Origin of the sequence: Acinetobacter sp. 809848 (assembly GCF_000581275.1) — a bacterium.
In the GTDB taxonomy this organism is placed as follows: domain Bacteria; phylum Pseudomonadota; class Gammaproteobacteria; order Pseudomonadales; family Moraxellaceae; genus Acinetobacter; species Acinetobacter pittii.
This window is the reverse complement of sequence record NZ_JEXG01000003.1, coordinates 57672-115342: the sequence shown is the minus strand read 5'-3', so window position 1 is coordinate 115342 and position 57671 is coordinate 57672. Positions and strand designations below refer to the sequence as shown.

The 57671-nt window shown below is 39.6% G+C and carries 52 protein-coding genes and 1 riboswitch (2 of these 53 cut by a window edge); of the genes, 31 read left to right on the top strand and 21 right to left on the bottom strand.

Annotation, left to right across the window (positions count from 1 at the left end; translation table 11 throughout):
* The 3 genes in view from J536_RS07690 to J536_RS07680 are tightly spaced (at most 59 nt apart) and all read right to left on the bottom strand, a layout consistent with a single transcriptional unit that may run on beyond the window.
* A protein-coding gene (locus J536_RS07690; RefSeq protein WP_017387594.1) for a DUF445 domain-containing protein crosses the window boundary here: on the bottom strand, nucleotides 1–948 show its 5' portion. Its footprint begins 363 nt before the window's first position; only the first 948 of its 1311 coding nucleotides appear in the window; the start codon lies at nucleotides 946–948; its stop codon lies beyond the left edge, outside the window.
* A gap of 13 nt (nucleotides 949–961) precedes the next feature.
* A complete protein-coding gene (locus J536_RS07685; RefSeq protein ID WP_005066722.1) occupies nucleotides 962–1525 on the bottom strand; it encodes a CC0125/CC1285 family lipoprotein in 564 nt (187 codons plus the stop codon).
* Nucleotides 1526–1584: 59 nt separating this feature from the next.
* Nucleotides 1585–2124 (bottom strand): DUF924 family protein, encoded by a 540-nt coding sequence (locus J536_RS07680; RefSeq protein WP_002121850.1) that lies wholly within the window; start codon nucleotides 2122–2124, stop codon nucleotides 1585–1587.
* Between the two features lie 168 nt (nucleotides 2125–2292).
* Between J536_RS07680 and gshA the strand changes: the two genes are divergently transcribed.
* The 5 genes from gshA (at nucleotide 2293) to J536_RS25975 (ending at nucleotide 9588) form a co-directional block, all read left to right on the top strand.
* Nucleotides 2293–3870: a glutamate--cysteine ligase gene (gshA, locus tag J536_RS07675; RefSeq protein ID WP_005066727.1), complete on the top strand. Its 1578-nt coding sequence runs from the start codon at nucleotides 2293–2295 to the stop codon at nucleotides 3868–3870.
* Between the two features lie 16 nt (nucleotides 3871–3886).
* Nucleotides 3887–4408 (top strand): disulfide bond formation protein B, encoded by a 522-nt coding sequence (locus J536_RS07670; RefSeq protein WP_002121896.1) that lies wholly within the window; start codon nucleotides 3887–3889, stop codon nucleotides 4406–4408.
* A gap of 158 nt (nucleotides 4409–4566) precedes the next feature.
* Nucleotides 4567–7443, top strand: coding sequence for a type VI secretion system Vgr family protein (locus J536_RS07665; RefSeq protein WP_032057111.1), 2877 nt, complete (start codon nucleotides 4567–4569; stop codon nucleotides 7441–7443).
* A 3-nt stretch (nucleotides 7444–7446) separates the two neighbouring features.
* Nucleotides 7447–9045, top strand: coding sequence for a glycoside hydrolase family 19 protein (locus tag J536_RS07660; protein WP_032057109.1), 1599 nt, complete (start codon nucleotides 7447–7449; stop codon nucleotides 9043–9045).
* A gap of 15 nt (nucleotides 9046–9060) precedes the next feature.
* Entirely contained in the window at nucleotides 9061–9588 is a 528-nt protein-coding gene (locus tag J536_RS25975) for a hypothetical protein (protein WP_032062531.1), read from the top strand.
* A gap of 55 nt (nucleotides 9589–9643) precedes the next feature.
* Here J536_RS25975 and J536_RS07650 read toward each other — a convergent pair whose 3' ends face one another.
* Nucleotides 9644–10987: a hypothetical protein gene (locus tag J536_RS07650; RefSeq protein ID WP_032057108.1), complete on the bottom strand. Its 1344-nt coding sequence runs from the start codon at nucleotides 10985–10987 to the stop codon at nucleotides 9644–9646.
* 211 nt (nucleotides 10988–11198) lie between these two features.
* Here J536_RS07650 and J536_RS07645 point away from each other — a divergent pair, with 211 nt between their 5' ends.
* Together J536_RS07645 and parE are read left to right on the top strand one after the other, a co-directional pair.
* Nucleotides 11199–11780, top strand: a complete 582-nt coding sequence (locus J536_RS07645; protein ID WP_017387585.1) for a YqiA/YcfP family alpha/beta fold hydrolase — start codon at nucleotides 11199–11201, stop codon at nucleotides 11778–11780.
* A gap of 14 nt (nucleotides 11781–11794) precedes the next feature.
* Nucleotides 11795–13678 (top strand): DNA topoisomerase IV subunit B, encoded by a 1884-nt coding sequence (gene parE, locus J536_RS07640; RefSeq protein WP_017387584.1) that lies wholly within the window; start codon nucleotides 11795–11797, stop codon nucleotides 13676–13678.
* A gap of 119 nt (nucleotides 13679–13797) precedes the next feature.
* On the opposite strand, the gene J536_RS07635 is transcribed toward parE, so the two are convergent.
* Nucleotides 13798–14301, bottom strand: coding sequence for an ureidoglycolate lyase (locus J536_RS07635; protein WP_017387583.1), 504 nt, complete (start codon nucleotides 14299–14301; stop codon nucleotides 13798–13800).
* A complete protein-coding gene (gene alc, locus J536_RS07630; RefSeq protein ID WP_017387582.1) occupies nucleotides 14298–15308 on the bottom strand; it encodes an allantoicase in 1011 nt (336 codons plus the stop codon). Before alc ends, J536_RS07635 begins: the two co-directional genes overlap by 4 nt.
* A gap of 199 nt (nucleotides 15309–15507) precedes the next feature.
* On the opposite strand from alc, the gene hpxO reads away from it, so the two are divergent.
* Nucleotides 15508–16665: an FAD-dependent urate hydroxylase HpxO gene (gene hpxO, locus J536_RS07625; protein WP_005804405.1), complete on the top strand. Its 1158-nt coding sequence runs from the start codon at nucleotides 15508–15510 to the stop codon at nucleotides 16663–16665.
* A gap of 51 nt (nucleotides 16666–16716) precedes the next feature.
* On the opposite strand, the gene J536_RS07620 is transcribed toward hpxO, so the two are convergent.
* The 5 genes from J536_RS07620 to puuE all read right to left on the bottom strand — a co-directional run bounded on the left by J536_RS07620 (nucleotide 16717) and on the right by puuE (nucleotide 20844).
* Nucleotides 16717–17442 (bottom strand): outer membrane protein OmpK, encoded by a 726-nt coding sequence (locus J536_RS07620; protein ID WP_017387581.1) that lies wholly within the window; start codon nucleotides 17440–17442, stop codon nucleotides 16717–16719.
* 121 nt (nucleotides 17443–17563) lie between these two features.
* On the bottom strand, nucleotides 17564–18931 hold the full coding sequence (locus J536_RS07615; RefSeq protein WP_032062530.1) for a nucleobase:cation symporter-2 family protein: 1368 nt from the start codon (nucleotides 18929–18931) through the stop codon (nucleotides 17564–17566).
* A 24-nt stretch (nucleotides 18932–18955) separates the two neighbouring features.
* Nucleotides 18956–19279, bottom strand: coding sequence for a hydroxyisourate hydrolase (gene uraH / locus J536_RS07610; protein WP_005066767.1), 324 nt, complete (start codon nucleotides 19277–19279; stop codon nucleotides 18956–18958).
* Complete coding sequence (uraD, locus tag J536_RS07605; protein WP_032062529.1) at nucleotides 19276–19779, bottom strand: 2-oxo-4-hydroxy-4-carboxy-5-ureidoimidazoline decarboxylase; 504 nt, start codon at nucleotides 19777–19779, stop codon at nucleotides 19276–19278. Before uraD ends, uraH begins: the two co-directional genes overlap by 4 nt.
* A 99-nt stretch (nucleotides 19780–19878) precedes the next feature.
* Nucleotides 19879–20844, bottom strand: coding sequence for an allantoinase PuuE (gene puuE, locus J536_RS07600; protein WP_032062528.1), 966 nt, complete (start codon nucleotides 20842–20844; stop codon nucleotides 19879–19881).
* Nucleotides 20845–21096: 252 nt separating this feature from the next.
* Between puuE and J536_RS07595 the strand changes: the two genes are divergently transcribed.
* The 4 genes from J536_RS07595 to dsbD all read left to right on the top strand — a co-directional run bounded on the left by J536_RS07595 (nucleotide 21097) and on the right by dsbD (nucleotide 24772).
* Nucleotides 21097–21447: an HPF/RaiA family ribosome-associated protein gene (locus J536_RS07595; RefSeq protein WP_001019316.1), complete on the top strand. Its 351-nt coding sequence runs from the start codon at nucleotides 21097–21099 to the stop codon at nucleotides 21445–21447.
* 154 nt (nucleotides 21448–21601) lie between these two features.
* On the top strand, nucleotides 21602–22147 hold the full coding sequence (locus J536_RS07590) for an ankyrin repeat domain-containing protein (RefSeq protein ID WP_032062527.1): 546 nt from the start codon (nucleotides 21602–21604) through the stop codon (nucleotides 22145–22147).
* Between the two features lie 12 nt (nucleotides 22148–22159).
* Nucleotides 22160–22927, top strand: a complete 768-nt coding sequence (locus tag J536_RS07585) for a transporter (RefSeq protein WP_014207941.1) — start codon at nucleotides 22160–22162, stop codon at nucleotides 22925–22927.
* 18 nt (nucleotides 22928–22945) lie between these two features.
* Complete coding sequence (gene dsbD / locus J536_RS07580; RefSeq protein WP_032062525.1) at nucleotides 22946–24772, top strand: protein-disulfide reductase DsbD; 1827 nt, start codon at nucleotides 22946–22948, stop codon at nucleotides 24770–24772.
* Here the strand turns inward: dsbD and J536_RS07575 are convergent.
* A complete protein-coding gene (locus tag J536_RS07575; protein ID WP_032057098.1) occupies nucleotides 24767–25960 on the bottom strand; it encodes a GGDEF domain-containing protein in 1194 nt (397 codons plus the stop codon). The genes dsbD and J536_RS07575 overlap by 6 nt on opposite strands.
* Before the next feature lie 174 nt (nucleotides 25961–26134).
* Nucleotides 26135–27046, bottom strand: coding sequence for an alpha/beta hydrolase (locus tag J536_RS07570; RefSeq protein ID WP_004790086.1), 912 nt, complete (start codon nucleotides 27044–27046; stop codon nucleotides 26135–26137).
* A 152-nt stretch (nucleotides 27047–27198) separates the two neighbouring features.
* Between J536_RS07570 and J536_RS07565 the strand changes: the two genes are divergently transcribed.
* Nucleotides 27199–27636 carry a DUF2147 domain-containing protein gene (locus J536_RS07565; RefSeq protein WP_002121971.1) on the top strand — a complete coding sequence of 146 codons (438 nt, stop codon included), beginning with the start codon at nucleotides 27199–27201 and terminating at the stop codon, nucleotides 27634–27636.
* A gap of 38 nt (nucleotides 27637–27674) precedes the next feature.
* On the opposite strand, the gene J536_RS07560 is transcribed toward J536_RS07565, so the two are convergent.
* Both J536_RS07560 and J536_RS07555 read right to left on the bottom strand, forming a co-directional pair.
* Entirely contained in the window at nucleotides 27675–28025 is a 351-nt protein-coding gene (locus J536_RS07560; RefSeq protein WP_032057097.1) for an arsenate reductase, read from the bottom strand.
* Between the two features lie 452 nt (nucleotides 28026–28477).
* Nucleotides 28478–29302, bottom strand: coding sequence for an exodeoxyribonuclease III (locus tag J536_RS07555; protein ID WP_032062523.1), 825 nt, complete (start codon nucleotides 29300–29302; stop codon nucleotides 28478–28480).
* Nucleotides 29303–29340: 38 nt separating this feature from the next.
* Here J536_RS07555 and pyrE point away from each other — a divergent pair, with 38 nt between their 5' ends.
* Nucleotides 29341–29991 (top strand): orotate phosphoribosyltransferase, encoded by a 651-nt coding sequence (pyrE, locus tag J536_RS07550; RefSeq protein ID WP_000211305.1) that lies wholly within the window; start codon nucleotides 29341–29343, stop codon nucleotides 29989–29991.
* Nucleotides 29992–30116: 125 nt separating this feature from the next.
* Here the strand turns inward: pyrE and J536_RS07545 are convergent, their stop codons facing one another.
* The 4 genes from J536_RS07545 to J536_RS07535 all read right to left on the bottom strand — a co-directional run bounded on the left by J536_RS07545 (nucleotide 30117) and on the right by J536_RS07535 (nucleotide 34269).
* The gene (locus tag J536_RS07545; protein WP_155758147.1) at nucleotides 30117–31073 is read right to left on the bottom strand and encodes an LPO_1073/Vpar_1526 family protein; all 957 of its coding nucleotides are present in this window, start codon (nucleotides 31071–31073) and stop codon (nucleotides 30117–30119) included.
* 8 nt (nucleotides 31074–31081) lie between these two features.
* The gene (locus J536_RS0104235; protein WP_032062521.1) at nucleotides 31082–31360 is read right to left on the bottom strand and encodes a hypothetical protein; all 279 of its coding nucleotides are present in this window, start codon (nucleotides 31358–31360) and stop codon (nucleotides 31082–31084) included.
* A 279-nt stretch (nucleotides 31361–31639) separates the two neighbouring features.
* Nucleotides 31640–33826 (bottom strand): TonB-dependent receptor, encoded by a 2187-nt coding sequence (locus J536_RS07540; protein ID WP_032062520.1) that lies wholly within the window; start codon nucleotides 33824–33826, stop codon nucleotides 31640–31642.
* Between the two features lie 230 nt (nucleotides 33827–34056).
* A complete protein-coding gene (locus J536_RS07535) occupies nucleotides 34057–34269 on the bottom strand; it encodes a DUF1737 domain-containing protein (protein WP_002122004.1) in 213 nt (70 codons plus the stop codon).
* Between the two features lie 160 nt (nucleotides 34270–34429).
* Here J536_RS07535 and gshB point away from each other — a divergent pair, with 160 nt between their 5' ends.
* The 8 genes from gshB (at nucleotide 34430) to lpxC (ending at nucleotide 43666) form a co-directional block, all read left to right on the top strand.
* Nucleotides 34430–35374, top strand: a complete 945-nt coding sequence (gshB, locus tag J536_RS07530) for a glutathione synthase (protein ID WP_017387572.1) — start codon at nucleotides 34430–34432, stop codon at nucleotides 35372–35374.
* Nucleotides 35375–35611: 237 nt separating this feature from the next.
* Nucleotides 35612–36709, top strand: a complete 1098-nt coding sequence (gene murG / locus J536_RS07525) for an undecaprenyldiphospho-muramoylpentapeptide beta-N-acetylglucosaminyltransferase (RefSeq protein WP_005078668.1) — start codon at nucleotides 35612–35614, stop codon at nucleotides 36707–36709.
* A gap of 11 nt (nucleotides 36710–36720) precedes the next feature.
* A complete protein-coding gene (gene murC / locus J536_RS07520; RefSeq protein ID WP_002122011.1) occupies nucleotides 36721–38169 on the top strand; it encodes a UDP-N-acetylmuramate--L-alanine ligase in 1449 nt (482 codons plus the stop codon).
* 37 nt (nucleotides 38170–38206) lie between these two features.
* A complete protein-coding gene (locus J536_RS07515; RefSeq protein WP_005804424.1) occupies nucleotides 38207–39133 on the top strand; it encodes a D-alanine--D-alanine ligase in 927 nt (308 codons plus the stop codon).
* 2 nt (nucleotides 39134–39135) lie between these two features.
* Entirely contained in the window at nucleotides 39136–39990 is an 855-nt protein-coding gene (locus J536_RS07510; RefSeq protein ID WP_014207933.1) for a cell division protein FtsQ/DivIB, read from the top strand.
* A gap of 60 nt (nucleotides 39991–40050) precedes the next feature.
* Entirely contained in the window at nucleotides 40051–41313 is a 1263-nt protein-coding gene (gene ftsA, locus J536_RS07505) for a cell division protein FtsA (protein ID WP_002122057.1), read from the top strand.
* Nucleotides 41314–41477: 164 nt separating this feature from the next.
* Nucleotides 41478–42653 (top strand): cell division protein FtsZ, encoded by a 1176-nt coding sequence (gene ftsZ / locus J536_RS07500; protein WP_002121912.1) that lies wholly within the window; start codon nucleotides 41478–41480, stop codon nucleotides 42651–42653.
* A gap of 110 nt (nucleotides 42654–42763) precedes the next feature.
* Nucleotides 42764–43666, top strand: coding sequence for a UDP-3-O-acyl-N-acetylglucosamine deacetylase (gene lpxC / locus J536_RS07495; RefSeq protein ID WP_002121967.1), 903 nt, complete (start codon nucleotides 42764–42766; stop codon nucleotides 43664–43666).
* 97 nt (nucleotides 43667–43763) lie between these two features.
* On the opposite strand, the gene J536_RS07490 is transcribed toward lpxC, so the two are convergent.
* Complete coding sequence (locus J536_RS07490; RefSeq protein ID WP_005804431.1) at nucleotides 43764–44210, bottom strand: DciA family protein; 447 nt, start codon at nucleotides 44208–44210, stop codon at nucleotides 43764–43766.
* Nucleotides 44211–44310: 100 nt separating this feature from the next.
* Between J536_RS07490 and J536_RS07485 the strand changes: the two genes are divergently transcribed.
* The 5 genes from J536_RS07485 (at nucleotide 44311) to J536_RS07465 (ending at nucleotide 51193) form a co-directional block, all read left to right on the top strand.
* Complete coding sequence (locus J536_RS07485) at nucleotides 44311–45003, top strand: M23 family metallopeptidase (protein ID WP_002121983.1); 693 nt, start codon at nucleotides 44311–44313, stop codon at nucleotides 45001–45003.
* 249 nt (nucleotides 45004–45252) lie between these two features.
* On the top strand, nucleotides 45253–47970 hold the full coding sequence (gene aceE, locus J536_RS07480; RefSeq protein ID WP_032057092.1) for a pyruvate dehydrogenase (acetyl-transferring), homodimeric type: 2718 nt from the start codon (nucleotides 45253–45255) through the stop codon (nucleotides 47968–47970).
* A 2-nt stretch (nucleotides 47971–47972) separates the two neighbouring features.
* Nucleotides 47973–49955 carry a 2-oxo acid dehydrogenase subunit E2 gene (locus J536_RS07475; RefSeq protein WP_032057091.1) on the top strand — a complete coding sequence of 661 codons (1983 nt, stop codon included), beginning with the start codon at nucleotides 47973–47975 and terminating at the stop codon, nucleotides 49953–49955.
* Between the two features lie 146 nt (nucleotides 49956–50101).
* Complete coding sequence (locus J536_RS07470; protein WP_032057090.1) at nucleotides 50102–50380, top strand: hypothetical protein; 279 nt, start codon at nucleotides 50102–50104, stop codon at nucleotides 50378–50380.
* A 36-nt stretch (nucleotides 50381–50416) separates the two neighbouring features.
* Nucleotides 50417–50602: riboswitch (yybP-ykoY riboswitch) on the top strand.
* A gap of 15 nt (nucleotides 50603–50617) precedes the next feature.
* A complete protein-coding gene (locus tag J536_RS07465) occupies nucleotides 50618–51193 on the top strand; it encodes a TMEM165/GDT1 family protein (protein WP_005804434.1) in 576 nt (191 codons plus the stop codon).
* A 59-nt stretch (nucleotides 51194–51252) separates the two neighbouring features.
* Here J536_RS07465 and J536_RS07460 read toward each other — a convergent pair whose 3' ends face one another.
* A complete protein-coding gene (locus J536_RS07460; RefSeq protein ID WP_032062519.1) occupies nucleotides 51253–53409 on the bottom strand; it encodes a TonB-dependent siderophore receptor in 2157 nt (718 codons plus the stop codon).
* 227 nt (nucleotides 53410–53636) lie between these two features.
* Here J536_RS07460 and J536_RS07455 point away from each other — a divergent pair, with 227 nt between their 5' ends.
* The 4 genes from J536_RS07455 to glmM form a co-directional block, all read left to right on the top strand.
* On the top strand, nucleotides 53637–54434 hold the full coding sequence (locus J536_RS07455) for an MBL fold metallo-hydrolase (protein WP_017387567.1): 798 nt from the start codon (nucleotides 53637–53639) through the stop codon (nucleotides 54432–54434).
* Between the two features lie 90 nt (nucleotides 54435–54524).
* The gene (locus J536_RS07450) at nucleotides 54525–54890 is read left to right on the top strand and encodes a YkgJ family cysteine cluster protein (protein ID WP_032057088.1); all 366 of its coding nucleotides are present in this window, start codon (nucleotides 54525–54527) and stop codon (nucleotides 54888–54890) included.
* 135 nt (nucleotides 54891–55025) lie between these two features.
* Complete coding sequence (gene guaB / locus J536_RS07445; protein WP_002121951.1) at nucleotides 55026–56492, top strand: IMP dehydrogenase; 1467 nt, start codon at nucleotides 55026–55028, stop codon at nucleotides 56490–56492.
* Between the two features lie 149 nt (nucleotides 56493–56641).
* Nucleotides 56642–57671 carry the 5' portion of a phosphoglucosamine mutase gene (gene glmM, locus J536_RS07440; protein WP_002121981.1) on the top strand. Its footprint extends 308 nt past the window's final position, so the window shows 1030 of its 1338 coding nt (coding positions 1–1030); it begins with the start codon at nucleotides 56642–56644; the stop codon falls past the right edge of the window.

The following is a 57671-nucleotide window of genomic DNA, read 5'->3' as shown; positions in this document are numbered from 1 at the left end:
AGCACCACTAATAAAATTTAGAACTTGAGGACTATCAAGGAGAGCATCTTTACCGCTGTTAAGGCGTTGACTGGCAACACTATCGGGTTTCGCTAGCTCTAGCATGAGTGAATGTGCAATTGTTTCAATTTCTTGTCGCCATGGGTGTTCATGGTCGGCCAGCATTGATTCTACTTTTTCAACCAATGAGTCGATGGTACGTTGTTGAACATCAATTCCAATCCAGCTTGCGCCTCTTGCAAGTGACCAGACACCCAGTGCTTTAAACATTTTTCGGGTTAATTCACGGGTTTTATCTGGGTTTTGTACCACCCACTCATGGGCAATATCTAGACCACGTTGTAAAACATCTTGGTGGAAATCATTTTCCAAGACTGCACGTAGCATTTCACTGGCGAGTTTGTTGACTTGGGTATTACGTACCCATTGCACGCTGTTGTTTTGCACGAAATTAGCAATTTGCTCTTGGCTCACAAATTCAAAAATTTTCGGTACAGTTTGCTGAATGAGCTGCACCACTTGCGTATTGTTTTGCGGACTTGCCAACCATTGACCAATTGCGAGGCTTAAGTCTGTTTTTTCTAAGCTTTTTTCGACCACTTGAGGCGAAAGAAAATTTTCCTGTACAAAACGGCCCATCGACTCTGCAATCCGTGCCTTGTTACGCGGAATAATCTCGGTATGGTCACGTAAAAACTTAGGAATTGGTAACTTACCAAAAGGGTTCCGAAACAGAACTGTAATCGCGTACCAATCGGCTAGACCACCAACTACGCCGGCTTCGGCCCCTAGCATCAAAATATGAATAAAACCTGTGTATTCTGGCAGAAAACGGTCGGCTACCATCAGTGCAATCCACAGCACCACGACGATGATCAGCGCTAGGGTAGCAAAATATTTACTACGTTTAAGACTGGGCACGTGGTGAACTTCTTCTGCCATGCTCATAAATTTATCCTATTCATTTTTGTTTTACTGGAGGCTCGGGTGGTGGCAACAGCGCTCCTGTCGGACTCAATCCATATTTTTGTCCGATTGATTTCAAGATCAAGGTTGCATCAAAAGCGTCTTGAGGAGCTTGCTTTTGATCCCGATAACATTCAATAGTATACGACACTTGAACAGGGTCGATATTGACCACTTGTGGGAAATCATAGAACGGATCATGCCAGAAACCCGGATAGCGACGACCATAGCCATAAGGATAAAAGCTTGGAGCAGATGGATAAACCACAGCCTGACGTGGTGGTTTCTGACTTTGGTTACTTGGGTCATTCAGTACTTTAAAAAAGCGGAAACCTTTTTGTACGGTCGTTTGCGCTGATTTTACCAAAGTGATTTCTTCAGCTGCACCGTAACTCATATTCGGATCGGCTTGAAAACTAATACGAAACGTTTGCGCATTTAAAGGGTATGCGGAAAACTGGCCAAGTTGATCAAAGGTTTTTGGTTTACTTGGAGTCGTTGCACAAGCAGTTAAGGTTAAGGCAGCGCCTAAGGCTAAACAAAGAGAGAGATATTTCATGGTGAACTCCCAGCTGAGCATTAAAACAAAGATGACTCAGCATTAAAAATTAAGAAGCTTTAAAAACTACTGTTCGGTTCTAATAAAAATTCGGTTTCCTCTGGAGTAGAAACACGTCCGAGAATGGTATTGCGATGAGGATAGCGTCCAAAGCGATCAATAATGACTTTATGCTTTTTCTCAAAGCTTAAGTTAATTTCATTGCCAAGACGTTGAAATAATTTTAAGGCAAATTCATGGATCAATTTTGATTCACTATGCATAAACGGCATATATAAAAAAGAGCGTTGCTCTGGATTAAGCTGTGCATCGAGTTGCAAACTAATTGCTTCTTGTGCCAAAGCTAATGCCAAGCTGTCATAGGCAAAAGATTGGGGCTGATCACGATAGATGTTGCGAGAAAACTGGTCTAGTACAATAATCTCTGCCAAACGACCTTCTGCTGTTTTTCGCCAAGACCAGAGTTCTGCTTGAGTTGCCTGTCGATGAACATCAGAAAAATTTTCACGGATTTTTTTGTCAAAATCATCACTTTTTGCAAACCAAAGTGAACGGTGTTCAGGAGAAAACCAGAAGTTTAAAATGTCTTGTTCGTTCATGATATTGACAACTCTTTAGCAATTATTCTTCAATAAAATCACAATTCTTTCGTGTCTTAAATAACAAGATTGTGATAAAAATTGCCAAACTGGAATGATGTGATTATATAAGTAACCGTATCATCTCACGATTTTGTATATAGTGATCTTTAATAAGCGAGCAAATGCATGAGTCAACCCACTACACCATCTCAATCAGTTATTCCTGCTTGGGTGGATTCGTCGCTACTACAAGGCATGTTACGTGGAATAGAGCGTGAAAGCCTACGTATGCAAAGTAATGGGTTCTTATCACAAGAGTTACATCCGAAGGCACTAGGTTCGGCGTTAACACATCCAAAAATTACGACTGATTATTCAGAAGCGTTGATGGAGTTTATTACCTCACCTAAGCCAACGATTGAAGAAGCTCTGCATGAGCTCACCGATATTCATGCGGTTGTGCATCGTCATTTAGAAAATGGTGAAAAACTCTGGCCGCTGTCTATGCCATGTATGTTAGACGACAATGAAGAACGCATTCGTCTAGCGCAATATGGCACTTCTAATATTGGCCGTTTTAAAACACTATATCGCCGTGGGTTAGGAATTCGATATGGTCGTCGTATGCAGACCATTTCAGGGGTGCATTACAACTTATCTTTCCCAGATACACTTTTTGCTGAGCTGCAAGCTCATGAAACTGACGAACAATTAAAATCATTAAGTTTGCAGGATTACCGTAGCCATCGTTATTTTGGCCTTATTCGTAATTTTATTCGTTTAACACCATTGGTCATGTTCTTGGTGGGCGCGAGTCCAACGGTATGTCGTTGTTTCTTGACCGGACACAAACATCATTTGTTGCCTTTAATCAAAGGTTCATACTATTTACCGTATGCTACAGCACTCCGTATGGGGCGATTGGGCTATCAAAACTCAGCACAAAAAAGCTTAGGTATTCATTACAACAATTTGTCTGGCTATCTGGATGGTTTACAAAAAGCCGTTCATTCTCCTTACCCACCATTTAGCCGTTTAGGGTTAAATGATGCATCTGGTGAGCCGTTGCAAATTAATGATCATGTTTTGCAGATCGAGAATGAATATTACAGTCTAGTACGTCCAAAACAGGTGCCTCAAGCAGGTGAAACACCGTCTCAAGCTTTAAAAAATCGAGGCGTTGGTTATGTGGAGTTACGTGCTGTAGATGTAAATCCATACTCGGCAATTGGTGTTGATGAAACGACAGCAGGCTTTCTTGAAGTGTTAGCACTTTATTGTCTGTTAAGTGATAGCCCAGACTTATTATGTCCTGAGCAAGACTTGGTTGAGAAAAATCAGACAGAGGTGGTCAACCGAGGTCGAGCGCCAAACGCAACCATTACAGATTTAACTGGGTCGTATCACATCGAAGATTGGGCACGTTTATATATTGCAAAAATGCAAGATTGTGCACAATTACTCGATCAGACGTATGCAACCGACTTGTATGGTTCAGCTTTGGCGGTTATGCAAGCACGAATTGATGAAGTTGATGAAACTTTATCTGCCCATGTCATTGACGATACGTTAAAGCATGGTGGAACTTGGAGTTTTGGTAGCCACATGGCTCAGTTACATGCTGAAAGTTATGAACAGCATGAGCTTAGTGTGGAAACTTTGAAACATTTTGAACAGTTGGCTGCGCAATCTTTACAGCAGCAAGAAAAACTTGAGCAAGATACCAAGATCAGTTTTGATCAATATCTTGAACAATATCGATAATAAAACGAGGTTTTACATGCGATTAAGTTACCGTTTGGTGAGTGGACTACTTGTTTTAGCAAGTATAGTCGGCATGTCTTTTGCGTTGTATCTGGAACATGTAAAAGGTTTAGAGCCATGTCCGCTCTGTATTTTTCAACGTGTTGGCTTAATGGCGATGGGCCTTGTAGCACTCATAGCCTTTTTGCATAACCCAGTTTCCAATGCGGTTAAACGTTTTTATGCATTTTTAGCAGGCATCGCAATTTTATGGTCAGTGGGTGTAGCAGGACGTCATGTCTGGTTGCAACATTTACCACCAGATCAAGTACCAAGCTGTGGCCCGGGTTTAAATTATCTAATTGATGCCTTACCAATGAAAACGGTTTTACAAGAAGTATTGTCGGGTTCAGGTGAATGTGCAGCAATTGATTGGACCTTTTTAGGTCAATCTTTACCAGTTTGGTCATTGGTCTATTTCCTCTTACTATTACTGGTCTGTTTATGGCAGTTATTCCGTTTTTATCCAGTATTTAAGACAACCAAAAAAAGAGCTTAAAGCTCTATCAAAAAGCCCAACACTATGTTGGGCTTTTTATTGCTTGGGAATAGGTCAAAATATAAAAAAACGAATTAAAAAAAAGCATAATCATGTAGACAGATAGTTCTGTTTTTTATAAAGTGCAGCCGTTTATATATCCTTATGATTATAAAAAAATGCTTTTTAATATCTTTAATGTTTTGGAAAAAATAGGGTTAAGTGCGCAGAAACGTGCCGTCCATGTGCAATTTTCTAATGAACTACTCAATAGCCAAGTTTTTTTACAACGTATAGAAGGCCAACATCAGCTAAATGGGGGATTGGAAGCTGAGTTGATCTGCCTTTCAACGAGTGCCCAAATTGCATTGAAGCAGTTTATAGGTGTGCAAGTTGCCGTTGATCAGGTCACTGATTCTGGACAATTGTTCCGAACTACAGGAATTGTGACAGAAGCGAGTTATGGCCAGAGTGACGGTGCTTTAACGCTTTATAAACTCACCTTAAAAGACGCGACAAACTTATGGCACAAGCGCCGTAATAGTCGTGTTTTTATGAATAAAAGCATTATTGAAGTCACGGAAGTTCTATTTAAAGAATGGCAAGAAAGAAGTCCACTTTTTGCGACAAGTTTAAGTCTCGACCTCAGTGGGTTAAGCCAGAGTTATGATATTCGCCCATTTATCATGCAGCACAATGAATCTGATTATGACTTTCTTACACGCTTATGGCGAAGTGAAGGCGTTAGCTGGCTAATTGATGAAGCAGAGCTTTTTGTTCCTCACTTTACTGCACCTATACAACCTCAAAAACTAAGACTCATTGATGATAATAGCCAGTACCAAGCTTTAGCACGTCGTAGTATTCGCTATCACAGAAGTAGTGCAACAGAATATCAAGATAGCATTACTGGTTTTGTTGCAGTGCGGACTTTACAGCCGACTGCTGTACATGTGCAGCGTTGGCAACCTGATGCTCTAGCACATGAAGAAGGTGTAGGTTCAGTTATCACTACACACCTACATTCTGAGCAGTTTGATTCAGCGAGTTTGAGTCTTGAAGAAGCATGGCATCTTAGTCCTGCTTGGATGCAAGATTTGAAAGGGGAAGATCAGGCCACTGCTTCAAGTAGTAATCAGCTAGAGAAATTAAATCAGCACTTCACTGACATGTATGCGAGTCAGGCCAAATACTTTAAGGCCTATAGTAGTGTCCGTGATAGCCAAGTTGGTTATTGGTTTAACCTACAGGAGCATCCTGAAATTGATCAGCATGAAGGGGCTGATCAAGAGTTCCTCATCATTGCTAAAAATTTTTATAACCAAAATAACTTACCAAAAGATTTACATCAGCAAGTTAGCCAGTTGTTAACCCAAAGTCGTTGGGATAAACATGGTTATGATGATATTGAGCGCCAAGGTAATGAGCTGACCCTAATACGCCGTCAGATCAAGACGGCACCTGAATATAATCCAGAACAGCATCGCCCAATTGCTTACCCGCAAAGAGCCAAAGTCGTGGGGCCAGAGGGAGAGACTATTCATGTTGATGAATGGGGGCGCATTAAGGTGCGTTTTCTATTTACCCGTAGTGATGATCATGGGCATGACGGTGGCGCGGGTAGCAATGACAATGATACCGACTCAGCTTGGGTGGATGTACTGACTCCTTGGGCAGGCGAAGGCTATGGAGCACGTTTCTTACCACGTATTGGTGAAGTGGTGGTCATTGACTTCTTTGATGGCAATATTGACCGTCCATTTGTGACTGGACGCATTCATGAAGCACAGCGCTCACCAACCAAGTTCGATGTGAAAGGGCAGCTTCCTGATACTAAAAAACTAAGCGGAATTCGCAGTCAGGAAATCAGTGGTAGTGGTTTTAACCAATTACGCTTTGATGACACAACGGGACAAATTAGTACCCAATTACAAAGTAGTCATGCAGCAACACAGCTGAATTTGGGTAATTTAAGCCATCCGAAAGAACAAGCGACGAGTCAGGGTCGTGGAGAAGGCTTTGAGCTAAGAACAGATGCTTGGGGAGCTGTGCGTGCAGGTAAAGGCATGCTCATTAGTACCTATGCACAAGAGCAAGCTCAAGGACTTCACCTTGATGCGAATGAATCCAAACAGCAGCTTGAAGGCGGGTTAAACAACAGCAAAGCTCTAAGTGAACTTGCAAAAAATCAGCAAACAGATCCATTGGAAGTTCTTGATCATTTAAAAACCTTTTTAGATCAGATTGAACAGCGAGACAGAGATAAAGCTGCTGCATTTAAACAAGCGATTATGGTGTTAAGTGCACCAAATAGTATGGCCCTTACTAGTAATGAAAATATCCATCTGAGTGCAGATGGACATATTAGCCAAACTGCTGGTGATAGTATTAACCTGAGTACTCAAAAGAATTTTATTGCTCATGCCCAGAATAAGATAAGTTTTTTTGCAGCTCAAAATGGAGCAAGAATGTATGCAGGTAAGGGCAGAATTGAGTTACAAGCACAAAGTGATGGTACAGATATCATTGCACGAAAAGGGATACAGATTATTTCAACAGAAGATAGAATCGAAATAACTAGCCCAAAAGAAATTATACTCACTGCGGACGGTTCACAACTCAAGATTAATAGTTCGGGTATTTTCCCTGTAACTGGGGGCAAGCTTGAGGTTAAAGCAGGTCAGCATTTATTTATGAGCGGTGCAAATATTGTTGTTCCCAAGATAAGCTTACCTACTATAAAAACACCTTATAGTAATAAAATTAACTATAATTGGAATATAAATTCGGAAGATAAAAAAGAACTATTTATTATAAATAAAAAGAACAATAGCCTTATAAAAACCCATAAAAATAAGCTTGATAAGAATAATAATTTAAGTTCATTACGGTTTTATACACCAGAAGAAGCAGACTTTACTGCAATGATTTTTAATTCAGATTATATTCAGTTAAAGCAAAATATGCCTGATAGTGAAAATATTGATGAGCTTTTAGAGGAAACACTTTTGTATGACGAAGAAAATGATGACGTCTATACAGAAGAGGAGTTTTGATTAATGAGTAAATTAGTCACTATTACTTCTAAGTTTTATGATAAGTCTGGAAAGCAGATTATTAACTTAAATGTACAATCTAGATATAAAGATTCATTAAATGCTAATAGCCAAAAAACTGATAAACTCGGTCTTTTTGTATTTCAGGCTTCACCAAATAGAACTGTTGAGATATTAGCAAAGCCTCCTAATCAAAAAGATTATACAGTATTTAAAACGATAAACTCTTCTATTCATTCCTCAGAAAAAAATCCTATTAAAGTTCAGTTGCCAAAAACAATTGATGAATATAAACAAGTAAAGCAATCCAGCTCAACCAAAGGAATCGTAAGTACTTTTTTTAAAATTGTTGATATGAATGGAAAAGTTATGAAAAACTTTCCTATTCAATCACGACCAAAAGGTAAAGGAAATTCGCCCGATAAATATACAAATGATGAAGGCATAGTAGAAGTACGCTCATCACCTAATAGAGACATAGAGGTCTTAGTATTAACATCAAATGATACATTTTTTTTAAAAAGTTCAATAAATTCTGCTAATGGCAGTTCACAACCAATTTTTATTAAATTAGATGAGCCTTATGAAAAATTTAAAAGTGCATCTACGATTAAAATTTTAGATCGAGATGGAAGTGACTACATTGTAGAAAAAACTAATGTGGAAATGTTAGTTGTTGAAAATGGTAAAAAACAGCTTTTTAGTATTTCGAATGGAAAATTACCATTACAAAGCATGGTAGGGCAGAAACTAGAATTTACGGTGTATAAGCCTGATGGTAAGCCTTTAAAGACACAAACCTATATGGCAACGCGAGTCAAAAACAACCCTGTTGAGTTTCATCTGGATGTAGATATAACAAAAGGCAGTACGGCACAGAATGATCCAGAGATTAATAAGAATGTTAAAGTTGATATATTAATTACAATGGACCAAATGAAAAAAATGTGGCCAAAAGCTTCAGCTACAAAAATTCAACCAATTTTAGATGAATTAAATAGCGATTTAACTGGCTACAAATTGGATACTAGATTGAGACAAGCCCATTTCATGGCTCAAGTTAGGCAAGAAGTTGGTAGCTCTTTTTCACTGAGAGAACAAGTGGAATATATGGGGCCAACGGCATTGAAACAAATTGGCTATTATAGAACTCATCATAAACAAGCAGATATTGATGGATATAAAAGAGGCCAAGGACCAGCAAATGGAGAAGTAATTGCTAATCGCATGTACGATGATAATTATCGTAGCGCTAAATATAAATTAGGTAATACTTCTCCTGGTGATGGTTGGAGGTATTTAGGCCGAGGACTAAAACAATTAACAGGAAAGAATAATTATCAAGATTTAACTAATATGTACTCAACTATATGGCCTGGAGAGAAAGTCGATTTTGTAAAGAATCCTGAATTAATTGAACAACCAAAATATGCGGTTAGATCTGCCATTAGATTCTGGTTGAAATTTAAGCTTTATGATGTTGCTGATAAGGGTGCTAATGGAGAACAGGTAGATGCCATAACAAAAGTAATTAATGAAGCTACAAATTCATATGCTGATCGACGAGCACATTTTGTTCAGGCAAGAAAGATTTTTATTTAATATAGTGTTTATGAAATGAAAAAATATTTTACTAGTATTCTGTTTATTATATCATCTCTAATATATTCTCAGAATTTATTTGCAAAGGATCAATGTAATATTGACCAACAAGTAAACTTAAATATATTTAAGAAAAATGATTATAAATTCTATAATTATATATGTGAATCTTCGGAAGGTTCATATCTTAAAGGTTATGTAGGAGATCAAGAAAAAAAAATATTTGTTGGTGATTATTCTGATTTTGCAGCTAAGGAAAGTCCTAAACTTTTAGCTGTCAGTATTTATAAATCAAATAAAAGAAAACCTCCTATATTAATTACCCTTAACTCATCATATTACTGTTGTACTCCACAAATTGAAGGTGAAATTTATCAAGTTAACCTATATCAAATTAGTAAAAATAAGACTTTAAATCTGAAAAATATAACAAATATATTAGGTAGTAATGCAGAGGGTTTTGAAGGGATTGCAGAAGGGAAAGTCTATTATAAATATAAAAATATTTCTGAGATTAAAAAATGGTTAGATAAAAATTATTAATAGATTTATGATTTTTAGAATAATTTAAAAAAACCCAACATAAGTTGGGCTTTTTTTACGTCTCTACAATTCCTTCTAAATCTTCGAGCTTATAGTTCGGCATATCAATAATATGAGTTTGAATACCTTCTTGGACGTAATCATTAATATGAGGATATAACCAACGAGTAATCTGTTCCGCAACACTTGAGTGATACTGAATTTCAAAGTGATTTAAGCCATAAAACACGGCTTTATGTGAATCTGGAACTTTAAGCTGAAAACGTGGATTAGGGTGTTCGCCTAGCGCGCTTTTTACACTCACTAAGTAGTCGCCAATTACGGTCAACGCTTTATTGCGCACCTTTTCAAATTCTAAGGTCCCTGCTACTAAAAAGGTGTTGATATGGGAAGGTAGTGGAGCAGGGGCGCGGTTATCATCCATCATACCAATACGGGCATCCATATGTTCCCAATCATCATCACGAACGCTGCCGTGGCGTAGATCTAAAATACCATTACTCCGAATATTAACCAGTTGACCGAGTAAGCCGACAAAAGGGAAAGCCCCAAGTTTATCTTGTATGGTAAAGCCAAAGCGCTCTAAAACTGCCCCATGATGTGGAGAGCCAATACAGACTAGATTCTCGACCATATGGATCCATTGATACATATTTTGTTTGCCATAAAACAAGGCACTACGGGAAACCAGTCCGCCCATACTATGGCCAATTATATCGATGCTGGTAATTCTTGGATTACGTTGGACCAAGTCTTCTAATAAGTTTGAAAAACTGCGTCCATTGGCTGAAATGCGTCGACCTGTGTTGTAATTTAAATACAACATGGTGTTATGGTCACGCTGCGCTAACAGGCGCTCACCAATGCCGCCATAGTGTGCATTTGACCAAGTCAGATGGTTCATACACAAACCATGAGCCAAAATCACAATACGGCCTGCAAGTTCGCCTTGTTGTATTGCACCATAGTGATCGTATAGCACCATGGGTAAGGCGAGGGGGCTATGCTGTTTAAGTAGATAATCCCCAAAAATCCCATTCAAAATGCCGACTAAAAAATGTAGGCTTGGGGTCAGTGGTTTTTCGTGAAGTGTAGGATATTTTTCAATAATATGACGTAAGCTTGGCGCTAAAAAACAACTCCCATATTTTTGTAAAGCGCCATAAGAAAACTGATATGCCTTTTGCACAAATGGTCGTTTTTGAAAGTTTTTAGCATTTTGTGTGCTCACACCAAAAGCATTTTTTAATACTTCAATATTAATAACTTGAATTAATTCATGTACACCATTTAAGCTGGTACTGAACAGTTGAGCTAAACCTTCTAATACGTCTGCCTGACTAGGTGGCGTACGATCCCATTTACAATAAGTTTCATGTAGTGGTGTTAAGCTCGGCATATCTTTTCCCCATATACGTTATAACCGACGTTTTAAGCTGTACTTTTTATCAACGGCAGCTAACGTTTCCATCTTAGTAGTTTAAATAACACATGTTTTTAAAATACTGATGAATGGTTAGTTGAGTGGTTTTTCTTGTCTGACAATAGTGTTTTTATATACAAACTGAGAACAAAAATGTGAGTTTATTCTCAATTTAGAGGGAAAATATATGAATATTATCTACCTCCATGGCTTTAATAGTAGCTCTCTTTCAATTAAAGGGCTGAGCCTTAAGCAGTATTGTAGCGAATTGGGCATAAATGTGCATTTGCCAGATTTAAACAGATCTCCTGATCTAGTGGTTGAGCAAGTTTCAGCGCTTATTGAATCGTTACAAGACGTGGCTTTAGTTGGTAGTAGCCTTGGCGGGTTTTTTGCGACATATTTTGTCGCAAAATATAATGTTCCAGCTGTACTGATTAACCCTGCTATGCAACCATGGAAACTGTTTGATGAGTTATTTCAAGTTGAAAGTATGCCCTATGTGGTGAATGATCAATGGTCAATTGACCATGTTCAGTTACGGCAGTTACAACAACTGGAACTGAAACAACCTGAAAATGCCGACAAAATACTCGTCTTATTGCAACAAGGCGACGAAATTTTGGATTATCGTCAAGCACAACGCTATTATAGTGCTGCAACGCCATCCTCATTGATTTTGACGGATGCTCATGGCAATCATGCTATGGAAGATTTTGAAGAAAAATTACCGTTAGTGATCGAATTCTTTGCGCACACCATCAAATAAGGAAAACGTACAACGTGACACAATATACGGCTCAATCGCTTGAAGTTCTTTCTGGTTTAGACCCTGTTCGTCGTCGTCCAGGGATGTATACCGATACGACTCGACCTAACCATTTAGCCCAAGAAGTTATTGATAATGCTGTTGATGAAGCATTAGCTGGTCATGCCGACAAAATATGTGTCACGGTTTATAAAGATGGTTCGTTGTCGGTTGAAGATAATGGCCGTGGTATGCCAGTCGATATTCACCCTGAATATGGTCAAAGTGGTATCGAAATCATTCTGACCAAGCTCCACGCAGGCGGTAAATTCAGTACCGATAACTATCAGTTTTCAGGTGGTTTACATGGTGTGGGGATTTCGGTTGTAAACGCTTTATCTACACGTGTTGAGGTCGAAGTTCAACGTCAGGGTAACCTATACCAAATGGCCTTTGAGCAGGGTGAACCAGTAGCACCTTTAGCTGTTATCGAAGGGAAAGCTCCAAAGCGCGCGACGGGTACAACTGTACATTTTTGGCCAGAAGCTAAATATTTTGATAGTCCAAAATTTGCGTTAAAAGCACTGAAACACAATTTAAAAGCCAAAGCTGTTTTAGCTGCTGGTTTAAAAATTACTTATATCGATCAAATTAACGATGAAAAAATCGAATGGCAATTTGAAAATGGCCTCGTCGATTATTTGATGGATGAATTGCAAGACCGCGAAATTTTGCCAAACCCTGCATTTGTGAGCAGCGGTCAGGCAGACCGAGCGGCATGTGAATTTGCGATTTGTTGGAATGTGGAAGGTGGTGAACAGGTTCAAGAAAGTTACGTCAACTTAATTCCGACTGCACAAGGCGGTACTCATGTGAACGGTTTGCGCTCTGGGGTTACCGAAGCATTGCGCGAGTTCTGTGAATTGCGTAATTTGCTACCACGAAACCTTAAACTTTCGGCAGAAGATGTTTGGGATGGCGTGAACTATATATTGTCGCTCAAGTTCCAAGAACCGCAGTTTTCAGGTCAAACCAAAGAGCGTCTTTCGAGTCGTGAAGCATCAAATATTGTTTTAAATATTGCTAAAGATGCTTTCGCGCTCTGGCTCAACCAACATGCTGAAATTGCTATGCAGTTGGCAGAAATGGCAATTTCTAAAGCAGGTCGCCGTTTAAAAGCAGCAAAGAAAGTCGAGCGTAAAAAAATTGTTTCCGGCCCTGCATTGCCGGGTAAGTTGGCAGATTGTGTTGGTCAAACACGTGAAGACAGTGAGTTATTTATTGTCGAGGGCGACTCTGCTGGCGGTAGTGCCAAGCAAGCGCGCGATAAAAACTTTCAGGCGATCATGCCGATTCGTGGAAAAATCTTAAATACGTGGGAAGTTTCTTCAGATGAAGTATTGGCTTCTCAAGAGGTCCACGACATTGCCATTGCGATTGGTGTAGATCCGGGCAGTGATGATTTATCTGAACTCCGTTACGGTAAAATCTGTATTTTGGCCGATGCTGACTCGGACGGTTTACACATTGCGACTTTGCTTTGTGCTTTATTCGTTAAACACTTCCCAGCATTGGTTGAAGAAGGACATTTGTATGTGGCAATGCCACCATTGTTCCGTATCGACATTGGTAAAGATGTTCATTACGCGCTTGATGATGATGAACTTGAAACTATTTTGAAAAATATTAAAGGTAATCGTAATCCGCAAATTACCCGATTCAAAGGATTGGGTGAGATGAACGCGATTCAACTACGTGAAACCACGATGGATCCTAATACACGCCGTTTGGTTCAATTAGATCTTGATGATGCCCATTTTACGGCGGGTTTACTCGACAAGTTACTTGCGAAAAAACGTTCGGCAGATCGTAAGCAGTGGCTTGAGCAGAAGGGTAACTTAGCTGATATCACTGTCTAAAAAGGCGTAAAAAATCCCCGCTCAATTGGCGGGGATTTTTTATGTAAATCTAAATTGTTGGAAATCACCACAACGATTTCTAATATTAAATTAAAATAGACAGATCTGTATATTTTAATTTAGGTCGTAATTTTTATAGCCTGTGGAAATTGAAAAACATCGCAATTCGCTCCACCTCCAATTCGATCCACCACTGCAAAATCACTTGGTGCCTCAAAAGTAAGCAAAGGATGATGCCATGTGCCTGCCCGATAATTGATACTTTGCTTGCCATCCGAAACAAAAGCACATAGTTTTGAAATATCAGGAGTATTTTCGTCTAAAGCAGGCGCCACAACAATTAAAAATTTTTGTTGCTGTAATGGAATAAATGCTTGAGAGCCTTTCGGATGGCGCTCTAGCATTGAAATCTCCAGAGGTAACACACTGGCCTTAATATTTCGGAATATACTAATTCCTGCCTTTGCTTCCCCTTCAATTTCAGTTTCAACAAGCGCATGGTAGCGCTCGGTGTGTGCATCATTAATATGAAAAAAATCATGCCCGTCACAACAGATGACCTCTCCGAAGGGCTGGAAGTTTTCAATAGTTAAAGGCTGAATTTGAACATTCTTCATGATCATGAGTTGGCAATTTTTCCCCATAAACGAACACGACTAATACCACCGTCTGGAATCATGTTAATACGAATATGAGAGATTTTTTCATGCTGTAAAATCTCATTCACGTATTCATGAATATGGTCCATTTGCATCGGTTGGGCTTCTAGTAAGTAAGACCAGAACATACTTTGAGGAATTAATTGTGCATCGGTTGCGTTTTCAAGGTAAACCGCCTGAATAGATACTTGGGCAGGGAAGTTCCCTTTAAAATGAGCCGTATCAATTTCAAGCTTTTCAATTTTTCCGCTTTTGCCCAACGCAAGAATACACCAGTCATAACCCGGTGCACGGCGGCGTTTGGTTTCCCATCCATCGCCCATGTTGACTCCACGGCCTGGGTTAATCAAATTACGAGGATGGCCAAAATGAGCATCACTATAAGCAACTACGCGGCCACCATTTTCGAGAGCCAATAAATCGAGAGTTTGTTCGCTGTCAGTTACCTGAATATGAACATTACCATAGACACGTAAACGGGCAATACCGCCATCTGGGAAAATATTAAGGCGTATATGAGTGAAAAGTGCATCATTATTGACCATAAAAATATGATGCTGGCTCGGGCCTAGTTCAGTATTTCCTAAAACATTCTCCCATTTTGCCCCTGTCAGGTCCCCATTTGGTGCATAACATGCTTCTAATGATGCAGATGCAGGATAATTTCCTGTAAAAAAGCTGGTATCAATATCAAGAGCAGTGATTTTTCCACTTACGCCTAACTTCACGATACACCAATCATAACCTGCGTGACGTTTACGGCGCGTCTCCCATCCATCCATCCATTTGCCGTTGTCATCAAATTTATCTTCAACAAAAATAGGTGCATCAAATTGCAGCATACGCTTTGCTTCTGCAAAGAAATCATCTGAACACTCAATGACTTGTGCACCAATTCGGGCATCTGCCAAATTGGTCTTAGTATTCAAAATCTCAGGAAGTTCAAAAGCTGGAGCGTGCAATGTTGCCATAATGGAGTATCCGTATTTCTTGTTAAAAACATGATTTTTCATTTAAAACTGCGCTAACACGGAGCGTGCCAAGTCGAGTTTTACACGTAAATATATAAGCATGGTGCATGCCAGTTTTGTGGAAAAGCTAAATAAATTTTGAACGATGGCATGTTTTTAGCATAAGCACCCTATAGGTGAATATCTATAGGAGAGTGTTATGAATGTGGTGATTATTGGTGCAGGAATGGGAGGTCTAACCACAGGCATTGCATTAAAGAAATTTGGTCACCAAGTTCGCATTTTTGAGCAAACTGAAAAAATTCTTCCTGTCGGCGCGGCAATTTCGCTGTGGTCGAATGGTGTGAAATGTCTGAACTATCTGGGATTAACTGACAAAATCGCCAAACTTGGTGGACAAATGGATGATTTGGCCTATGTGGATGGTTTAACTGGAGATGTGATGACACAATTCAGTTTACTACCATTAATTGAAGAAGTAGGCCAACGACCTTATCCAGTTGCACGTGCCGATTTACAAAATATGCTGATGGATGAGTTTGGACGAGACCAAATTTATCTAGGCAAAAAAATGGTGAGCCTTGAAGACAAGACCGATTCTGTCGAGGTGCATTTTGCAGATGGTAGTTCAACGCAGGCTGACTTATTGATTGGGGCGGATGGTACTCACTCACTAACCCGTACCTATGTGTTAGGTCAGCAAGTACAGCGCCGTTATGCGGGTTATGTGAACTGGAATGGCTTGGTTGAGATCTCTGAAGATTTGGCTCCGGCCCAGCAATGGACGACTTATGTGGGCGAAGGCAAGCGAGCTTCTTTAATGCCAGTTGCAGATGGAAAGTTCTATTTCTTTTTAGATGTGCCTTTACCAGCAGGATTAGATAATAATCGAGATGAATATAAAAAACTTTTAAAACAATATTTTGTTGATTGGTGCCAACCCGTACAGCAGCTTATTGAACGCTTAGACCCGCAAAAGACCAATCGGGTAGAAATACATGATATTGAACCGTTCACTCAATTTTATAAAGGTCGCGTGGTGATTTTGGGTGATGCTGCACACAGCACGACACCTGATATTGGGCAAGGCGGTTGCCAAGCCATGGAAGACGCGATTTATTTAGCGCGTTCTCTGCAAATTAACACTTTAGGGCTAGAAGATGCTTTGCGACGTTATCAAAACAAGCGTAATGAACGTGCTAATGAATTGGTACTTCGTGCACGCAAACGTTGTGATGTGACACATATGAAAGATGAAGCTGTTACACAAGCATGGTATGAAGAATTACGCCGTGAACAAGGTGGACATATTATGCAGGGAATTATTAGCAATATTGTGGGTAATCCACTTGATTAAAACAAAAACAGCAAGGAATTTTCCTTGCTGTTTATCTTCTAAATTTGGATTTTAGAAGTGGTATTTAACCAATGCACTAACGTTATTTTCGTCGGCACCTTTAATACCAAATTTATTATTCCACACTGAGTGCTCGATACCTAGGTATAGGCGTGTATCAGGAGAAATGTGTTTACCCACATTCCATTTCCACTGAGTTGTCCAGTTTAACTCACTCGCATGGTCGCCTTCAGCAGTTGACCAGTCAAGAAAACCATCTACCAAGAAATCTTCAGATGCGAGTTTAAATGGAATACCATAAACGAATGTCATTTGATAATCGTCGTCAGTGTTCTCATTGTTTGCACGGTAGAAGTTTAAATTTGCATATTGGAAATATGGGATATCTAAATCAACTGCAAAACCATAAAGGAAGTTGTCGAAGTTGTTGCCGTCTTCACTGTTACCTTCCCAAGTAGTACTAATGAGTACATCTTTGATTGGGCCATACGACAGTTTTTTACTAGACACTTCGCCTAAACTTAGACGTGGTGATAACTCAAAGTAAGTACTCTTGTGGTCATTTTCACCACGCATGCGGTCCATAAAGAAAAACACATCAGCGTATTTAACTTTTGCTGCATATTCCAAAGTAATCGTGGTTTCTTTGTCATCTACAACTTCATAGTTTTCACCATAAAGTCCAGTCACACTAAAATCTTGCCAGATTGGTTTCGCCTGAACCATGGCAGTTGCAGATAACAAGGCACAAGTCGCCGCAAGTTGCTTTAATTGCATTTAAATGATCTCCCCCCAAATAAAGCACGCTAAGGATACAGGGTCTTAAGCAAAAATGAAGCCAAATTTGATCAACGGTTAAAAAAAAGCCCACCGAAGTGGGGCGTTAAAAACTAAATCTTTAATGAGTATTTCTTGTGTTTATTGTTTGGCTTAAATGTGGGGTGCGCGAGCTACGAAATGAAGGTAAATGATTAAATAATAAATTCAATAAGATAGCAAAGATACAAGTTGAACTAATGCCCGAATGGAACAAAGTTTGTACCCAAACTGGGAAATGAGCATAAAACTCATGGTTAATAATTGGGATCATCCCAGCTGATAAAGCTGTTGCGACAATAATCAAATTTTTCTGATCGTTATAATCTATCTTTGCCAAAGTACGAATTCCACTTGCTGCAACCGACCCAAACAAGACCAAACCTGCACCACCAAGTACGGGCATTGGAATCGCTGCAATCAAACGACCCATAATAGGTAGTAAACCTAAAATAATGAGAATGACACCACCTGCTGCGACTACAAAGCGGCTTTTGATGCCTGTAATCGCCACCAGTCCAACATTTTGGGCAAAAGCGCTTTGCATGAAAGAACCAAAGATAGGCGCAAAAGCACTTGAGAACATATCTGCACGAACACCATTGGCGATACGTTTTGAATCGACTTCAGTTCCTACAATGTCTCCGACAGCAATAATATCGGCTGTGGTTTCCGTCATAATCACTAAGGTAACGATTAGCATTGATAAAATTGCACTTATCTCGAAAGTCGGTAAACCGAAAGCAAATAAGTGTGGAAATTGGAGCCATGCGCCTGAACTCACCTGACTAAAATCACCAAAACCCATGAAGTAGGCGAGGGTGGTACCAGCCACAATAGCCAACAAAATTGATAAACGACGAATGCTTGCTTGCGGCAGCATATTCAGAACAATCACAATGCCTAAGGTCAGCAGGGCCAAAGAGATATTTTCTACGCTCCCCCAGTCAGGTGCTTTATTGTTGCCACCCATCATCCAGCGAATCGCAACGGGTAACAAAGATAGACCAATAATCGTGATGACGCATCCTGTCACAACAGGTGGGAAAAAACGAATAATTTTTGAAAAGTAAGGTGCAAGGCATAGCCCAATTAAAGAGGCTGCAATGACCGCGCCGTAGACAGCAGGTAAACCACCGCCTGTAGTGATAATGGCGACCATGGTGGCCACACCCGCAAAAGATACACCCTGTACCAGAGGTAATTTTGCCCCTAGATATTTAGTTCCGATGGTTTGGATCAGGGTTGCCAATCCACCTACAAATAGGGCCGCTGCAATTAACATTCCGATTTGTGCTGAGCTTAAGCCAGCTGCCGTTCCAATAATCAAAGGCGGGGCTACAATGCCACCATACATGGTCAGCACATGCTGTAAGCCGTAAGCAAAACTTTTGGAAATTCCTAAATATTCATGCTCTGGAGAAATTGCATTTTTTTGCTGATGATTCATATTTTTCTCCTATTTATAATTGAGTTAGCTACCGCGATAAGTGGAGTAAGCAAATGGGCTAATCAGTAATGGAATGTGATAATGCTGATTGATGTCTTCTATAAAAAATTGGATACAAACACGTGGGAAAAAAGTTTTGACTTGCTGCGATGAAAAATAAGGGGCAATTTCAAATTCAAGTTGATAAGCACCTTCTGCAAAGTCTGTTATTCCAAAATCACTCACTCGACCATCTTGATTGGTGGTTGCTGTCGCTATCAGCTCATGGGTTGCTGCATGAAACAACTTCACTTCTACGTCTGCAGCTGGTTTACCTAAATTCGTATCTAAAATATGAGTGCTGATCATGCTTGTATTTCCTGAGATAGACGTAATAGAGCAATCGCTGCAAGTTGCTCATATACAATTTTTTTTTCGATAACTAAGTCGTTTTGTAGTCGTTCATGTAGCTTTTTTAAAATTTCATCGCTACTGAGGCCTGCCGCTTTAATTAAAAAAATAAAGCCAAACTTTTGTTCATAATCAAGATTACCTTGAAGCAGAGCTTGTTGTGTTAGTTCATCTAAAGAAATGCCAGCTTGTTCTTTAGATGAAAAATCTTGCTCTTTTGCATTGAGTTGTTTTTTAGCTTGGCGTTCACCAATTTTTGGATGGGTTGCTAAAGCCGCCAGTATCTCTTGCCATGACCACATTTGACTTAACTGTTCTGCATATTCCAAAAGAGATGCTTTTGTTGAATAGGGACGATTTGAGATGATTTTTTCGGCCCATGCTTGAATGTGGACACAGTTTTTTAACAAAGTCTTGAGTTGTTCTGGTGGGGCTTGATTAAACTCGGCTAAAAACACTGTTATTCCTAAACTCGTTATCTTGATATAGAGTTTTAGCAATAACAGTGCCAATAGCGAGTTTTAATTCGCTTAAGGATTTTGAAAATTAAAAATCAATTATTTAGTTATGTGATTTTTATACCAATGTTCAGCAATTTCCTGACGACGACATATCCAGACCCGATCGTGCATTTGAATATAGTCGAGAAATTTCTGTAGTGCTTTAAAACGGCCCGGACGCCCTAAAATGCGGCAATGCATTCCAATCGACATCATTTTTGGTGCAATTTCTCCCTCTGCATACAACACATCAAAACTATCTTTCAAATATTGAAAAAACTGTTCTGAACTATTAAATCCGCCCGGTGAACAGAACTTCATGTCGTTACATTCTAAAGTGTAAGGAATAATCAGATGAGGACGTGATGCGCCATCAGCATTGGTAAGCGTTGTCCAAAAAGGCAGGTCATCACCATAATAATCTGAGTCATATTGTATTTGTGGAAACTCTGCGAGTAACTGACGTGTATTGGGGCTGTCACGTCCGGTGTACCAACCTATCACTTTATTTTCAAACAGGTTTTCTAAGACAGTTAAAGCCTGCTCCATATGCTGTTTTTCGACTTCACTATCGGTATCTTGATAGTGAAGCCAGCGGTAACCATGAGAAACCACATCGTAATCAGCTTGCTTAATCGCTTCTACAATATAAGGGTTACGAGCAAGTGCCATTGCAACCCCAAAAATTGTCATTGGAAGTTTGCGCTTTTGGAATTCACTATGAATGCGCCAAAATCCAGCACGTGAACCATATTCGTACATAGAGTCCATCGACATATGTTTAGCTGGGTAACTTGCGGCACCAATAATCTCTGATAAAAACTGTTCTGAGCCATCATCGCCATGCTCTATATGTTTTTCGCCACCTTCTTCATAATTAAGAACAAATTGCACAGCAACCTTGGCATTATTAGGCCATTTAACCTGTGGAGACTGGCCGTGATAACCGATTAAATCACGTGAATAAGGAGACTTCTGGATTTGCTCAATAAGCTCTGCTCCAGATAGATAAGATTTGGACACGATTGCTCTCCTTTTGTTCAATTTTTCATAAAAATTTAAAAAATCAGCTTGCATATTTTTATAGATGGACTGATATTGAAGGTATGAAGATCTTCAAAATAAATTAAAAGCAGTACGTTTAAGTCAGGAGATAACAAACCATTACACCATCAAAATGTACAATTGAAGTCAGTTCATGCATGCTTAAAACATGCCAACATAAAAAAGTTTTGCATAGAAAAGATCCACAGTAAGAAAGAGAGGATGGTATTTATGAATATTGAAATCCGCACAGATAAAAACATCCATAACAGCGAACGTTTAATTACTTATGTACGTGCAGAACTTACTCAAGAATTCCAACGTCATAGCGAACGTATTACGCATTTCTCGGTTCATTTTAGTGATGAAAATGGGGACAAAGGTGGTGACAAAGATATCCACTGTATGATTGAAGCACGTCCTTCAGGTTTGAAACCAGTTGCAGTACACCATAAAGCAGGAAATATTGATGCTTCAATTCATGGCGCGATTGAAAAATTAAAACGTAGCCTTGAACATACTTTTGAGAAAAAGGAACACCCGAGAGGTGGTCAACCAGAATTCATTGATGATGAAGTTTAATTTAAAATGCTAAAAAGCCCTTCGGGGCTTTTTTTTATATTTAATGAAAATAAAACTATTCACAACATTAGGTTTGCAATGCGATGCAATCAACCTCTAAAATCTTCAGAAGAGATTAGGCATAATAGCCCTAATATATTTTTGAGAGATGGTCATGTTAACCACCCAGCAGCAAGCTTTAATTAAAGCCATAGAAGAATTAGAACTCGCGCAAGTGCAAAAATTACTTGCTGAAGGACTTGATCCGAACTTTATTGATCCGGAACAAGGACCACCTGTATCAATCATTTGTGATGGAATTTTTAAATGGTGGGAAGATGTATCAGAAGCTTATGAAGCTGGTACACCACTATCACAAGAAGAAAAACAACAATCATTACAGGTTTACCTCGATATACTCGAAGCGTTGATTCAAGCCAAAGCGAATGTACACCTTTGGGATGCAGAAGAGTTTTATGGTCCTTTATGGGATGCAGCAAGCTCGGCATGTGCGCCAGCCGTTCAACGTTTATTAAATGAAAAAGTTGATCCAAATACACGTGATGAAGAAGGACTCACTATTTTATCTTCAATCAGTCAGTTGTTCTTTGATTGTGACTTTGATGAAATAGATTGGTCAGAAGCGCTTCAAGAAGAGCGTGAAACATTAGAGTTATTGCGCCAACATGGGGCAAAAATGTCAAAAGAACTAACTACTTGATTGGATAATAGAATGAGAACATTTCAAATTTTAACTTTTGCTCTGACCACTGTTGCTGCTGGAAGTACTTTCGCTGCGGAGTTTTCTTTTGACCGCCCAGGTGCAGGCTTTGGAACAGGGATTACTCCAGTTGGTAAATTGGCTTGGGAACAAGGCTTACCAAGTGCAACTTATACAGAGTCAACGGTTGATGGTGTTAAAGAAAAGACGGTAACTGTAAATGAGGATATGTTATTCCGTACCGGTTTAGCCGACGGCTTGGAATTACAATTAGGTTGGCAAGGTCCAGCATGGACTCAAACCAAACGTGCTGGTAAAAAACATGACACTTCAGGCTTTGGTGATGTCAGCATCGGTTTGAAAAAAGCAATTGATCTAAACGATGAAAACTTATCAATGGCTGTGTTAGCTGAAGCGATCATTGCCACTGGAAATGATGAATTTACTGCACATGACGATATTTATAGCCTAAGTTCAGCAGTCGCTTATAAATATAATGACTTAGTAGGCACATCAATTACCATGCGCTACGAAGTACAAAATAGTAACTGGGCAGTAACTGCAATCCCGACGATTGATTATAAAATCGCAGGTAAGCTGTCAGGTTATTCTGAGTTTATTTACCGTAAAGCTGAAAGCCAAGACTATGAATACGGTTTAGGGACAGGTTTAGTCTACGCTGTAAATGATCGTACCCAGCTCGATGCAAGTATCGGGGTTGATTTAGAGGGTCAAGACAAGAGCTACAACGGTGGCTTAGGCGTGGCATTCTTGTTCTAATCGAAGCAATTTAAATTTATGTTAATGAAAAAGCTTATTCATCAGGGAATTCTTTATTTTCTAGCAGTTGCTGTTTGTGTGTTTAGCCAGTTGGTTTCTGCGCAAGATAAGCTACTCTCACCCGAACAAGCTTTTTCATTTTCGGTTGAATCTTCTGAGCCGCATACTGCGAGTTTGTCTTGGCAGATTCAGCCAAATTACTATCTTTATCAGCATAAATTTTCCGTACAACAAGGTACTCAACCTTTAACTTTAAAGTTACCTAAAGCGGTTGCCCAATATGATGAAAATTATGGGCAAAGTCAGGTTTACTACCATCAAGTTAATTTCCAAATTAAGACTAAGCCTTCAGAGCACTATAGTGTGACTTGGCAGGGCTGTGCCAAAGACCGTATTTGTTATCCACCCCAGACCATTGAGTTTCAAACCGATGCAGATGGCTTGGTGGGTGTGCAAAACCAAGCAGGAACAGCGCCAAAAAGATTACTAGATTTAGCGAATACACAATCCGACACTTCCTCGAGTTCAGAATCTTTAGAAAAAGAGCAGAGTACAGAGACAGCAGCTGATACGACTACACCTCAAATTGCGCAAGATCAGATCTGGTCAGCCAAGTTAATTGAACACTCGCTTTGGTATGGAGTTTTATTATTTTTAGGTTTAGGCATGTTGCTCGCATTTACGCCATGTTCTTTACCGATGCTTCCTATTTTAACTTCACTGATCATTCGCGAACATAAAGGTTTAAAGGCTTGGACCATTGCGCTTACTTTTGTGTGTAGCATGGCATTAGTTTATGCAGGCTTGGGTTTAATTGCTTCTTCGGCAGGCTTAAATTTCCAACGCTGGTTACAACAGCCAGCGACTTTAATTGCTTTTAGTTTGCTGTTTATTGTTTTTGCTCTGAATTTATTTGGTTTGTTTGAGCTTCGTTTACCTCAGACATGGTTAAACCGACTTGACCGTATTCAGTCAATGCAACAAGGCGGTACTTTGGTCGGTGCTGGGGTTATGGGTGTCGTTTCTGCGCTTTTGGTGGGGCCTTGTATGACCGCACCTCTCGCTGGAACTTTATTATTTATTTCTCAAACACAAAACCAATGGCAAGGTGCTTTGCTTTTATTCTGCCTAGGTTTTGGAATGGGAATTCCACTACTGCTTGCAAGTATTTTAGGGGCAAAATTCTTGCCTAAAGCAGGCGACTGGATGCATCAGATTAAAGTGATTTTTGCTTTTCTGATGTTGGGTTTAAGCCTCTACTTTATTCGTCCTTTATTGCCAGATTTGGGTATGCAAGTGCTTAGCCTCGTATTAGGCCTTGCTTTTATCGTCTATGCTGTTTATCAGTTTTTCTGGAAAAAAGGGCAACTACAATGGCTCTACGCGATTTTATTATTAATCGTTACACCTTTTGTAGCCTATAACCAATATCAATATATTCAAAATCGAACTTTGCAAAGTTCTGCCCACATGGCCGAGTGGCATATTGCAACAACAGCAGCGGACTTTGAAAAAATTTTAGCAGCAGCGCCTGCTGATCGGGCTATTGTGGTTGATGTCTATGCAGATTGGTGTGTTGCTTGCCAACCGATTGAGCACCGTATTTTAAAAGCACCTGAGGTTCAATCTGCTCTTGCACCTTATTATTTAATTAAGCTTGATTTGAGCCATTATGACCAGTCGCATGAAGCACTACTCAAGCAGTGGAATATTTTAGGACCACCGACCTATTTATTTTTAAGTCCAGAGCAAAAAGAGATTCGTGCTTTACGTTTAACGGGCGCTTTTAGTCAGCAAGAGCTTTTGCAGCAACTTGCGAGTTTGGCAAAATTCAAAGAATCATAAGGTATCGATAGCTTCTGTCTGATGAAATGTACGTACCTGATTACGTCCTGAAGCTTTTACTGCATAGAGTGCTTGGTCAGCCTGCCGAATAACCAGATAAGGATCTTGTGCAAAAGCTGAACTGCTTATTCCAAAACTCGCACTAATGTGAATAGGATTATTTTGAGCGGTAAAAACAGGTAATTCTTGTAGGGCTTGGCGACAACGCTCAGCAATTTTTTCTGCTTGAATAATATCTGTATGGGGGAGTAGTAAAATAAATTCTTCTCCACCAAATCGACCAATAATATCCTCGCTACGCAAATTCTCAGAAAGACATTGAGCAATTTCAATTAAGACCTGATCACCTTGATGGTGGCCGTATATATCATTAATTTTTTTAAAATGATCGATATCAAGAAGTACCACAGCATAATCAAATTGTTGTTGGTGTAGCGACTCCAAATGCATGTTTAAACTACGTCTATTTAATACATTAGTTAATGGGTCGATTTGGCTTAAACGTTGAATATAAGTTTCTCGCTGACGCCATTGGGTGAGTAATATTTCAAATAAAACAAAACAGGCCAATAAAATAGGCATAATAAAAAAAGCCATACTTCCTAACCAGAAAGAATTGGTTTGGGCATGATCCATGGCTCTAAAATTAAATAGAGGTGCATACGCTAAAGCACCTGTCATACTTAAATATGTACAAACAGTTAAAATAATTGTGGCAGGTACAAGGGCGCTATAAACAATTTTACGGTCAAATAACACCAAACCCACCCCAATCGTACCCACATAACCGACCATAGTGGCAGGGCTGATACTGCCAATTAAATATCCATCATGACATAGCATAAGTGCAAAGAACTGCACGCTAATGAAAGGAATAACTTTTTGAGCCCATTCATCATTTTTGTAGCGGTAACAGGGAATAATCAAAAGGACTAATAAAAATAAGGTAAATAAATTGAGCCAGATTTGTGATTCAACTAAAGGTAAATTTGCCCATTGCCAGACACTTGGTGTAATTAAAATATAGCCTTTCCATAAAATCCAACTGAAATTCATTGCGCAAGCAAGTGTGAGCATCAGTGCGCTTTTTTGTAATGGCGTCCAGTTGATGATGTGATTATTGTGGATGAAATCGATTATCACCTGTTTTATTCTATTTACGGGATAAGTGATTAAACGATTTTTCATAATAAATAAGGGCTCCTAAATATAGATGCCTCTTTGTTAGACCATCCTAAAATTGGATTGTTTCAATAATTTATATTTTAAACATAACATGATTTTCAATTTATATATGATGACTTTTTATAAAGAAAATGATGTGAAAAGTTTTGAGGTCTATTCACATCATTTATAAATAAATTAAGTTTTATCGAGTTCGTGGGCAAATTCAGCAATATCTGCCAATGCTTGTTTAGCCTCATCAAACCATGCATTAAACATCTGGAAGTTATGCCACATGCCCGTATAAAGTTTGAATTGAACTTTAACGCCAGCATCTTCAGCTTTTTCTCTAAAACGCTTGGCATCGTCTAATAAGATTTCTTTAGAACCCACTTGAACTAAAGTAGGTGGTAGGCCATGCAAGTCATCGAAGATAGGGGAAACACGCGGGTCGTCGGCTGCGATGTGATTGCCTATATAGTACTGAGTGCCTGTTTGTAGTGCCTCAATTGATAATAAAGCATCATGTTTTTTGTTAAACCGAAGAGACTCACTCGTGAGTGTTAAATCCAAAAATGGAGACAACAAGATCAGGCCACTCGGCATGAGTTCAGGTTGTTCTTTTAAACGTAAGCAAAGTGCTAACGCTAAATTTGCCCCGCATGAATCACCCGATAAAATAATATCTTTCGGCTGAATACCTTGTACCACCAAAGACTGATAGATGTCATATAGGGCTTCAGTTGCCTCAGGGTAAGGATGTTCAGGTGCAAGCGGATAGTCCACATGAATAATCTGCATTTGAGTACGGGCAGCTAAATCCGTCATAAAAGCATGATGTGTTTTGACACTACCAAGGAAAAAAGCACCGCCGTGAATGTGAAAAATCAGTTGAGTTGCAGAATCTTGCGGTTTGATTTCTTCACCTTTAATACCTGCTAGTCGAATCGGGCGCACGGAAACATTTTTTTGTCGTGGGAAAGCACGACACATCTGATCTAGCACAGGACGTAAGGCAGTAGCCGGCAAATTTAGCTGGCTTGGCTTGCGAATTGTTGTTTTAAGAAAAGTTTCTGTAAAATAATATTTCCAAACATTTGATATATTCATATAGCATCCATTTTTATGCTAGTTTCTTGTTTTCTTGTAAATTTTATTTTGCAAGATTACAAGGTTACACGAAACAGTCACATTCAAAAATTGCAATATCTTTGCGACTTCTGAATACTGAAAATCTTGAAAGACCCAAGGATATTACAAAAATGAAAAAGATTGCTTTAGCTTTAGGACTCATTGGTATGGCTGCATTTGCCAATGCGGCTGATTCACTCAATGGAACGGTATGGAAAACGATTGATGATCAGACCAACAAGCCAAAAGCCGTAGTGAAATTTACGGAACAGAAGGACGGAACCTTAACTGCAACCATTCAGAACATTTTGACACCGGGTGAAGAAAACGCTTGTACAAAATGTGAAGGTCCGTACAAAAACAAACCGCTTAAAGGTGTCACCATTGTACATAATTTAAAAAATGTAGGTGGTAACAGTTATGAAAACGGTACGATTTTAGACCCAAAATCAGGTAAAACTTACAAACTGAAAGGTGAGTTAACCGATGGCGGCAAAAAGCTTAAATTACGTGGTTATATTGGCGTTTCTGCACTTGGTCGTAACCAAACGTGGATTCGCGCGAACTAAAAGTTTTAATAAAAAAACGAGCCAAATGGCTCGTTTTTTTAGGCTTGAATATTTTGATAGGCGGTTTCATCAAAACCCACAATAAAACCCTGTGAAGTTTTTAAAATAGGTCTTTTAATCAAACTTGGTTGAGCAATGAGTGCTTCAATCAGGTGATCTTCACTGCTTAGAGCACGATTTTGTTCTTCTTCTGAAAGCTTGCGCCAAGTCGTTCCTTTTTTGTTGAGAACGGTATCTTTTCCAATTTCTTTTAACCAGATTTTTAAAGTATCTGCATCAATGCCTTGTTTTTTATAATCATGAAAATCATAGTTAAGCCCTTTAGCCTGTAAGGCATCAAATGCTTTTTTCATTGAGTTACAGTTTTTAATTCCATAAATTTTTAACATTTTATCGGACCATGTCAAAAAGAGAGAGCACACAGCCTAACCCAAAATGCTTTTAAGCACTACTTTATACCGATACTTTTAAAACAAATGAAAATTAATGATTAATCGAAAGAGAAATGTCATGTTATTGTCATAAGACAAGGTAATAATGAGCTTAATAAGAAGAAGTTAAAACTAAAAGAACTTAGCGCAAAATAAGAGACAGAAAAGAGAAAACCCGCATTTAATCATCCTGATCATGCGGGTCTCATTTCAACGTCCAATGTCACATCCTTGCAAATAAACTTATCATAAGTTTATTTTATCTTCCTACGGCGTCCTATCCTTTTACGTCATCCTGACTGCTTCCCTGTGCCGTGGGGCTATAATGCCGTTAAAGCTGTGTAAGAAAAATACTCAAAAACGACATATGCTGTAAGCGAAAACGACAATGTAAGTGAACGAGTGTTCACTTATTCTTGAATTTTATAGTCGATAATAACGGGTGCATGGTCGCTAAACCATTGATCTTTATAAACCCATGCGTTAATTGTACGTGCTTTCCAGTCTGGCGAGCATGCATGGTAATCAATACGCCACCCTACATTTTTTGCACGAGCTTGACCGCGATTTGACCACCATGAATAAAGTTCCGCTTCTGCGCGAACTACACGGAAAGTATCGACATAGCCCAGTTCATCATAAATATGGTCAAGCCATGCACGCTCATGTGGTAGGCAACCCGATGATTTTTGGTTACCTGACCAGTTTTTGATATCAATACGTTTATGAACAATGTTGTAGTCACCACAAATGATGACTGACTTTTTTTCATCACGCCATTGTTTCAGAATTTTTGCGTATTCACCTAAAAATAAATCTTTACGTGCTTGCGCTTCTTCACCACTTGAGCCCGAAGGTAAGTATAATGATGCAATATGTACCGGATGTGACAAACCTAAATCGAATTCCGCGGAAATAAAGCGGCCTTGACTGTCAGCTAACTCAAACCCTAAACCATCTTTAACAGAGACGAAGGGTAGACGGCTATATATCGCAGTCCCCGCATAACCTGCACGCTCTGCTGGAAAGAGATGGGTATGCCATCCTTCGGGTCTAAATTTTTCAGTCCATTGTTCATGGGTAATGCGGCTTTCCTGCATGCATACGACATCGGCATCTGACTGTTCTAACCATTCAAGTAAGCCTTTCGTTACTGAAGAACGTAAGCCATTTACGTTAATGGAAACGACTCGAAGAATTTTTACATCACTTGGATACTGATCCTTTGGTATCATGCGAAAATTTAACCTCAATTGTGAATTTGGAGCACCTCATGACAACGCCTGTGTCATTTCACCCGCAAGCATTTATCGAACTCGCATTATCACGCGGTGTGCTTAAATTTGGTGAGTTTACTTTAAAATCTGGACGCGTGAGTCCTTATTTTTTTAATGCAGGCCTACTCAACGATGGTGAAGCTTTATCTCTTTTAGCGCAAGGCTATGCTGATAAATTAACACAATGTGAAAATGTTGATGTGATTTTTGGACCAGCTTATAAAGGCATTCCGTTTGTAGCAGCGACAGCTGTTGCTTTGTCTCAAGTCCATAACAAAAGTGTGCCATGGGGCTTTAACCGTAAAGAAGCGAAAGATCATGGTGAAGGCGGTGTATTAGTTGGTGCTGCGGTTGAAGGTAAAAAAGTCTGGATTATTGACGACGTAATTACCGCAGGTACAGCGATTCGCGAAGTGGTAACAATTTTGAAAAATGCTGGTGCAACTATTGCGGGTGTGTTGGTTGCGCTAGATCGTCAAGAACGTGGTCAAGGTGAACTTTCCGCAATTCAAGAAGTTCAAAAAGAATTAGAAATCCCTGTGCATGCACTGATTACCATGAAAGATTTAATGGATTATTTGGAAGCGAAAGGCGAAAAAGAAGCGTTAGCAAATATGCAAGCTTATCGTGAAAAATATGGTATCTAAGAGTTAGGTATGAAAAAGGAAGCTGTGGCTTCCTTTTTTTTTGCTTTGTTGTGTGTAATTAAATAATTATTGGAATAAGAAAAATAAAGATTTACATAAATACAGCGCCTATTTAGGCTCCAATTTTATGGTTGTTTAAAACTATTTTGAACAACATCAGATAATAGAGATTCTGTTGTTTTACGTCCTATTAATTGACCAATCGCACTTAAAGGATTAGCTTGATAACCACCTTGAGTAAAGGTTTCCCATACATTGACTAAATCTGGAAATAACTCTTGTATTTCTTCCTTAGTATGAAGAACTCCATTTTGTTTTTTCAATACTTTAGACAAGTGTTCTATAGGATCAGGGAAGTGTAAATAATTTACATAGAACCACCCTTTACTCATTAAATAACTGTAGTCAACTTTTTGGGGCTCTAAAGTAGAAAAATATCGCCCAATATTTTTATAAAGCTTTACAATTTGTTCATATACATGATCAATAAAACTATTTTTTTGATCTTCTTCTAGCGTAGACTCACTTATTTGGTCGTAATAATTGGAAATAGCATAGGATTGTCCTAAAAAATTTATTGCATACCCGCTATAAACAACACCATAAAAAAACTTAATGAAATTAATATCGTTACTAGATAAATACTTTAATGAGTCTATCGCATCTTCTATTAGATAATCTTGATTTTCTGAAGTTACTTTTTCAGCAAGAAGCTTTGCTAAAATTTCCGTTACATCCTCTTTATCTTTGTATACAGATTGCTGTAAACACTGATTTGCTAGCATTTGTGTAGAAACACTAGACATATTTTCTTTAAGTTGAATATCTTCAATATTTTTTTCTTTTCTTATTTTTTCAATTTCATCTAATAATTTATAGGAAATCGAATCAATTTTTTCTTGTACTGTGTTCATTAAAGTCATTTGAACTTGATAATTATTAGCATTGTATAGATCCATGAAAATTTGTCTGACTTCCGAATAGTCGGTACTTTCTGTAATAGTAAGATTACCTCCTACCTGAATTACATTTTCAGCATGAGAACCAATGGATTGTTGATCTGAATTTTTAGAATTAAACATTTTTGAGTTCACTTCTTAATCTTTAAATTGCCATTTACTTGAATAACATTTTTAGCATTTTTTCCTATATGCATTTGTTTTTCTGATGATTTTTCATTTTGAAAACTATATCTCCAGCAAAAAAAACATATGATAATATTTGCTACGAATGCTAGTACTCCAAACATAGAATTTATAAGATCTTTGTCTAGAGATAAAATAGTTTCATTAGTAATATTGAGATAAATAAGGACTCCACCCCATACAATTGCTAAAAGCAAAGAAGCATAAAAAATTATTTTTCCCATCACGATACTCTTACTTTAAATATTTCATTATTAAAGTATACATTTTAAAAAAACGATATATCACTGCATTCAGTTGACATAAAATTTCTTATACGAATTACTTCTCATCACACTTTTTACACTCTAGCATCATGCCTAATTTCTCTTTGTATCCTTGTTCAGTCATCCCAAAGGTGAAAAAGAAGCGCTAGCAAACATGCAAGCTTATCGCGAAAAATACGGTATCTAAAAAGAAAAAGGCATACCTCTAAATAGGGGTATGCCTTTTTAATATTTTTTTTAGAACTGATAATTCAAACGCAATAACACATTACGTGGTGTGCCTGGCATACTGTCTGAACGCCAGTACTCTTTATTGGTTAGATTATTCACCGCAAGTGTGACATTCCACGGATCTGCACTATAGCCAATCGCCGCATCGACACGGTTGAACCCTTCCATTTTTACTTGATTATTAATATTTGGATAATAAGAGCCCACATAGGTCACACCCACTTCGGTATACCACTGTTCAGTTGGTAAATAGCGAATAAATAAATTACCCGTGTTTTTAGATGTGTTGGCTAAATAGTTGCCTTCTTGTTCTGGTTTTTGTTTATCTTCTTTTACTTTTGCATCTGTGTAGCCATAACCACCGCGGACAAAGACATTATCAAGTACACGGCCAATAAAACTAAATTCAAGACCACGGGATTGATGCTGACCAGCAGTTGCCCATACTTCTGGTTGCTCATTAGGATTTGGTTTATAGCGGATATTATTCTTACGAATATCAAAGACAGAAAATTGTGTATTTAAACGATTATCTAACCATTCGCTTTTTACCCCAACTTCGTATTGCTCGTTATATTGAGGCTCTTTATCCATTTTTGTAACATCGGTGCTTCCAGTGACTTGGTTAACACCCATTTGTCCCCCAAATGGTGCAAAGCTCTTAGAGTAAGACGTATAAAAGCTATGTTCAGGAAGCGGTTGCCATACCAAACCAACATTCGGGCTAAAGCTGCTATCTTTTACATTACGGTGTTCTTTAGTCAGCTTGTTGGTGGTTGAAAAGTCAAAGTAATCGTAGCGGACGCCCAGCATGAGTTTAAGTTGGTCATTTAGACCAATTAAATCCTGCATAAATACGCCATAAGTTGTGCCTTCATTATAGTTGTGCTGTTTCATCACTAATGGGCCACTGCCACGACTGTACTCGCGTTCTCCTGTGATCGGATTAACGTAGCCGTAAATAGATCCATCTTTGGTAGCGTTCGCTAGACGTGGCTCTCGTTGTTCATAAGTCCAGTCTGTACCCACCATAATTTGGTGTTCAAGTTGGCCTGTTTTAAACTTGCCTTTAATATCAAATGTATTTGTCGTTGTTTTATTGTTGGTTTGTTGCCAGTAGTAAATTTGGTCGACGTAACCTTTTTTAGTACAAGACTCATTCTTTGAGTTTTTACCATCTAAACCACAATAAGTTCCAAAATAAAAGTGGTCAAAGTTTTGTTCTGCTTGTCGGTAACTTGCTGCCCAGTGAAAGTTCCAATCAGGCGCATATTGATAATTCACATCGGTGCGGACCACTTGCAAAATATCATCAACATAATCGCCGTCTTGAGCAAATCCCATTTTGATCGAAGTTTCCGCAGGCAGAATGTCACGTGATGGTCCGCGATCAGGTACACGACCTAATTTGTCATAGGTATATTGTGTGGTCCAAGTGAGTGTTCCATCGTCATTTTTATAAGTGAAACTTGGTGAAAACATTTCAATCTTATTTTCAATACCAGAGCGGAAGCTGCCTGACTCGCCATATTCTCCAGTTAAACGTATTGCTAAATTGTCATTAAGTACTTGGTTGATGTCAGCCGTTGTTCCGTAGTTATCATATGAACCAGCATACGCACCAACTGAACTTTTAGAGTCAAAATTGGCGAATTTACTCACCATATTCACAACACCGCCGCCAGCACTACGGCCATATAAAACAGAGGCGGGGCCTTTTAAAATTTCAATACGTTCAATATTTGCTGTACTACGACGTACTTGTCCGCTTTCGCGTATGCCATCACGGTAAATATCACCTGTATCGGCACCAAAGCCACGAATCGTGATCCCATCACCGCGCATATCATAACTGGTTGATACCCCTGGGGTGCCTTGCAGCATAACGCTTAAATCATTTGATCCATAAATTTTATATTTCTGAACATCAATCGTATCAACGGTTTGGGGAATATCTTTTTTGTCTAAACCATTACGTGTGACATTGGCTTTATCATAGTCGATATAACTTTTAATTGGGTCGAGCTCACTCATTGCCTCAATTTTTATGGTGGGCATGGTAGCTGCCACTTTTGCGGCTGAATCAGTCGGTTCCTCTGCGTAGGCACCTTGAATATTCAAGATCATTAAACTGAGTAAGCTCAGCGGGAAAAGACGCTTCATTTGGGGAGATGGTATAGAAATTCTTAACATAAAAATAAAATCAATTAACAAAAATAAAAGCATAAATGATAATTATAATCATTTAATTGTTTAGAATAAAAGAACTATTACCTTAAAAAATGACATATTTATTTTTTAATAACTGATTTCTAATAAGTTAATTAGCAAATTAAACGAATTGTATGAGTTGGCTTATTAGTTTTTCTTGTTAATTGGGTTTTAAAGGGGGCTTTTCATCGATTAAAAGCACCCTTCTGGAATTACGCGTTATTTTTGAGAACATCTAAAATATCCATTTCTGGATCATAATTTTCATCAATTGTTTTGCAAATTGCTTGTCCCACAATGACATGCGTGCCATTAAAGGTCATAGTGGGTGCTTCATATAATTCCCAGCCATGATTCAGAGCTTTAGTCACTCGTGCACAAAAAGCAGAGTCATCAGGACCAGTTAAATAGCGATAAAGTTTCATCTTTAGCCTTTAAAAATAATATTTTATGATCATAGTTTAACTGAATTTACCTTAATTCAAGATAAAGAAATAACCGATAAGGTTTTACTGAAATTAAGAAAAACCAGTGAAAAATCTCAGTTATACTCATGCTAATTTAAATTTTAAGAAGAGCTTGAGCATGCGTGTACTTGTCGTCATGGATCCGATTGAAACCGTAAACCTTAAAAAGGATTCAACCATGGCAATGTTGTGGGCGGCGAGCCGTCGTGGACATGAATTAGGTTATGCATTACAACAAGATTTATATATCGATCAAGGCAAAGCTTACGGCCTCATTTCACCGCTAAAGGTTTTCGAAGATTACAACCATTACTATGAGTTAGGCGAAAAGAAAAAAGAATCTATCGCGGCTTACGATGTTGTGCTCATGCGTAAAGATCCGCCGTTTGACATGAATTTTGTCTACACGACTTACGTGCTTGAGCAAGCTGAACGCGAAGGTTCATGGATTATTAACAAGCCTCAATCACTGCGTGATTGCAATGAAAAACTCTTTGCAACGCAATTTCCAGAGCTACAAGTACCTACACTTGTGACATCGCAACAAAGTTTAATTCGTGAATTTATTAAAGAACATGGCGATGTAATCGTTAAGCCACTTGATGGTATGGGTGGCATGGGAATTTTCCGTTTATACCAAGACGGTGTAAATATTGGTTCTACCCTAGAAATGCTTACAGAGCTAGGTACTCGTCCAATTATGGCTCAACGCTACATTCCTGAAATTGTAGAAGGGGATAAGCGTATTTTAATGGTAAATGGCGAACCTATTCCTTACTGCCTAGCTCGTATTCCACAAAATGGTGAAGTGCGGGGTAACTTGGCAGCAGGCGGTTTAGGCCAAGCGCGTCCGCTTACTGAAAATGATAAGCAGATTGCAGCTAAAATTGGCCCTTTCTTGCGCGAAAAAGGTTTAGTTTTTGTAGGGTTAGATGTGATTGGTAATTATGTCACTGAAATTAATGTCACTAGTCCAACCTGTATACGCGAAATTGATGCTCAATTTGGTACATCCATTGCCGATGATCTATTTGATGTATTAGAAGCTGGCCGCACAGCTTAATTATTTGTTTCAGGTGATTTTCAGCTGTATTTATTGGAAATCACCTGAAAATATATGAATTAATAAAATAACAATACTAAATACACCACAGCTTTGTAGGCATATTTTCAAAAAAGCACATCTTTCTGTTATAAACGAGTGAAATTAGCTTTTCGTTAATGAAGCTTTAGGATTAAAATAAACGGCTACAAAAATAGATGACAATTTCCATTGTTTTTTGAGTTGAAGAATTAGACCGTGACCGATTCACAGCAAAGCAAACCCAAACATGTCATGATGATGGCTGCCGGTACAGGTGGACATGTTTTTCCAGCCCTCGCCGTAGCCAAACAACTTCAACAACAAGGTTGTCAGGTTTCATGGTTAGCCACGCCAACAGGTATGGAAAATCGGTTATTAAAAGATCAAAATATTCCAATATATCAAATTGATATCCAAGGTGTTCGTGGCAATGGATTAGTCCGTAAAGTTGCTGCACCTTTTAAAATTTTAAAAGCCACTTTTAGTGCAATGCGCTATATGAAACAACTTAAAGTTGATGCGGTTGCAGGCTTTGGTGGTTATGTAGCTGGTCCAGGTGGTTTAGCCGCACGTTTGTTAGGCATTCCTGTACTGATTCACGAGCAAAATGCAGTTGCAGGTTTTACCAATGCACAGTTATCTCGTGTTGCTAAAGTGGTGTGTGAAGCATTTCCAAATACCTTTCCTGCTGGTGGTAAAGTTGTAACCACAGGAAACCCTGTGCGTCGTGAAATCACGGATATTTTAAGCCCAAAGTGGCGCTATGATGAGCGTGAGCAAGCGGGCAAGCCTTTAAACATTTTAATTGTGGGCGGGTCTTTAGGTGCCAAAGCACTCAATGAACGCTTACCTCCAGCATTAAAACAATTACAAGTTCCACTCAATATTTTTCACCAGTGTGGTCAGCAACAAGTTGAGGCAACTCAAGCACTTTATGCAGATGCACCAGCTAATTTAACTGTACATGTTTTGCCGTTTATTGAAGATATGGCAAAAGCTTATAGTGAGGCAGATTTAATTATTTGCCGAGCTGGAGCACTCACGGTAACAGAAGTTGCAACAGCTGGTGTGGCCGCAGTTTTTGTACCACTCCCTATAGCAGTTGATGACCATCAAACTGCAAATGCCAAATTTCTGGCGGATGTCGGTGCTGCGAAAATTTGCCAGCAATCGACCATGACACCAGATGTTTTAAATGAATTGTTCACTTCGCTGATGAACCGCCAATTACTTACTGAAATGGCAGTGAAAGCGCGTCAACATGCCCAACCAAATGCGACTCAGCATGTGGTTGATCTTATCCAAAAAATGTAATCGGATTTACTATGTCTCCATCAACAGCTGCGAACCAAGCAAAAAAACTGATTAAAGTGCCTGAAATGCGCCGTATCAAACACATTCATTTTGTGGGGATCGGTGGCGCTGGGATGTGTGGCATTGCAGAGGTTTTGGGTAACCAAGGCTATAAAATTTCCGGTTCAGACATTAAAGCGTCTAAAACTACAGAACAATTAGAGAAAAATGGCATCAAAGTTTATATTGGCCATCAACCGGAAAATATTAAAAATGCCAATGTGCTTGTAGTTTCTACAGCAATTGATCCGGAAAATCCGGAAATTAAAGCTGCAATTGAACAGCGTGTTCCAATTGTACGTCGTGCAGAGATGCTAGGCGAGCTGATGCGTTACCGTCACGGTATTGCTGTGGCTGGTACACATGGTAAAACCACAACCACAAGTCTTTTGACGACAATGTTGGCTGAAGAAAACCTTGATCCAACTTATGTTATTGGCGGCTTACTTAACAGTACAGGTGTAAATGCAGCGTTAGGTGAAAGCCGGTTTATCGTAGCTGAAGCTGATGAATCAGATGCATCTTTCCTTTATTTGCAACCAATGGCAGCGATTGTTACCAATATCGATGCTGACCATATGGATACCTATGAAGGTAGCTTTGATAAATTAAAAGATACGTTTGTACAGTTCCTTCATAACCTACCATTTTATGGTTTGGCTGTAGTGTGTGGTGATGATGCGAACATTCGTGAAATTCTGCCGCGTGTAGGCCGTCCGGTTATTACTTATGGTTTTAATGAAGATAATGACATTCGTGCAGTTGATATTGAACAAGATGGTATGCAATCGCACTTCACTGTGTTGCGTAAAGGCCGTGAACCATTGCGTTTAACAATTAATCAACCAGGCTTACATAATGTTTTAAATGCCTTGGCAGCGATTGGTGTTGCAACAGATGAAGGTGTTTCTGATGATGCAATTAGTCGTGCATTAGAAGGATTTAGTGGTGTAGGTCGCCGCTTCCAAGTGCAAGGTGAATTTGAACTTGCTGATGGCAATGTTAAGTTAGTTGATGACTATGGACACCATCCGAAAGAAGTAGAAGCAACTATTAAAGCTGCTCGCCAAAGCCATCCGGACCGTCGTTTGGTTATGTTGTTCCAGCCACACCGTTACTCTCGTACCCGCGATTGTTTTGATGACTTCATTGAAGTGCTCTCTCAAGTTGATCAATTATTATTGTTGGAAGTTTACCCTGCTGGTGAAAAGCCTATTGTGGGTGCAGACAGCCGTACTTTAGCGCGTAGTATTCGTTTACGCGGACAAGTAGAACCAATTTTGGTCGATCCGGTTGAAGGTAATTTGCAAAACATCATGCAAAATGTGTTACAACCAAATGACTTGTTATTAACACAAGGTGCGGGTAACGTGGGAGCAATTTCAGTAGAACTTGCACAACACCATTTGTATGTGAAATAAACAAAAAGTATTGAATAATCGGGTTAAGGATTTAAACGTGTCAAATGCTACAAAATTCGGCAAAGTTGCCGTGTTGTTTGGTGGGAAATCGGCTGAGCGTGCTGTGTCTTTGGATAGTGGTCAGGCAGTTTTGGACGCTTTGTTACGTTCAGGTGTTCAGGCTGAAGCATTTGATCCACAAGACCGCAGTGTGACTGAACTTGTAAATTATGATCGTGCATTTATTGTATTGCATGGTCGCGGCGGTGAAGATGGCCAGATTCAAGGTGTGCTTGAATGGTTAAATCTGCCTTATACAGGAACAGGCGTGCAAGGTTCTGCTATTGGCATGGATAAAGTTAAAACCAAGCAAATCTGGCAAGGTAGCGATTTACCTACAGCGCCATATCGCATTATTACTAAAGAAACAGATTTAGATGCGGTGATTGCTGATTTAGGCTTACCTGTCATTATCAAACCTGTACATGAAGGCTCGAGTGTCGGCATGAGTAAGGTTGAGAAAGCAGAAGACTTTGCTGCTGCAATTGAAAAGGCGACTCAGCACGACGCTGTGGTGATGGCAGAAAAATGGATCACTGGTCGTGAATTCACAATTTCATTCTTAAATGGACAGCCTTTGCCGGTTATTCGTTTGCAACCACCAGCAGATGTTGCTTTCTACGACTATGAAGCGAAGTATCAACGTAATGATGTAGAGTATGGTATTCCTTGTGGTCTCAGTGAGACTGAAGAGAAAAACCTACAAGCATTGTGTTTACGTGCTTTTCAGGCAGTGGGTGCAGAAGGCTGGGGTCGTATTGATGCGATGCAGGATGAGCAAGGCAATTTCTGGCTTTTAGAAGTAAACACTGTTCCAGGTATGACCAGTCACTCTTTAGTTCCAAAAGCTGCTAAAGCGGTTGGTTATAGCTTTGATGAATTGTGTGTTGCGATTCTTGAGCAAACATTGGAAGGTACGGCTTAAATATGGCACAACTTCCGGCTTCCATGCGCCGTAAACGTGCGGCCATCACCTCTATTCATGATAAACCACCTACGCGTAAGCAGAAGCTTGCGAATGCTGGTGGATGGGTGCTGTTGGTTATTGCTTTTGTAGTGCTGGCAGTCGGAATTTATGGGTTATATAAAGTTATTACAGATGCAACAGTTGCAAAACTAGAAGTTGTAGGTTCAGCATCTTCTGTTGAAACCCAACAAGTGATGCAACATGTTGCTCCAATTATAAAAGCGAATTATTTCACATCTGATTTAGAACAAATTCGTGACAAAACATTAGAAATTTCATGGGTAGACCGAGTTGTTGTATCTCGTGCTTGGCCCAATGGTATTCGTGTTCGTGTCATGCCTCGACATGCTATCGCCCGTTGGGGAACAGGTCGCTTGTTAAGCGATGGAGGCGATGTATTTAGTGAGGCGGAGCCGACAATTCATCCTGAACTTCCGTTGCTTCATGGGCCAGTAAGTCAGTCAAAAATGATGATGCGACGCTATAATGAAATTAATCAATTATTCCATCCTGTTAATTTACGCTTAAAAGAGTTATATCTGACTGAGCGAATGACTTGGTTTATGCAATTTGATTCTGGTTTGCGTATTATTGTTGACCAAGATCAAACAATGAATAAGTTGCAACGTTTAAGTCATTTGGCACAATCTGACTTAAAACCGGTGTGGTCGAAAATCTCAGCCATTGATTTGCGATATCGTAATGGATTATCTATTCAATGGAAGAACGCAACACCACCTAAAATTGTGAATGGTCAGTTTGTTGTAACGAGTGATGACACAAGCATTGCAGGTGGAACAAAAGCAAAGCCATAATACGTGGCTTTAAAATAGGCAATTTGCCTGGTATTAAACAACAAAGAAATGGTATGAGTGATGAGTGAAGCTGTTCCCTCAGTTGTTGCGATTGACATTGGGACGCATAAAGTTTCAGTTTTGATTGGAAAAATTCATGCGCCGGATAACATTCAAGTTATCGGTATGGCAACTGCTCGCAATCGAGGCATGAATAAAGGAAAAATTGTAAGCCTCGATAAAGTCATTGCTGCGATTAAAAATGCTGTTGCTGAAGCGGAAAATATGGCCGAATGTCGCATTCATAGCGCATGGGTATCTATTCCGAGTACCGAGTTGCAAAGTTTTTATGCCTCTGGTCGCACACCAGTATCTAATCCAGCACATGTGATTACAACAAATGAAGTCGTGCGCGCGTTAGAATTGGCAAAAGCAAGTCATGTGACTTCTGATTACTATTTAGCAAGTGCAGTGCCGTTAGGCTTTGAATTAGGTGATTCTGCTGAATGGGTGCAGAATCCAATTAATATGACTGCCCATAGTATGACTGGACATTATCAGTTAATGATGATGCCTATAGCGACTATGCAAAACCTTGATCGTGCCATGAAAGGTGCAAATATCGGGGTTGAAAAAATGGTGGTGTCTTGTCTGGCAACCGCTGAGGCAAGCTTGCTGAAAGATGAAAAAGAGTATGGTGTTTGTCTGGTTGATATTGGCGCAGGCATTACCAATCTTGCTGTTTATCTAGATGGTCGTTTAGCTCTAGCACGTACATTGCAACGCGGTGGTGAGCACGTTACACGTGATATTGCTGCTGTATTGCAAACCACGACAGAAGAAGCTGAACGAATTAAAATTCTGCATGGTTGTGTCGATTTAAGTGCTGTTAAGCCAGATCACATGATTCAGGTAGAAGGAATTGATGGCCCTCAAACAATTAGCCGAATTGAGTTGTCAGAAATTATTATTGCCCGTTATGAAGAGATCTTTAGCCAGATTCGCGATGAACTCGAACAAAGCGGTGCAATTCATGGTTTATACCATGGGGTAGTATTGACAGGGGATGCTTGTCAAATAGAAGGTATGGTGAGTTTAGCTCGTCGTATGTTGGGTGTATCTGCACATTTGGGTAATCCGCCATTACAGGTTTATGCTGATGATCAACATCAAGCAGCCTTACGTCGTTCTATGTATGCAACAGCAGCTGGTTTGCTCATGTTTAGCCAAAGTGAGTTGCAAGATGCTGTTGAAGAGCCTGAAGAGGCAAATGACCGTTCGGTATGGGAACGAATGGTAAATGGCTGGAATGCGTTTAATAGCAAGTTAAAAGCCATTTTTTAGGATGTATGTATTTATTGGTAGAATTGTTAGGAAGTTGTAAGAGAAAACCGCTGTACTTGACAAGGTTGGTATTGCACAGCATTCTTAAAATTAGTTATTTTTGAAAATCAAGGCAGTATACGGGCTGAAGTGACTGCCATAATGTATTAGGAACCCTAAAGGTCATGGCCTCATTTGAATTTATAGAAGATGAACTAAACGATGGCAACGGTCAAGCCCGTTTCACTGTATTTGGTGTAGGTGGTGGTGGCGGTAATGCCGTTCAACATATGGTGCAGTCTGATATTCAAGGCGTTAAATTCGTTTGTGCCAATACAGACAAACAAGCACTGGACTGTATGAATGCACCTTTCAAAATTCAGTTAGGCGAGCAAAGTACACGTGGTCTAGGTGCTGGTGCTAACCCTGAAGTAGGGCAAGTTGCAGCAGAAGAAAGCCGTGAAATCATTCGTCACCACCTTGAAGGTACGGATATGGTTTTCGTTACCGCTGGTATGGGTGGTGGTACGGGTACTGGTGCAGCGCCTGTTGTGGCTGAAGTTGCCAAAGAAATGGGCATTTTGACTGTTGGTGTAGTTACAACGCCATTTAACTTTGAAGGCCGCCGCCGTTTAAAGTCTGCTGAACGTGGTATTGAAGCACTTGAAGCACATGTTGACTCATTGATTATTATCCCTAACCAACGCTTATTGAGCGTATATGGCGATATTTCAATGAAAGATGCTTATAAAAAAGCTGATGATGTATTGTTAAATGCCGTACGTAGTATCTTTGACTTGGTTGTTAACCGTGGTCATATTAACCTTGACTTCGCCGATTTGAAAACTGCAATGAGTACTCGCGGTTACGCAATGATGGGTGCTGGTTTAGGTCGTGGTGAAGATCGTGCGCGTCAAGCTGCTGAACAAGCGATCCGTAGTCCATTACTTGATAACGTAAATATTATTAATGCCAAGGGCGTGTTAATTAACATTACGGGTGGTGATGATATTACGTTACGTGAAACAGAAATCATTACTGATGTTGTGAACCAGATTGTTGACCTTGATGAAGGTGAAATCTTCTACGGGACAGTATTTGATCCAGATGCACGTGATGAATTACGTGTAACAGTGATTGCAACTGGTTTAACTCGTAATGCAGCAGACGCTGAACCAAGAAAACGTAATACGGTAAGTCATGCATCGTCTCAATCAGCTCAATCTGTTGATGAAGATGACGTTCCTGCAATTAATAAGCGTCAAAACGCCGATAATGAAGTCAGTAGCACAGCAAGTTCTACTCCGCGTTCTTCTCCAATGAGTATTCAAGATTACTTGAAAAATCAGCAACGTAAGTAAATTATCATTAGATTTAATGAAGGGCAGTGTTTAAACACTGCCTTTTTTTATTTTTGATCAATGACTAAATATGCTAACGTATAGCGGTTTTAAAAAAGAAGTTACAAAGCATGGTGAAACAGCGTACTCTCAATCGTGTGGTAAAAGCGAGTGGAATAGGTCTTCATAGCGGTCAAAAAGTGATGATCAATTTCATTCCACATACCGTGGATGGAGGTATTGTATTTCGCCGTATCGATTTGGATCCGCCAGTCGATATCCCTGCTAATGCATTGCTCATCCAAGAAGCTTTTATGTGCTCCAACTTGGTAACCGGAGATATAAAAGTAGGCACAATTGAGCATGTAATGAGTGCGATTGCCGGTTTAGGAATTGATAACCTGATTGTTGAGGTATCTGCTTCTGAAGTTCCAATTATGGATGGTAGTGCTGGTCCATTTATTTACCTTTTAATGCAAGGTGGATTACGAGAACTGGATGCACCAAAAAAATTCATAAGAATATTAAAACCAGTTGAAGCACTCATCGATGATAAGAAAGCAATTTTTAGCCCTCACAATGGTTTTCAATTAAATTTCACGATTGATTTTGACCATCCGGCATTTGCTAAAGAATATCAATCTGCCACGATCGACTTTTCGACCGAAACTTTTGTTTATGAAGTCAGTGAGGCACGTACTTTTGGTTTCATGAAAGATCTGGATTACCTGAAGGCAAATAATTTAGCACTAGGTGCAAGTTTAGATAATGCAATTGGTGTAGATGATACAGGGGTCGTCAACGAAGAAGGCTTACGTTTCGCCGATGAATTTGTTAGACATAAGATTTTAGATGCAGTTGGTGATTTGTATTTGCTTGGTCATCAAATTATTGCCAAGTTTGATGGCTATAAATCAGGACATGCTTTAAATAATCAGTTGTTACGCAATGTTCAAAGTGATCCGAGTAATTATGAAATTGTAACATTTGATGACGAGAGTCAATGTCCAATTCCATATGTGAGCGTGACATAAGTCCTTGTCTTTGCTTGGCTACGTTATAATGTAACATTAAAAAGTGTGATTATAATCACATAATAATAATGATTCTAATTAAGAAATAGAAAGCTCGTCATTTTTTATTGCTTGCCAAACGTAGTAAAGCTTGGCTAAGCTTAGGGTCGCTCACGAAGTCGGCTGCACTACGTAACATTTCTTGTGTTTCCGGGGGAATGGGTTTAGATGGCTCAGATGAGGGTGCATTTGGAATATTTTTATTTCTCAATCGGACCTGAATTCGTTGTAAGTCTTTTAACCCTTCAAGCTGAGATAATTTAGATACATATTGGTTCTGTAAATAGCTGAGTTGACTAATCATCGCTTGATTTTCACCAGTAATGATTAAAGAGCCATTTTGATAACACACGACCTGCCATTGTTCCGGTTGGGGCAATAAGGGTTGGATAATTTTCGTAAGTCTTTGCCATTGCGCGACTTGCGTTGTTAGAAACGTAAGGTTTCCTGTTTTTATGTGTTTTCCGGTTTGTTGAAAAACGTTATCGGGTTTAGACATGGTCATTCTCGGATGGATTCTTGTCTTAATCTTAAGCGTTCATTTCAATCGATATCAAGGAAGAGATCATAAGGAACTTGAGTAAGAACAGTTTCAAGAGGTTTTTATGCACACGCGTCGTATTTTATTAGCGTTTTCACTTGCCGCTTCGGCAGCATCAGTTGCTTTTGCAGATTATCAAACAATTAACCAATCTACTGACTCAGATCGATTGGAACAGCTATCAAAAACATTATCTCAAGGTTCATATACTCATCCCGATGATTTAGATCTTCCGGCGAGTGCGAAAGTTTCAGTGACCTTACGCCAAAAAACAGTTGAACTCAACAATGAGTCGCTCGCAAAGAAGTACGGTAACACAACCGCAAAAAATTCTTTTAATGCCTCTTCTTCAAATTCTTACTCTTGGTTAGTTTCTCACCCTCTTCCTGATACTGTACGAGTTTCTTCAAACTTTGGTGGCCGCACTATGGGTGGTCGTGCAGAACATCATGGCGGATTAGATATGGCTGCTCCGAGTGGTACGCCAATCTATGCTACAGGCCCAGGTATTGTAACTAAATCTGGCTGGGGCACTGGCTATGGTCAATATGTTGAAATTAACCACGGCAATGGTTATTTAACGCGTTATGCTCATGCTTCACGTCTAATGGTGCGTGTAGGCGACCAAGTCTCTGCAGGTGAACATATTGCTAATGTAGGGTGTACAGGTCGCTGTACTGGTCCACATTTGCACTATGAAGTAGTAAAAGATGGTCAACGTAAGAACCCAACTACTTACTTGGCGATGCTTCCATAAAAGCATAGTTAAAAAGGTAAGGTTATTAAATTTATGAATCTAAAACTAAGCTAAACCTTTTTTAACGCAAAGATTGTATAAAAAAACGCCATTATTGGCGTTTTTTTGTTATTTTGTTTACTGCTCGGTCAATGACTATTCATTCAGAAAATAATAGGGCCCCCTCACATTCACCCGAGGCAATAACTTGAAAGGGGTAAAACGTGGTAAAAATACAAAGTAGATTAGAGAACAAGGAACAGGTGAATTATGGCGTTTTACGGTGACTCCGACGCACAAGAAACCCAAGAATGGCAAGATGCATTCGATTCAGTTTTACAACATATGGGAACTGAACGAGCGGCATTCTTGTTGGAAAAACTTTACCAACAAGCAATTGCTAAGCATGTTCCAATTCAACGTCTCAATACACCTTACTTAAATACAATTTCTGTTGAAGAACAACCTGCAATGCCAGGCGACCAAGATATGGAACGCCGTATTCGTGCATTGATTCGTTGGAATGCCTTAGCAATGGTACTTCGTGCGAATAAAACAGGTGATGATTTAGGTGGACACTTGGCGAGTTTCGCATCAAGTGCAACATTATATGACGTAGGTTTTAACCATTTCTTCCGCGCAAACAGCAATAACTTTGGCGGAGATATGATTTATTACCAAGGGCACTGTGCTCCTGGTATTTATGCACGTTCATTCCTTGAAGGACGTTTAACTGAAGAGCAGTTAAGTAATTTCCGTCGTGAAGTTGGCGGTAACGGTTTACCAAGCTATCCACATCCATATTTAATGCCTGACTATTGGCAATTCCCAACCGTATCAATGGGTCTTGGTCCAATCATGTCAATTTATCAAGCGCACATTCAAAAATATTTGATGAACCGCGGCTTGATCAAAGAAGAAGATCGTAAAGTTTGGGCTTATCTTGGCGATGGTGAGATGGATGAGCCAGAAAGTACTGGTGCAATTTCACTTGCTGGTCGTGAAAAGCTTGATAACCTTATCTGGGTTGTTAACTGTAACTTACAGCGTCTAGATGGTCCTGTACGTGGTAACGGTAAAATCATTCAAGAGTTAGAATCTTTATTCCGTGGTGCAGGCTGGCGCGTAATTAAAGTGGTATGGGGCCGTCATTGGGACCCACTACTTGCAAAAGACAGCACAGGCGCTTTAAAAGCGGTAATGGAAGAGACAGTTGATGGTGAATACCAACGCTATCAAGTGAAAGGTGGTGCATACACACGTGAGAAATTCTTTGGCAAGTACCCAGAAGCTGCGGAACTTGTAAAAGATTTAAGCGATGAAGATATCGATAATCTTAACCGTGGTGGTCACGACCCTTACAAAGTGTTTGCTGCCTATGCAGAAGCAATGAAAGCTAAAGGTCAACCAACAGTTATTCTTGCGAAAACTGTTAAAGGTTACGGTTTGTCTGAAGAAATTGAAGCGGTGAACAAAACTCACCAAATCAAAAAAATGCAGATCGACTCTTTGAAATATGTACGTGACCGTTTCAATCTTCCATTTACAGACGATAAGTTAGAAGAGCTTCCATTCTATCGCCCAAGTGAAAACTCTCCAGAAATGAAGTACATGAAGGCGCGTCGTGAAGCGTTAGGTGGTTACCTACCTGCACGTCGTAAAGAGAGTGAAATTTTAGCGATTCCTGAATTATCTGTATTTGATGCTGTATTAAATGGTTCAGGTGGTAAAGAACAATCTACCACTATGGTGATGGTGCGTTTAATTGCTTCTTTACTCAAAGAAAAAGCGATTAAAGACCGCGTAGTACCAATTGTTCCAGATGAAGCACGTACTTTTGGTCTGGAAGGTATGTTCCGTCAGCTTGGTATTTATGCTGCTCACGGCCAAAAATATACTCCAGAAGACCAAGAACAGTTAATGCATTACCGTGAAGCAAGTGACGGTCACATGCTTCAAGAAGGGATTAACGAAGCTGGTGCAATGAGTGCATGGGCTGCGTTGGCAACAAGTTATTCAACGAATAACTTACCAATGATTCCGATGTACATGTACTACTCAATGTTCGGTTTCCAACGTATTGGTGACATTGCATGGGCTGCGGGCGATGCACAAGCTCAAGGTTTCTTGTTAGGTGCAACAGCTGGTCGTACAACGTTGAATGGTGAAGGTCTACAGCACCAAGATGGTCATTCACATATCTTGGCGAACACTATTCCAAACTGTGTATCTTATGATCCATGTTTTGGTTATGAATTAGCTGTAATCGTACACGACGGTTTACAACGTATGTATGTGAACCAAGAGCGTGTGTTCTACTACTTAACTGTAATGAACGAAAACTATGAGCATCCTGCAATGCCTGAAGGCGCTGAGGAAGGCATTAAACGTGGTATGTACTTATTCGAAAAAGATGAAAAAGCAACTGTCCAATTACTTGGTTCAGGTGTAATTCTTCGTGAAGTAATCAAAGCTGCGAAAATCTTACGTGATGAATATCAAATCCACTCAAACGTTTGGAGTGTAACAAGCTTCAATGAGTTGTCACGTGATGGTATGGCATGTGAAGAATACAACCGTTTACACCCACTTTCTGAAGAAGTGAAAGAATCTTGGGTATCTAAACAGTTACGTGGTACAGAAGGTATCGTTGTTTCAGCAACAGACCATATGCGTGCTTACAGCGAACAAATCCGTGCTTATCTTCCAGATGGTCGCCCATTTGTTGCATTAGGTACAGATGGATACGGTCGTTCAGATACACGTGCTAACTTACGTAGTTTCTTTGGTGTTGATGCTGCACATATCGTTGTTGCTACTTTGAAAAAATTAGCTGACGAAGGTGAAGTGGATGCACGTTTAGTTAAAGACGCAATTTCTAACTTTGAGTTAGATACTGACCGTCCAGTGGCATGGGCTCCTCAAGCGCATCCAGAAGTTCAGGCAGTTGCTGAATATAATGAAACGCAAACAGGTGAGGGGAACTAAGCATGCAAATTAAGACCCCTGATATTGGTGTAGATAAAGCAGTTGTTGCTGAAATTTTAGTAAAAGTTGGCGACAGCATTGCAGAAAATGACAGCCTTGTTTTGCTTGAGTCAGATAAAGCCTCTGTTGAAGTGCCTAGCACTTCAGCAGGTGTGGTAAAAAGCATCTTAATCAAAGAAGGTGATAGCGTAACTGAAGGTACGGTATTGCTTGAACTTGAAGCTGCTGGTGCTGCACCAGTAGCTCAAGCAGAAGAAGCTCCAAAAGCTGCACCAGCAGCTGAACAAACAGCAGCACCGGCAGCGGCTCAACAGCCTTCAACTGCTGCTCAATCAGCAACGGCAACAACCAGCCAAGTGGTTGAAGTTCAAGTTCCCGATATTGGTGTTGAAAAAGCACTAGTTGGTGAAATTTTAGTAAAAGTTGGCGAACAGATCGATGTTGAACAAAGCATCGTTGTGGTTGAGTCTGACAAAGCAACTGTAGAAGTACCAAGCAGTGTTGCAGGTACTGTAGAAAGCATTCAAGTTAAAGAAGGCGATACAGTTAAAGAAGGTGTTGTTCTTATTCAAGTAAAAACAACGTCTGCATCTAGTGCACCAGCTGAGGCACCTGCTTCTACAACAGCAGCTCCAGCGGCAGCACCTGCACCAGCTCAGCAAGAAACTGTAGCATCGACTGCTACTCAATCTGGACTGGTTGATATTAACGTTCCTGATTTGGGTGTAGATAAAGCAGTTGTTGCTGAAATTTTGGTACAGGTTGGTGACAAAGTTGATGTAGACCAAAGCCTTGTTGTTGTTGAGTCAGATAAAGCAACTGTGGAAGTTCCAAGTACTGTTGCTGGTGTTGTGAAAGCAATTCACTTGCAAGCAGGCCAACAAGTTTCACAAGGTGTATTACTGGCAACAATTGAAGCTGAAGGCCAAGCACCTGCTGCTGCACCAGCGGCGAAAGCAGAATCAGCTCCACAGGCAGCAGCACCTAAAGCGGCAACTCCTGCTCCGACTCAAGCAGTATCTGCCCCTGCTTCTTCTGGTAATGATAAATTAACCAAAGAACAAGAAGCCGAAAACGCTAAAGTTTATGCAGGCCCAGCTGTGCGTAAGCTTGCTCGTGAACTTGGTGTAGTTTTATCTCAAGTTAAAACTTCTGGTGAACATGGCCGTGTTGTTAAAGAAGATATCTTTGCGTATGTGAAGACTCGTTTAACTGCACCGCAAGCGGCACCAGTTGCTTCGGCTGCACCAGCGGTTTCGGGTTTGCCAAAGCTTCCTGACTTCACTGCGTTTGGTGGCGTAGAAGAAAAAGTACTGACACGTTTGCAGCAAGTATCAATTCCGCAATTGTCGTTGAACAACTTTATTCCGCAAGTCACCCAGTTTGATTTGGCAGACATTACTGAGTTGGAAGATTGGCGTAATGAGTTAAAAGGCAACTTCAAAAAAGAAGGTATTAGCCTGACGATTATGGCATTCATTATCAAAGCGGTTGCGTACTTGTTAAAAGAAGAGCGTGAGTTTGCAGGTCATCTATCTGATGACGGTAAATCAGTGCTCTTGCGCAATGAAATCCATATGGGAATTGCGGTAGCAACACCTGATGGTTTAACTGTGCCAGTACTTCGTAACCCAGACCAAAAATCAATTAAGCAAATTGCAGTTGAATTGGGTGTGTTAGGTCAAAAAGCACGTGATAAGAAATTAACACCAAAAGACTTACAAGGTGCGAATTTCACCATTTCAAGTTTGGGCGCAATTGGTGGTACCGCATTTACACCTCTTGTGAACTGGCCACAAGTTGCAATTTTAGGTATTTCACCTGCAACAATGCAGCCAGTATGGAATGGTAAAGACTTTGATCCGCGCTTAATGTTGCCGTTGTCATTGTCTTATGACCACCGTGTAATTAATGGTGCAGATGCAGCTCGCTTTACAAATAAACTTACGAAACTTCTTAAAGATATTCGTACTTTATTAATCTAATATTTTTAAATGAATCATTAAAACCTCGCTTCGGCGGGGTTTTATTTTGATATTTAATTTAATTGGTTTTAAGTTAATCTAAAGACGAAAAATGAAGTGTCGAGAGAGGAGAAATTTCTCGTTAGTCGGTAAAGGAGAAAGAATAAATGGTAGGATTTTTAAAAATCATGGTGCCGATTCTATTAATTGTATTTTTATTAATGGGGTTGTGGGTGAGTGTTTTACACTTTCCTTGGGAATGGATGACTTACGTTGCAATGGGCTTGGAAGTATTTGTAGCAATGCTTATTTTGCCATTTGAATTTCAGTCTCAGCACGTAACTGGTATTAATAATTTTGGATTTATTAACTTAAGTATTTGTTTAGCTTTACTATTGGGTCTAGGGCGATTGTTAGTTTGGGCGTGGATAAAATTTTTCGCCTGAATGTTTGAAAAATAGAACTACTCGAATATAATAAACGCATACTTCATTGGGGAGTAGCCGCTATTCATTTCTAAATGAATAGGTGATGATCAACATAATTGTTCAACAGAACATGGTCATCATAGCTTAAACGTCTCATCGTTTCCGAGTTGGCAAGACCTTTGATTTACCACTCTGCAGATATTTGGCTAGCAGGAGGGGTAGGTCATGGGCATTTATGCTAGCCAGAGAAACGACATGCAAGAATTTCTGATTTCTACTTCAATTGTTGCCCTCGCTGAAATGGGCGATAAAACCCAATTATTGGCCCTTTTACTGTCTGCACGTTTCCGTAAGCCAATCCCTATTCTTATTGCGATTCTTTTAGCTACTCTAATTAATCATGGTATTTCTGCTGTACTTGGACAGTGGATTACAACCGTGCTGAGCCCCGAAATTTTAGTCTGGGTCCTTGCCGCTGGCTTCATTGGTATGGCGTTCTGGATGCTTATTCCAGATAAGCTCGATGATGAAACGGATAGTATTAACAGATGGCAAAAATTTGGTGTTTTTGGTGCAACCTTTATCCTGTTTTTCTTAGCAGAAATTGGTGACAAAACCCAAATAGCAACAGTCGCTTTAGCTGCACGTTACGACAGCATCTTTTGGGTGATGTTAGGTACAACCTTAGGAATGATGATTGCTAATGCACCGGCTGTATTTATTGGTAATAAATTGGCTGAACGTTTATCTATCTCGCTCATTCATAAAATTGGTGCTGCTATTTTCTTAATTGTAGGTATCTCTACTCTAGTACAGCATTATTTCTTTTAACACATTTTAAGCTGCCAAAAAAACGCACTCGAATCGAGTGCGTTTTTTTATAGGTAATTTTAATAGTTAAATTTCACAGTAAAGTTAATTTGACGTGGATTACCTAAAGTCACCAAATTTTCATTTAAGGCACCTGCATAGTAATCTTTATCGAATAGATTACGGATCGCAAGTTGAGCACCCCAATGTCCTGCATCATAGCCAGCTTCTGTATCAAATACGGTATAGCCTGGAATATGGACATCTAACTTATCCATAGTTTTATAGGTTTCACCTCGGAATCCACCGCCGACATACCAACCAAGTTTTGAGGCAGGGTCAAATTTATAACGAGCCGACAGGCTGTAAGCATGCTCAGGAATATTGTCGAGTGCTTTTCCTACATTGCTCGCGTTTGCATCTTTACTAATTTCAGCATCAATTGTGTAGGTATAGGCAGCTGTTAATTTTAAACCTTCTAAAATTTCTGCGCTTAGCTCAGTTTCAATACCGCGAGTTAACTGTTCGCCACGTTGTACTTTATAGCCACTATTCGCAGTATCAGTGACTAAAACATTTTGACGTTTTAAATCGTACCAAGCAATAGCACCTTGAACTCGTTGATCTGGGCTTTGTAATTTCATTCCGACTTCAACCTGTTTCCCTTCTTCAGGTTTGAATGGATTGTTATTTACATCAGTACCGCTATTTGGGGTAAATGAAGTGGCATAGCTGACATAAGGAGCCACAATATCATTAAGGGTATACATGACAGAGGCGCTGCCTGTAAATGCATTGTCTGTTTGTTTACTTGTACTGCCAGTCACCAAACTTGTGGTTTGAGTTTGAGCCCAGTCTTGACGACCAGATAAGCTTAAAAGTAATTGGTCATTAAGTTGAATGCGGTCACGTAAATAAAGCCCTAAATATTTGAGACGATTGATATCACGAACATTTTGAGTCAATTTTACATTTTGACCGTAAACGGGGTCATAGATATTTAAATCGCCAATGTCGTATTTATCATTGGTGTAATCACTTTTTTCCTGAAAAGCATCTACTCCAATATTAAGGTCGTGTTGCATACCATATAAATCAAACTGTTTATTTAGGCGGTTATCAATGGCAAAGCTTAAATTATCAATAATTTGATGGCGGCTATTATTTTTACGGCTAATGGTTGTGTAGTCGATTTCACCTTGTTTGTTTTTTACCCAAAAGTTGTTACCTGTGCGAGCAAAGACAGCAGTGCCATCCATTTCAGTTTTTTGTACGGCAAAGTTCTGATTAAAGTTCCAACCATTATCAAAAGCGTGTTTAAAGGTATAACCTGTACGGTAAACATCTGCTTCATATTTACCAAAATTAGGATCGCCAATATATAAACTTCGGTCTATAGCGCCGTTAGGGTTATCTTTTAATGTACCAATGACCGGTAACCCTTGTTGACGGATGTATTCGCGATGCTGATAGCTTGCGATGACAGATAGATCAGTGTTATCCCCTAAGTCAAAGTTATAAGAGGGAGAGATGTAGTAATTTTTAAAATATACATAATCTGTTGGGTCATCTTGATCCGAGATACGACCATTTAAACGGAAAGCACCTTTTTCACTATTATTAGGGCTATAGTTTAAATCGAACGTTCCTTCTTTAAGGTTGTAGCTGCCATAAGTCATAGTGGCCCGAGCAAAGCTTTCAGCTTGAGGGCGTTTAGTCACTAAGTTGACCATACCTCCTGGAGCAACCAAACCAAAATTAATAGATGCAGGCCCTTTTAAAACTTGTACCTGATCCATGCCTGATAACTCAGTAGCAACATACGTATTTTGGCCTACTCTTAAGCCATCTACATAAACTGAATCAGAAGAAGTTTGTCCTCGAATAATGAAATCATCCCAGCCACGACGACCAAGTTTCCCAGCTCCAACACCCGCAACACCTTCAAGTGCATCTGTAAGTGTCTTTGCTTGTTTTTGGTCAAGTTGCTCGCGGGTTACCACCGAAATCGACTGAGCAGTTTTAAATAAAGGTGCGTCTGATTTTAAGGTAGAGTTTGCTTTCGTTGCGACGTAAGGTGAAGTGCTTTCTTTTTGCGCTTGAACAGAAATCGTGGGGAGAACACTGGTCGAATTTTGTTGTTCTGTTATTTCTTCAGCGTGACTTGCTGTCATCGAAGTAAAAATAGCAACTGCTAACAATGTTTTTGATGTTGAAAAACGGAAGGGTTGATTCATGGGAGGCCTAAGCAGCACAAAAAATAAATTTGATAATGAGAATTATTTTAATTTATTGTGGTTTAATTTTAAATAACATTATGATTCATTTATAAAATAAGAAAAGCAAAATCAATTTTAAAATATTATTAGAAAAATAAAGTAGTTTATTGCAAGAGTTATTGAATCCCTTTATTTTAGTATGGATATAAAAATATCTAATATTTAAAGTTTTTTTGGGGAATTGTATGGGGTTTGAAAAAACAACATCGCAGATATTATTTGATAATGGCGTACATAAATGTATTAGTTTTACCAGCTTGGTTAAAGGGGAAGGCATCCAAGCCAATCAATTTTTAATTATTGACCATGAACGCGCTGCTGTAATTGACCCAGGTGGCGATTTGACCTACGTTCCATTAACGATGGAATTAAATAAATATACACGTTTGAAAAATCTGGACTATGTGATGGCCTCTCATCAAGATCCGGACATTATTACTTCAATGCCACGCTGGCTGGTTTATACCGATGCTAAAGTCGTTGCATCAAAATTATGGGCACGTTTTTTACCACACCTAAATTCCTCATTTATGAGTGAGCGTATGAAAGGGAATTGGGAAGACCGTCTTATTGAATTACCTGACCGCGGCCAAGTGATTACTCTAGGAGAATCCAAGCTTGTGGTAGTTCCCGCTCACTTCTTACATTCGGTGGGTAATTTTCAGTTTTATGATCCAGTTGCTAAGATTCTGTTTTCTGGCGATATGGGTGCCTCGATTGTTGAAGATGCTAATCAGCCTTTAAAAGATTTCGATACGCACGTCATGAAAATGAAGGCTTTTCACCAACGCTATATGTGTTCCAATAAAGTTATCCGTTTGTGGGTCAATATGGTGCGCCAAATGGATATTGAAATGATTGTGCCTCAGCACGGTAGTCCATTTATGGGTAAAGAAATGGTCAATCAGTTTTTAGACTGGATTGAGACCTTGCCATGCGGCGTAGATTTAATGACTGAGCAAATTTTTAGCTGCCCTACTTAAAAAATGAGATCCATTATCTTGAGTCCAATTTGAAATTTTTTTAGTATTTTCCGTCGCAGAAAAATTTTTGATGACGAGAATTTGAATAAAATGTTATCTCAAGTTGCGACTCCAGATGAGTGCCTACGCTGTGGGGCATGTTGTGCACATTTTCGGGTTTCATTTTACTGGGCTGAAGCCGAGTTAATGGATGAACATCTAGTTGAATCTTTAACACCTGTTTATTCTTGTATGCGTGGAACTAATCGGGCTCAGCCACGGTGTCAGGCTTTGATGGGTGAAATTGGTAAAGAGGTGGGGTGTTCTATTTATGCTGTACGTAGTTCTACCTGTAGAGAGGTGCAGGTGGGAGATGAGCAGTGTAGTAAAGCTCGTTTGGCGCACCAGCTTATTCCTCTTATTCGTGTTAACCCAGCCGATTCTGAAAATGATCATGACTATGATCAGGTGAGTTAAATATGAGCTAACACAATAATAAGTGAGAAATATTTAGAATAGGCGAATATCTATTGCTGAAAAAGGCAAAGATAATATGAAAATTGCATTGAAATTTGTTTATAATAGCTCACGGAATTTACCAGTGAGATTGTTATGCTGACCATCGTTCAAGAAGCGCTAACCTTCGATGATGTCTTATTACTTCCTGCCTACTCTACTGTTCTCCCAAAAGATGTCTCTTTAAAGACACGTTTAACTCGCGGCATTCATTTAAATATCCCATTAGTTTCAGCTGCAATGGATACAGTGACTGAGTCACGTATGGCGATTGCTATGTCACAAAATGGTGGTATCGGGATTTTGCACAAAAACATGGATATTGCTGCTCAAGCTGCAGAAGTACGCCGTGTGAAAAAATTCGAAGCGGGTATGGTGAAAGATCCAATCACTGTAACGCCTGAAACTACAGTACGTGAACTCATCGCAATCACCAGCGCTAATAACATTAGTGGTGTACCTGTTGTTAAAGACGGCAAGGTTGTTGGTATTGTGACAGGCCGTGATACGCGTTTTGAAACCAATTTAGAACAACCTGTTAGCAACATCATGACAGGCCAAGATCGTTTAGTAACTGTACGTGAAGGCGAGTCTAAAGAAAATATTCAAGCATTATTGCAAAAACACCGTATTGAAAAAGTCTTGGTCGTTGGTGAGAGCAACGAACTTAAAGGCTTAATTACAGTAACGGACTTCCGCAAAGCTGAGAGCTATCCAAACAGTTGTAAAGATGATCTTGGTCGTTTACGTGTGGGTGCTGCGGTAGGTACAGGTGCTGATACACCAAGTCGTGTGGAAGCATTGGTTGAAGCCGGTGTTGACGTAATTGTTGTTGATACAGCACATGGTCACTCTGCTGGTGTAATTGAACGTGTACGTTGGGTGAAACAAAACTTCCCTCAAGTACAAGTGATTGGTGGCAACATTGCAACTGGTGATGCTGCATTAGCATTATTAGATGCAGGTGCAGATGCTGTAAAAGTAGGTATTGGCCCTGGTTCTATCTGTACAACACGTATTGTGGCAGGTATTGGTATGCCACAAATTTCTGCGATTGACAGCGTTGCTAGCGCACTAAAAGATCAAATTCCTTTAATTGCAGATGGTGGTATCCGCTTCTCTGGTGATATGGCAAAAGCGATCGGTGCGGGTGCAAGTACGATCATGGTTGGTTCATTACTTGCAGGTACTGAAGAAGCGCCGGGCGAAGTTGAGTTTTTCCAAGGTCGTTACTACAAAGCATATCGTGGTATGGGTTCATTAGGTGCAATGGCGGGAGCAACTGGTTCTGCTGACCGTTATTTCCAAGATTCAAAAGCAGGTGCTGAGAAGTTAGTACCAGAAGGAATCGAAGGCCGTGTTCCTTATAAAGGCCCAATGGGTAACATCGTTCATCAAATGATGGGTGGTTTACGTTCTTCGATGGGTTATACAGGTTCAGCTGTGATTGAAGATCTTCGCCAAAATGCGAAATTTGTGAAAATTACTTCAGCAGGCATGTCTGAGTCACATGTTCATGATGTAACGATTACTAAAGAAGCTCCGAACTATCGTGTTGGTTAGATTTTCGTAACCAAAACAATGAAGAAAGCCGTCATTACACTGACGGCTTTTTGTTTTTGGTGTAAAGTGAATCTGACGAAAAGAGATATGGCGGAATTGCCATATATGCAGTAAGCCACGGCTGAAGTGGCGTAAAAATGAGATAAGCTATGAGTTATTTTGGAACGGATGGTATTCGTGGAAAATTTGGGCAAATGCCTATTACTCCAGAGTTTGCTTTAAAACTCGGTTTTGCTGCAGGGAAGGTATTAAAACGAACGAGTCCAAAAAATAAGCCACTTGTTGTATTAGGAAAAGACACTCGTTTATCTGGTTATATTTTAGAGTCTGCTTTGCAGGCGGGGTTAAACGCTGCTGGCGTATATGTTCATTTGCTTGGCCCATTACCAACCCCAGCAATTGCGCACCTTACTCGTGCTTTACATGCGCATGCAGGTATCGTGATTTCTGCATCACATAACCCATATTTTGATAATGGTATTAAATTTTTCTCAAGCGAAGGTAAAAAACTACCAGATGCGCTACAAGAAGAAATTAACCTCGAATTAGAAAAAGATTTATATATTGATGACACAGCAAACTTAGGTAAAAGTGTTCGTGTAAAAGATGCAAATGGTCGTTACATTGAATTCTGTAAATCTACTTTTCCTTACCATTTTGATTTAAGTAATTTAACAATTGTGGTGGATTGTGCTCATGGTGCAGCGTATAGCGTTGGTCCTTCGGTTTTCCGTGAGTTAGGTGCAAAAGTTGTTGCTTTATATAATGAGCCGGATGGTTTAAATATTAATGAAGGTTGTGGTTCAACACATCCTGAGAACCTACAAAAAGCTGTAGTTGAGCACGAAGCAGATTTAGGGATTGCCTTTGATGGTGATGCTGACCGTGTCGTGATGGTCGATAAGTTTGGTAACTTGATTGATGGCGATCATATTTTATATATCTTGGCGACTCAGGCTCAGAAAAAACCAGCAGGCGTTGTTGGTACTGTCATGAGTAACATGGCACTCGAAATTGCACTTGAAAAAGCGAATGTTGGTTTTGTTCGTGCTAAGGTTGGCGACCGATATGTATTACAAGCTTTAGAAGAAAATGGTTGGGTTACTGGTGGGGAACCATCTGGTCATATTCTAACTTTAGACAAGAGTACGACAGGTGATGCGATTATTGCAGCACTTC

Coding starts and splice junctions, on each gene's coding strand:
- J536_RS07470 (WP_032057090.1), top strand. CDS start 50,102: ATGGTAGGATTTTTAAAAATCATGGTGCCGATTCTATTAATTGTATTT.
- gshB (WP_017387572.1), top strand. CDS start 34,430: ATGCGTGTACTTGTCGTCATGGATCCGATTGAAACCGTAAACCTTAAA.
- aceE (WP_032057092.1), top strand. CDS start 45,253: ATGGCGTTTTACGGTGACTCCGACGCACAAGAAACCCAAGAATGGCAA.
- ftsA (WP_002122057.1), top strand. CDS start 40,051: ATGAGTGAAGCTGTTCCCTCAGTTGTTGCGATTGACATTGGGACGCAT.
- murC (WP_002122011.1), top strand. CDS start 36,721: ATGTCTCCATCAACAGCTGCGAACCAAGCAAAAAAACTGATTAAAGTG.
- J536_RS25975 (WP_032062531.1), top strand. CDS start 9,061: ATGAAAAAATATTTTACTAGTATTCTGTTTATTATATCATCTCTAATA.
- J536_RS07455 (WP_017387567.1), top strand. CDS start 53,637: ATGGGGTTTGAAAAAACAACATCGCAGATATTATTTGATAATGGCGTA.
- J536_RS07450 (WP_032057088.1), top strand. CDS start 54,525: ATGTTATCTCAAGTTGCGACTCCAGATGAGTGCCTACGCTGTGGGGCA.
- J536_RS07620 (WP_017387581.1), bottom strand. CDS start 17,442: ATGCAATTAAAGCAACTTGCGGCGACTTGTGCCTTGTTATCTGCAACT.
- gshA (WP_005066727.1), top strand. CDS start 2,293: ATGAGTCAACCCACTACACCATCTCAATCAGTTATTCCTGCTTGGGTG.
- J536_RS07540 (WP_032062520.1), bottom strand. CDS start 33,826: ATGTTAAGAATTTCTATACCATCTCCCCAAATGAAGCGTCTTTTCCCG.
- J536_RS07645 (WP_017387585.1), top strand. CDS start 11,199: ATGAATATTATCTACCTCCATGGCTTTAATAGTAGCTCTCTTTCAATT.
- J536_RS07565 (WP_002121971.1), top strand. CDS start 27,199: ATGAAAAAGATTGCTTTAGCTTTAGGACTCATTGGTATGGCTGCATTT.
- J536_RS07575 (WP_032057098.1), bottom strand. CDS start 25,960: ATGAAAAATCGTTTAATCACTTATCCCGTAAATAGAATAAAACAGGTG.
- J536_RS07590 (WP_032062527.1), top strand. CDS start 21,602: ATGTTAACCACCCAGCAGCAAGCTTTAATTAAAGCCATAGAAGAATTA.
- J536_RS07510 (WP_014207933.1), top strand. CDS start 39,136: ATGGCACAACTTCCGGCTTCCATGCGCCGTAAACGTGCGGCCATCACC.
- J536_RS0104235 (WP_032062521.1), bottom strand. CDS start 31,360: ATGGGAAAAATAATTTTTTATGCTTCTTTGCTTTTAGCAATTGTATGG.
- lpxC (WP_002121967.1), top strand. CDS start 42,764: ATGGTGAAACAGCGTACTCTCAATCGTGTGGTAAAAGCGAGTGGAATA.
- dsbD (WP_032062525.1), top strand. CDS start 22,946: ATGTTAATGAAAAAGCTTATTCATCAGGGAATTCTTTATTTTCTAGCA.
- J536_RS07485 (WP_002121983.1), top strand. CDS start 44,311: ATGCACACGCGTCGTATTTTATTAGCGTTTTCACTTGCCGCTTCGGCA.
- J536_RS07585 (WP_014207941.1), top strand. CDS start 22,160: ATGAGAACATTTCAAATTTTAACTTTTGCTCTGACCACTGTTGCTGCT.
- guaB (WP_002121951.1), top strand. CDS start 55,026: ATGCTGACCATCGTTCAAGAAGCGCTAACCTTCGATGATGTCTTATTA.
- J536_RS07560 (WP_032057097.1), bottom strand. CDS start 28,025: ATGTTAAAAATTTATGGAATTAAAAACTGTAACTCAATGAAAAAAGCA.
- J536_RS07660 (WP_032057109.1), top strand. CDS start 7,447: ATGAGTAAATTAGTCACTATTACTTCTAAGTTTTATGATAAGTCTGGA.
- hpxO (WP_005804405.1), top strand. CDS start 15,508: ATGAATGTGGTGATTATTGGTGCAGGAATGGGAGGTCTAACCACAGGC.
- J536_RS07535 (WP_002122004.1), bottom strand. CDS start 34,269: ATGAAACTTTATCGCTATTTAACTGGTCCTGATGACTCTGCTTTTTGT.
- J536_RS07490 (WP_005804431.1), bottom strand. CDS start 44,210: ATGACCATGTCTAAACCCGATAACGTTTTTCAACAAACCGGAAAACAC.
- J536_RS07670 (WP_002121896.1), top strand. CDS start 3,887: ATGCGATTAAGTTACCGTTTGGTGAGTGGACTACTTGTTTTAGCAAGT.
- J536_RS07665 (WP_032057111.1), top strand. CDS start 4,567: ATGCTTTTTAATATCTTTAATGTTTTGGAAAAAATAGGGTTAAGTGCG.
- J536_RS07460 (WP_032062519.1), bottom strand. CDS start 53,409: ATGAATCAACCCTTCCGTTTTTCAACATCAAAAACATTGTTAGCAGTT.
- J536_RS07685 (WP_005066722.1), bottom strand. CDS start 1,525: ATGAAATATCTCTCTCTTTGTTTAGCCTTAGGCGCTGCCTTAACCTTA.
- J536_RS07650 (WP_032057108.1), bottom strand. CDS start 10,987: ATGCCGAGCTTAACACCACTACATGAAACTTATTGTAAATGGGATCGT.
- J536_RS07545 (WP_155758147.1), bottom strand. CDS start 31,073: ATGTTTAATTCTAAAAATTCAGATCAACAATCCATTGGTTCTCATGCT.
- J536_RS07475 (WP_032057091.1), top strand. CDS start 47,973: ATGCAAATTAAGACCCCTGATATTGGTGTAGATAAAGCAGTTGTTGCT.
- J536_RS07595 (WP_001019316.1), top strand. CDS start 21,097: ATGAATATTGAAATCCGCACAGATAAAAACATCCATAACAGCGAACGT.
- J536_RS07680 (WP_002121850.1), bottom strand. CDS start 2,124: ATGAACGAACAAGACATTTTAAACTTCTGGTTTTCTCCTGAACACCGT.
- pyrE (WP_000211305.1), top strand. CDS start 29,341: ATGACAACGCCTGTGTCATTTCACCCGCAAGCATTTATCGAACTCGCA.
- uraH (WP_005066767.1), bottom strand. CDS start 19,279: ATGATCAGCACTCATATTTTAGATACGAATTTAGGTAAACCAGCTGCA.
- ftsZ (WP_002121912.1), top strand. CDS start 41,478: ATGGCCTCATTTGAATTTATAGAAGATGAACTAAACGATGGCAACGGT.
- J536_RS07465 (WP_005804434.1), top strand. CDS start 50,618: ATGCAAGAATTTCTGATTTCTACTTCAATTGTTGCCCTCGCTGAAATG.
- J536_RS07635 (WP_017387583.1), bottom strand. CDS start 14,301: ATGATCATGAAGAATGTTCAAATTCAGCCTTTAACTATTGAAAACTTC.
- J536_RS07615 (WP_032062530.1), bottom strand. CDS start 18,931: ATGAATCATCAGCAAAAAAATGCAATTTCTCCAGAGCATGAATATTTA.
- J536_RS07555 (WP_032062523.1), bottom strand. CDS start 29,302: ATGATACCAAAGGATCAGTATCCAAGTGATGTAAAAATTCTTCGAGTC.
- J536_RS07570 (WP_004790086.1), bottom strand. CDS start 27,046: ATGAATATATCAAATGTTTGGAAATATTATTTTACAGAAACTTTTCTT.
- alc (WP_017387582.1), bottom strand. CDS start 15,308: ATGGCAACATTGCACGCTCCAGCTTTTGAACTTCCTGAGATTTTGAAT.